65 protein-coding genes and 2 pseudogenes (2 of these 67 cut by a window edge) are annotated in these 53,238 nt (G+C 68.8%); 34 read left to right on the forward strand and 33 right to left on the reverse strand.

All coding sequences use genetic code 11. The features are described from left to right. Positions 1–545 carry the 5' portion of a CaiB/BaiF CoA transferase family protein gene (locus tag J2X21_RS04080; RefSeq protein ID WP_310325174.1) on the reverse strand. The gene continues 487 nt to the left of window position 1, outside the view, so 545 of the gene's 1,032 nt are visible here — the first part of the coding sequence; its start codon is at positions 543–545; the stop codon falls past the left edge of the window. A gap of 14 nt (positions 546–559) precedes the next feature. Here J2X21_RS04080 and greB point away from each other — a divergent pair, with 14 nt between their 5' ends. Next, a complete protein-coding gene (gene greB / locus J2X21_RS04085) occupies positions 560–1,132 on the forward strand; it encodes a transcription elongation factor GreB (protein ID WP_310325177.1) in 573 nt (190 codons plus the stop codon). Here the strand turns inward: greB and J2X21_RS04090 are convergent, their stop codons facing one another. The 5 genes from J2X21_RS04090 to gmk form a co-directional block, all read right to left on the reverse strand. Next, a complete protein-coding gene (locus J2X21_RS04090; RefSeq protein WP_310325180.1) occupies positions 1,133–2,677 on the reverse strand; it encodes a tetratricopeptide repeat protein in 1,545 nt (514 codons plus the stop codon). Positions 2,678–2,697: 20 nt separating this feature from the next. Continuing rightward, positions 2,698–6,495, reverse strand: a complete 3,798-nt coding sequence (locus tag J2X21_RS04095; RefSeq protein ID WP_310325182.1) for a TonB-dependent receptor — start codon at positions 6,493–6,495, stop codon at positions 2,698–2,700. A 391-nt stretch (positions 6,496–6,886) separates the two neighbouring features. Beyond that, positions 6,887–9,160: a RelA/SpoT family protein gene (locus tag J2X21_RS04100; RefSeq protein ID WP_310325184.1), complete on the reverse strand. Its 2,274-nt coding sequence runs from the start codon at positions 9,158–9,160 to the stop codon at positions 6,887–6,889. A gap of 75 nt (positions 9,161–9,235) precedes the next feature. Beyond that, positions 9,236–9,439: a DNA-directed RNA polymerase subunit omega gene (rpoZ, locus tag J2X21_RS04105; RefSeq protein ID WP_268166323.1), complete on the reverse strand. Its 204-nt coding sequence runs from the start codon at positions 9,437–9,439 to the stop codon at positions 9,236–9,238. Between the two features lie 25 nt (positions 9,440–9,464). After that, positions 9,465–10,085 carry a guanylate kinase gene (gene gmk / locus J2X21_RS04110; protein WP_310325188.1) on the reverse strand — a complete coding sequence of 207 codons (621 nt, stop codon included), beginning with the start codon at positions 10,083–10,085 and terminating at the stop codon, positions 9,465–9,467. A gap of 195 nt (positions 10,086–10,280) precedes the next feature. On the opposite strand from gmk, the gene J2X21_RS04115 reads away from it, so the two are divergent. The 5 genes and pseudogenes from J2X21_RS04115 (at position 10,281) to J2X21_RS04135 (ending at position 13,576) form a co-directional block, all read left to right on the forward strand. Beyond that, the gene (locus J2X21_RS04115; protein ID WP_310325190.1) at positions 10,281–11,393 is read left to right on the forward strand and encodes a sigma-54 interaction domain-containing protein; all 1,113 of its coding nucleotides are present in this window, start codon (positions 10,281–10,283) and stop codon (positions 11,391–11,393) included. A 44-nt stretch (positions 11,394–11,437) separates the two neighbouring features. Continuing rightward, a pseudogene (locus J2X21_RS04120) lies at positions 11,438–11,776 on the forward strand (MotA/TolQ/ExbB proton channel family protein); the annotation flags it as partial. Between the two features lie 3 nt (positions 11,777–11,779). Further along, on the forward strand, positions 11,780–12,196 hold the full coding sequence (locus J2X21_RS04125) for an ExbD/TolR family protein (protein ID WP_310325193.1): 417 nt from the start codon (positions 11,780–11,782) through the stop codon (positions 12,194–12,196). 91 nt (positions 12,197–12,287) lie between these two features. Continuing rightward, positions 12,288–12,560, forward strand: coding sequence for a hypothetical protein (locus tag J2X21_RS04130; protein WP_310325195.1), 273 nt, complete (start codon positions 12,288–12,290; stop codon positions 12,558–12,560). A gap of 23 nt (positions 12,561–12,583) precedes the next feature. After that, positions 12,584–13,576 carry a sulfatase family protein gene (locus tag J2X21_RS04135; RefSeq protein WP_310325456.1) on the forward strand — a complete coding sequence of 331 codons (993 nt, stop codon included), beginning with the start codon at positions 12,584–12,586 and terminating at the stop codon, positions 13,574–13,576. Positions 13,577–13,595: 19 nt separating this feature from the next. Here J2X21_RS04135 and J2X21_RS04140 read toward each other — a convergent pair whose 3' ends face one another. From J2X21_RS04140 to J2X21_RS04150, 3 genes are all read right to left on the reverse strand, one after another. Next, a complete protein-coding gene (locus tag J2X21_RS04140) occupies positions 13,596–14,048 on the reverse strand; it encodes an MAPEG family protein (protein ID WP_310325197.1) in 453 nt (150 codons plus the stop codon). Between the two features lie 134 nt (positions 14,049–14,182). After that, on the reverse strand, positions 14,183–15,067 hold the full coding sequence (locus tag J2X21_RS04145; protein ID WP_310325199.1) for a BON domain-containing protein: 885 nt from the start codon (positions 15,065–15,067) through the stop codon (positions 14,183–14,185). A gap of 71 nt (positions 15,068–15,138) precedes the next feature. After that, positions 15,139–15,474 carry a heme exporter protein CcmB gene (locus tag J2X21_RS04150; RefSeq protein ID WP_310325201.1) on the reverse strand — a complete coding sequence of 112 codons (336 nt, stop codon included), beginning with the start codon at positions 15,472–15,474 and terminating at the stop codon, positions 15,139–15,141. A 268-nt stretch (positions 15,475–15,742) separates the two neighbouring features. On the opposite strand from J2X21_RS04150, the gene J2X21_RS04155 reads away from it, so the two are divergent. Genes J2X21_RS04155 through J2X21_RS04165 form a run of 3 tightly spaced genes read left to right on the forward strand, consistent with a single transcriptional unit; the run spans position 15,743 to position 18,328 of the window. Then, positions 15,743–16,462, forward strand: coding sequence for a hypothetical protein (locus J2X21_RS04155; protein ID WP_310325203.1), 720 nt, complete (start codon positions 15,743–15,745; stop codon positions 16,460–16,462). A 28-nt stretch (positions 16,463–16,490) separates the two neighbouring features. After that, on the forward strand, positions 16,491–16,946 hold the full coding sequence (locus J2X21_RS04160; protein ID WP_310325205.1) for a hypothetical protein: 456 nt from the start codon (positions 16,491–16,493) through the stop codon (positions 16,944–16,946). Then, positions 16,943–18,328, forward strand: a complete 1,386-nt coding sequence (locus tag J2X21_RS04165; protein ID WP_310325207.1) for a hypothetical protein — start codon at positions 16,943–16,945, stop codon at positions 18,326–18,328. Before J2X21_RS04160 ends, J2X21_RS04165 begins: the two co-directional genes overlap by 4 nt. Positions 18,329–18,336: 8 nt before the next feature. Here the strand turns inward: J2X21_RS04165 and J2X21_RS04170 are convergent, their stop codons facing one another. Beyond that, positions 18,337–18,777: an ABC transporter ATP-binding protein gene (locus J2X21_RS04170; RefSeq protein ID WP_310325209.1), complete on the reverse strand. Its 441-nt coding sequence runs from the start codon at positions 18,775–18,777 to the stop codon at positions 18,337–18,339. A gap of 102 nt (positions 18,778–18,879) precedes the next feature. Here J2X21_RS04170 and J2X21_RS04175 point away from each other — a divergent pair, with 102 nt between their 5' ends. The 3 genes from J2X21_RS04175 to J2X21_RS04185 are packed head-to-tail and all read left to right on the forward strand — an operon-like array spanning position 18,880 to position 23,148. Beyond that, complete coding sequence (locus tag J2X21_RS04175) at positions 18,880–19,902, forward strand: DUF3500 domain-containing protein (protein WP_310325211.1); 1,023 nt, start codon at positions 18,880–18,882, stop codon at positions 19,900–19,902. Positions 19,903–19,948: 46 nt separating this feature from the next. Then, complete coding sequence (locus J2X21_RS04180) at positions 19,949–22,066, forward strand: TonB-dependent receptor (RefSeq protein WP_310325213.1); 2,118 nt, start codon at positions 19,949–19,951, stop codon at positions 22,064–22,066. A gap of 5 nt (positions 22,067–22,071) precedes the next feature. Further along, complete coding sequence (locus tag J2X21_RS04185; protein ID WP_310325215.1) at positions 22,072–23,148, forward strand: PepSY-associated TM helix domain-containing protein; 1,077 nt, start codon at positions 22,072–22,074, stop codon at positions 23,146–23,148. Between the two features lie 180 nt (positions 23,149–23,328). Here the strand turns inward: J2X21_RS04185 and J2X21_RS04190 are convergent. Further along, positions 23,329–23,658: pseudogene (locus tag J2X21_RS04190) on the reverse strand (IS1595-like element ISPels1 family transposase); the annotation flags it as partial. A gap of 117 nt (positions 23,659–23,775) precedes the next feature. Here J2X21_RS04190 and J2X21_RS04195 point away from each other — a divergent pair. Together J2X21_RS04195 and J2X21_RS04200 are read left to right on the forward strand one after the other, a co-directional pair. Beyond that, positions 23,776–24,774, forward strand: a complete 999-nt coding sequence (locus J2X21_RS04195) for an aldo/keto reductase (protein WP_310325217.1) — start codon at positions 23,776–23,778, stop codon at positions 24,772–24,774. 177 nt (positions 24,775–24,951) lie between these two features. Beyond that, positions 24,952–25,131, forward strand: a complete 180-nt coding sequence (locus J2X21_RS04200; RefSeq protein ID WP_310325219.1) for a hypothetical protein — start codon at positions 24,952–24,954, stop codon at positions 25,129–25,131. Between the two features lie 4 nt (positions 25,132–25,135). Here J2X21_RS04200 and J2X21_RS04205 read toward each other — a convergent pair whose 3' ends face one another. From J2X21_RS04205 to J2X21_RS04220, 4 genes are read right to left on the reverse strand one after another with little or no spacing between them, the layout of a single operon-like run. Further along, a complete protein-coding gene (locus J2X21_RS04205; RefSeq protein ID WP_310325220.1) occupies positions 25,136–26,635 on the reverse strand; it encodes a tripartite tricarboxylate transporter permease in 1,500 nt (499 codons plus the stop codon). 16 nt (positions 26,636–26,651) lie between these two features. Continuing rightward, the gene (locus J2X21_RS04210) at positions 26,652–27,161 is read right to left on the reverse strand and encodes a tripartite tricarboxylate transporter TctB family protein (RefSeq protein ID WP_310325222.1); all 510 of its coding nucleotides are present in this window, start codon (positions 27,159–27,161) and stop codon (positions 26,652–26,654) included. A gap of 8 nt (positions 27,162–27,169) precedes the next feature. Beyond that, the gene (locus J2X21_RS04215) at positions 27,170–28,132 is read right to left on the reverse strand and encodes a Bug family tripartite tricarboxylate transporter substrate binding protein (protein ID WP_310325224.1); all 963 of its coding nucleotides are present in this window, start codon (positions 28,130–28,132) and stop codon (positions 27,170–27,172) included. Between the two features lie 26 nt (positions 28,133–28,158). Continuing rightward, positions 28,159–29,181 (reverse strand): porin, encoded by a 1,023-nt coding sequence (locus J2X21_RS04220; RefSeq protein WP_310325226.1) that lies wholly within the window; start codon positions 29,179–29,181, stop codon positions 28,159–28,161. Positions 29,182–29,304: 123 nt separating this feature from the next. Between J2X21_RS04220 and J2X21_RS04225 the strand changes: the two genes are divergently transcribed. From J2X21_RS04225 to J2X21_RS04240, 4 genes are all read left to right on the forward strand, one after another. Continuing rightward, positions 29,305–29,991 (forward strand): response regulator transcription factor, encoded by a 687-nt coding sequence (locus tag J2X21_RS04225; RefSeq protein ID WP_310325228.1) that lies wholly within the window; start codon positions 29,305–29,307, stop codon positions 29,989–29,991. After that, positions 29,984–31,426 (forward strand): sensor histidine kinase, encoded by a 1,443-nt coding sequence (locus tag J2X21_RS04230; protein WP_310325230.1) that lies wholly within the window; start codon positions 29,984–29,986, stop codon positions 31,424–31,426. Before J2X21_RS04225 ends, J2X21_RS04230 begins: the two co-directional genes overlap by 8 nt. Positions 31,427–31,491: 65 nt before the next feature. After that, positions 31,492–32,040, forward strand: a complete 549-nt coding sequence (gene phaR / locus J2X21_RS04235; RefSeq protein WP_310325232.1) for a polyhydroxyalkanoate synthesis repressor PhaR — start codon at positions 31,492–31,494, stop codon at positions 32,038–32,040. Between the two features lie 123 nt (positions 32,041–32,163). Beyond that, positions 32,164–32,856 carry a hypothetical protein gene (locus tag J2X21_RS04240; protein ID WP_310325234.1) on the forward strand — a complete coding sequence of 231 codons (693 nt, stop codon included), beginning with the start codon at positions 32,164–32,166 and terminating at the stop codon, positions 32,854–32,856. 89 nt (positions 32,857–32,945) lie between these two features. Here the strand turns inward: J2X21_RS04240 and J2X21_RS04245 are convergent, their stop codons facing one another. From J2X21_RS04245 to J2X21_RS04330, 18 genes are all read right to left on the reverse strand, one after another. Then, on the reverse strand, positions 32,946–33,068 hold the full coding sequence (locus J2X21_RS04245; RefSeq protein ID WP_310325236.1) for a hypothetical protein: 123 nt from the start codon (positions 33,066–33,068) through the stop codon (positions 32,946–32,948). 3 nt (positions 33,069–33,071) lie between these two features. After that, positions 33,072–33,449: a hypothetical protein gene (locus J2X21_RS04250; protein WP_310325238.1), complete on the reverse strand. Its 378-nt coding sequence runs from the start codon at positions 33,447–33,449 to the stop codon at positions 33,072–33,074. Between the two features lie 29 nt (positions 33,450–33,478). Next, a complete protein-coding gene (locus J2X21_RS04255) occupies positions 33,479–33,877 on the reverse strand; it encodes a hypothetical protein (RefSeq protein WP_310325240.1) in 399 nt (132 codons plus the stop codon). Positions 33,878–33,898: 21 nt separating this feature from the next. Further along, positions 33,899–34,231, reverse strand: a complete 333-nt coding sequence (locus J2X21_RS04260; RefSeq protein ID WP_310325241.1) for a hypothetical protein — start codon at positions 34,229–34,231, stop codon at positions 33,899–33,901. 9 nt (positions 34,232–34,240) lie between these two features. Continuing rightward, a complete protein-coding gene (locus J2X21_RS04265; RefSeq protein WP_310325243.1) occupies positions 34,241–34,501 on the reverse strand; it encodes a hypothetical protein in 261 nt (86 codons plus the stop codon). Then, positions 34,498–34,932, reverse strand: coding sequence for an ASCH domain-containing protein (locus J2X21_RS04270; RefSeq protein WP_310325246.1), 435 nt, complete (start codon positions 34,930–34,932; stop codon positions 34,498–34,500). The genes J2X21_RS04265 and J2X21_RS04270 overlap by 4 nt, the downstream gene beginning before the upstream one ends. Continuing rightward, positions 34,932–35,198, reverse strand: a complete 267-nt coding sequence (locus tag J2X21_RS04275) for a hypothetical protein (protein WP_310325248.1) — start codon at positions 35,196–35,198, stop codon at positions 34,932–34,934. The genes J2X21_RS04270 and J2X21_RS04275 overlap by 1 nt, the downstream gene beginning before the upstream one ends. Then, positions 35,195–37,012, reverse strand: a complete 1,818-nt coding sequence (locus tag J2X21_RS04280; RefSeq protein WP_310325250.1) for a ParB/RepB/Spo0J family partition protein — start codon at positions 37,010–37,012, stop codon at positions 35,195–35,197. The genes J2X21_RS04275 and J2X21_RS04280 overlap by 4 nt, the downstream gene beginning before the upstream one ends. A 9-nt stretch (positions 37,013–37,021) precedes the next feature. Continuing rightward, on the reverse strand, positions 37,022–37,642 hold the full coding sequence (locus tag J2X21_RS04285) for a hypothetical protein (RefSeq protein WP_310325252.1): 621 nt from the start codon (positions 37,640–37,642) through the stop codon (positions 37,022–37,024). A 2-nt stretch (positions 37,643–37,644) separates the two neighbouring features. Beyond that, positions 37,645–37,977 (reverse strand): hypothetical protein, encoded by a 333-nt coding sequence (locus J2X21_RS04290; protein ID WP_310325254.1) that lies wholly within the window; start codon positions 37,975–37,977, stop codon positions 37,645–37,647. A 3-nt stretch (positions 37,978–37,980) separates the two neighbouring features. Then, positions 37,981–38,235: a hypothetical protein gene (locus J2X21_RS04295; RefSeq protein ID WP_310325256.1), complete on the reverse strand. Its 255-nt coding sequence runs from the start codon at positions 38,233–38,235 to the stop codon at positions 37,981–37,983. Further along, a complete protein-coding gene (locus tag J2X21_RS04300) occupies positions 38,232–38,378 on the reverse strand; it encodes a hypothetical protein (protein ID WP_310325257.1) in 147 nt (48 codons plus the stop codon). The genes J2X21_RS04295 and J2X21_RS04300 overlap by 4 nt, the downstream gene beginning before the upstream one ends. Continuing rightward, complete coding sequence (locus J2X21_RS04305) at positions 38,375–38,905, reverse strand: hypothetical protein (RefSeq protein WP_310325259.1); 531 nt, start codon at positions 38,903–38,905, stop codon at positions 38,375–38,377. The genes J2X21_RS04300 and J2X21_RS04305 overlap by 4 nt, the downstream gene beginning before the upstream one ends. Before the next feature lie 133 nt (positions 38,906–39,038). After that, complete coding sequence (locus J2X21_RS04310; RefSeq protein WP_310325261.1) at positions 39,039–39,263, reverse strand: hypothetical protein; 225 nt, start codon at positions 39,261–39,263, stop codon at positions 39,039–39,041. Beyond that, positions 39,260–39,556, reverse strand: coding sequence for a hypothetical protein (locus J2X21_RS04315; protein WP_310325263.1), 297 nt, complete (start codon positions 39,554–39,556; stop codon positions 39,260–39,262). Before J2X21_RS04315 ends, J2X21_RS04310 begins: the two co-directional genes overlap by 4 nt. Positions 39,557–39,677: 121 nt before the next feature. After that, a complete protein-coding gene (locus tag J2X21_RS04320) occupies positions 39,678–40,235 on the reverse strand; it encodes a hypothetical protein (RefSeq protein WP_310325265.1) in 558 nt (185 codons plus the stop codon). A gap of 3 nt (positions 40,236–40,238) precedes the next feature. Further along, on the reverse strand, positions 40,239–40,427 hold the full coding sequence (locus tag J2X21_RS04325) for a hypothetical protein (RefSeq protein ID WP_310325267.1): 189 nt from the start codon (positions 40,425–40,427) through the stop codon (positions 40,239–40,241). 268 nt (positions 40,428–40,695) lie between these two features. Next, a complete protein-coding gene (locus J2X21_RS04330) occupies positions 40,696–41,322 on the reverse strand; it encodes a hypothetical protein (RefSeq protein ID WP_310325269.1) in 627 nt (208 codons plus the stop codon). An 87-nt stretch (positions 41,323–41,409) separates the two neighbouring features. Between J2X21_RS04330 and J2X21_RS04335 the strand changes: the two genes are divergently transcribed. The 16 genes from J2X21_RS04335 to J2X21_RS04410 all read left to right on the forward strand — a co-directional run. Continuing rightward, positions 41,410–41,733 (forward strand): hypothetical protein, encoded by a 324-nt coding sequence (locus tag J2X21_RS04335; protein ID WP_310325270.1) that lies wholly within the window; start codon positions 41,410–41,412, stop codon positions 41,731–41,733. Continuing rightward, positions 41,730–42,203 carry a phage regulatory CII family protein gene (locus tag J2X21_RS04340; protein ID WP_310325273.1) on the forward strand — a complete coding sequence of 158 codons (474 nt, stop codon included), beginning with the start codon at positions 41,730–41,732 and terminating at the stop codon, positions 42,201–42,203. Before J2X21_RS04335 ends, J2X21_RS04340 begins: the two co-directional genes overlap by 4 nt. Then, positions 42,200–42,577 carry a hypothetical protein gene (locus J2X21_RS04345; protein ID WP_310325276.1) on the forward strand — a complete coding sequence of 126 codons (378 nt, stop codon included), beginning with the start codon at positions 42,200–42,202 and terminating at the stop codon, positions 42,575–42,577. Before J2X21_RS04340 ends, J2X21_RS04345 begins: the two co-directional genes overlap by 4 nt. Further along, entirely contained in the window at positions 42,574–42,948 is a 375-nt protein-coding gene (locus tag J2X21_RS04350) for a hypothetical protein (RefSeq protein WP_310325279.1), read from the forward strand. The genes J2X21_RS04345 and J2X21_RS04350 overlap by 4 nt, the downstream gene beginning before the upstream one ends. 132 nt (positions 42,949–43,080) lie before the next feature. After that, on the forward strand, positions 43,081–43,953 hold the full coding sequence (locus J2X21_RS04355; protein ID WP_310325458.1) for a helix-turn-helix domain-containing protein: 873 nt from the start codon (positions 43,081–43,083) through the stop codon (positions 43,951–43,953). Next, the gene (locus J2X21_RS04360) at positions 43,950–45,410 is read left to right on the forward strand and encodes a replicative DNA helicase (protein ID WP_310325282.1); all 1,461 of its coding nucleotides are present in this window, start codon (positions 43,950–43,952) and stop codon (positions 45,408–45,410) included. The genes J2X21_RS04355 and J2X21_RS04360 overlap by 4 nt, the downstream gene beginning before the upstream one ends. Further along, positions 45,410–45,766 carry an RNA polymerase sigma factor gene (locus tag J2X21_RS04365; protein WP_310325285.1) on the forward strand — a complete coding sequence of 119 codons (357 nt, stop codon included), beginning with the start codon at positions 45,410–45,412 and terminating at the stop codon, positions 45,764–45,766. The genes J2X21_RS04360 and J2X21_RS04365 overlap by 1 nt, the downstream gene beginning before the upstream one ends. Positions 45,767–45,877: 111 nt before the next feature. Then, on the forward strand, positions 45,878–46,288 hold the full coding sequence (locus J2X21_RS04370) for an HNH endonuclease (RefSeq protein ID WP_310325288.1): 411 nt from the start codon (positions 45,878–45,880) through the stop codon (positions 46,286–46,288). 2 nt (positions 46,289–46,290) lie between these two features. Next, positions 46,291–46,773, forward strand: a complete 483-nt coding sequence (locus J2X21_RS04375) for a P27 family phage terminase small subunit (protein WP_310325291.1) — start codon at positions 46,291–46,293, stop codon at positions 46,771–46,773. Beyond that, positions 46,770–48,722: a terminase large subunit gene (locus tag J2X21_RS04380; RefSeq protein ID WP_310325294.1), complete on the forward strand. Its 1,953-nt coding sequence runs from the start codon at positions 46,770–46,772 to the stop codon at positions 48,720–48,722. The genes J2X21_RS04375 and J2X21_RS04380 overlap by 4 nt, the downstream gene beginning before the upstream one ends. Before the next feature lie 8 nt (positions 48,723–48,730). Then, the gene (locus tag J2X21_RS04385) at positions 48,731–49,987 is read left to right on the forward strand and encodes a phage portal protein (RefSeq protein WP_310325297.1); all 1,257 of its coding nucleotides are present in this window, start codon (positions 48,731–48,733) and stop codon (positions 49,985–49,987) included. Position 49,988: 1 nt separating this feature from the next. Further along, the gene (locus tag J2X21_RS04390) at positions 49,989–50,687 is read left to right on the forward strand and encodes an HK97 family phage prohead protease (RefSeq protein ID WP_310325300.1); all 699 of its coding nucleotides are present in this window, start codon (positions 49,989–49,991) and stop codon (positions 50,685–50,687) included. Between the two features lie 50 nt (positions 50,688–50,737). After that, positions 50,738–52,057 carry a phage major capsid protein gene (locus tag J2X21_RS04395; protein ID WP_310325302.1) on the forward strand — a complete coding sequence of 440 codons (1,320 nt, stop codon included), beginning with the start codon at positions 50,738–50,740 and terminating at the stop codon, positions 52,055–52,057. Positions 52,058–52,133: 76 nt separating this feature from the next. After that, positions 52,134–52,361 (forward strand): hypothetical protein, encoded by a 228-nt coding sequence (locus J2X21_RS04400; protein ID WP_310325305.1) that lies wholly within the window; start codon positions 52,134–52,136, stop codon positions 52,359–52,361. 25 nt (positions 52,362–52,386) lie between these two features. Beyond that, entirely contained in the window at positions 52,387–52,845 is a 459-nt protein-coding gene (locus tag J2X21_RS04405; RefSeq protein WP_310325306.1) for a hypothetical protein, read from the forward strand. Between the two features lie 3 nt (positions 52,846–52,848). Continuing rightward, positions 52,849–53,238, forward strand: the 5' portion of a protein-coding gene (locus tag J2X21_RS04410; RefSeq protein WP_310325308.1) for a hypothetical protein. 1,878 nt of this gene lie beyond the right edge of the window; 390 of the gene's 2,268 nt are visible here — the first part of the coding sequence; the start codon lies at positions 52,849–52,851; its stop codon lies beyond the right edge, outside the window.

A 53,238-nucleotide genomic window follows, 5' to 3' on the forward strand; every position in this document is an offset into this window, starting at 1 on the left:
GTCTGGCGCGCTTCCCACAGCGCGGCCATCAGGCCGAAGGCCAGCAGCAACGCGCCCCCGCCCATGTCACCGATCAGCGTGGCCGGGATACTGGGCGCCACGCCCGGCCGGCTGGCGACTGAGAGCACACCGGTCAGCGCTACATAGTTGATGTCGTGGCCTGCCGCCTGCGCCAGCGGGCCGGTCTGGCCCCAGCCGGTCACACGGCCATAGACCAGGCGTAGGTGGTGGGCGAAGCTGTCGGGCCCCAATCCCAGCCGCTCCATGACACCGGGACGCAGCCCCTCGATGACCGCGTCGGCATCATCGATCAGCCGGCGCGCCTGCGCGAGGCCGTCCGGCGACTTCAGGTCCAGCGTGATGCGGCGCTTGCCGCGCTGCAGGCCGGTGCCGGTGTCCAGCATGGGGGCGCCAGGGCGCTCGATGACCAGCACGTCGGCACCGTGGTCGGCCAGCAGCATGCCGGCGAGCGGACACGGGCCGAGGCCGGCCATCTCGATGACCTTGAGCCCGGTGAGCGGACCGGGGGAGGAGGGCGCTTGCATTGGACAATGTTGGCATGAGCAAGGCCTTTACCAAGGAATCCGACGCAGCCGACGACGATGATGGCGATGGCCCTTCGCTGCCGGCCCTGCCGGCGGGAACGCGCAACTACATGACGCCCGCGGGCTATGCCCGGCTGCGCAGCGAGTTCATGCAGCTCATCGACGTGGAGCGGCCCAAGATGGTGGAGACGGTGTCCTGGGCGGCCAAGAACGGCGACCGCTCGGAGAACGGCGACTACCTGTACGGCAAGAAGCGGCTGCGAGAAATAGACCGTCGCCTGCGTTTCCTGACCAAGCGGCTGGACATCGCCGAGGTGGTAGACCCCAGCGCCCACTTCGGCTCCGAGCAGGTGTTCTTTGGCGCGACGGTGACCTATGCGAACACCAAGGGCGATGAGAAGACCATCACCATCAAGGGCATCGACGAGTCCGACAGCCTGGCGGGCGAGGTCAGCTGGGTGTCGCCCATCGCGCGCACGCTGCTGAAGGCGCGCGTAGGCGACGAACTCAATCTCGTGACGCCGGTGGGCGTCGAGAAGATCGAAGTCGTCGAGGTGAACTACCCGGCACCGGCAGCCGGGGAGTGATCAGGACTTCTTCGGCGCGGGCTTGAGCATGGCCTCGGCTCGGGCCTTGTCTTCGGGACTCAGCTTGGCGGCGATGGCCGGCAGGGCGGTCGCGGCCTGCTCGTGGCCCTGGCCCTTGGCCAGCGTGCACCAGGCGTAGGCGGCAGCCATGTCCTTGTCGCCGCCCTGGCCCTGCGCCAGCATGACGGCGAGGTTGAACATTGCGTCCGGCTGGCGGCCGCGCGCGGCCGCCTGGAACAGCTGCCGCGCGGTGGCGAAGTTCTGCGGCACCACCTCGCCGCTGTAGAAGAAGGTGGCCAAGGCGTTCTGCGCCTCGACATGGCCCTTCAAGGCGGCTTCCTTGTAGAACACCACGGCGCGCTCGGGGGCCGGCGCGGACAGGCCTTCACCCCGATCCAGCATGCGGGCCGCGGCGTAGGTGGCGTCCAGGTTGCCGGCCTTGGCGGCGGCGCCGTAGTAGGCGCCGGCGCGCTTCAGGTCCAGTGGCACGCCTTCTGGCTGCTTGGGCATCTGGTGGTGATAGAGCTGGCCCAGCATGTACAGCGCCGTGACGTCGCCCGCCTCGCCCGCAGCCTGCAGATAGTCCAGCGCGCGCTTGGGGTCCTGCTTGGTGCCCACGCCGCTGAGGCTGGCCTGGCCCAGCAGCGTGCCGGCGGGTTCGAAGCCGTAGTCCAGCGCCTTGTTCCACCATTTGTAGGCCTCGACCGGGTCGCGCTTGGTGCCCTGGCCAGTCAGGTGGATGCGCGCCAGCAGCAGCGAGGCCTCGACGCGGGTGTTGATGGTGTCGGGCTTGGCGGGGTCGAACTTCAGCCGATCCTTGACCGGGTCGTAGCGCGCGTCGACGACCTCGCGCAGCCAGGCGATGGCCTTGGGCGTGCTGGCCGGCGTGCCCAGGCCCAGCAGATGGATGCGGCCCAGCATCATGGCCGCTTCCTCGTAGCCCAGCTTCTTCCAGCCTTCCTCGAACTTGGTGCGGGCGTCGACGAAGTTGCCGGCCTCGTAGGCTTCGAAGGCCTGGGTCAGAGACTTGTCCTTGCGCGCGATCCAGTTGCGGCCGGCCGCGAAGCGCTTGTCGCCGACGCCGCAGGCGACGGCGGGCGACTGGACGTCGCTGGTGGGCTGGGTGCCGCTGGTGAATTCCGAGACGGCGCTGCCCACCGTGGCGGTCTTGGCGTTGCCGTCGGGGCTGAGGTCGCTGATGCGCTCGACCTCGTTGGACGGGTTGTCCAGCATGCCGAAGTCGCGCAGATAGGCCAGCGTGACGTCGTCATCGGCCGCCGAGTAGCCGCTCAGGAAGCCGCAGGACGATGCGTACTGGCGCGACAGGATCTTGTTTTTGGCAGCGATGACAACGGACGGGTCGACGCCGCCGTTGCGCTGGCCGGTGATCTTGACCGCACCCAGGCTCTGGGTGGCGGCGGCCGCAAGCTTGTCGGCTTCGGCCTGCTGGGCGCCGGCGGCGTGGGCCGCCAGCGCCAGCGTGAACGCCAGGCCGGCTCGCGCCACCCGGTTCTTCATGAAAGAGGGATGGGCGATGCCGGTCATGGCGTGGCTCCTGGCTTGGCTTAACGCGGGCTGCGGATGATGAAGCCCACCGTGAAGCGGCGGCCGTTGTAGCTGTCACCGTAGATGTTGGGGATGCCGTCCGCGTAGTCCTGGTAGCCACCCGTGGTCGACATCGTGCGTTCGCCGGTCAGGTTGCGCACGTCGGCGAACAGCTCCAGGCCGCTCTTGAACTTGTAGGACATCTTGGCATCGACGAAGGCCGTGCGGTTGCCAAAGATGGGCGTGCCGGGGTTGTAGCTGGTGATGCCGCTGCGCCATGCCGTGCCCACGGACGGGTAATTGAAGACGCCGACGTTGGTGGTCGTGTTGGGCGAGTACGCCCAGTAGCGCGCCGCCACCACCTGCATGGCCACGCGGGCCTGGAAGGCGCCGTCGTCGTACCACAGCGAGGCATTCCACGAATGCTTGGGCTCGCCGGCCACCGGAAGCACGTCGCCGCTGATCAGTTCACGCGTGGGCAGGGACTGCGTGGACTTGGCCTTGGTGAAGTTGGCGTCGAAGCCCGTGTAGCGCAGGAAGGACGGCAGGAAGGTGAACGCCGTCTTCATGCTGAACTCGAAGCCGCGGCGCGTGGCAGCCGGCTGGTTGTCCCAGGTGGTGTGCGAGAACTCCGTGTCGGCCAGCGACTTGCCGGTGAAGGGGTCGACGGCGTTGCTGTCCTTGAACAGCTTGACGTCGTTGCGTGACGTGATCAGCGTCGGCGCGCCGATCAGGCCGCGCTGGCGGTAGTAGGCCAGCGAGAACATCGTGTCGCGGTTGGGGTACCACTCGGCCGACAGGTTGTGGTTGACGTTGGTCTGGGGCTTGAGCGCCGGGTTGCCGAAGCGGCCGCAGCCCTGGTCCGGTTCCGAGCCGTCGTCTTCCGTCGGTGCCGAGTCGATGAACTCGTACATGTTGCAGGTGCCTTCGGGCAGCAGCTTGGACACCGGCGGGCGCGCGACCGTCTTGCCGACGCTGTAGCGCATCACCAGCTTGTCCGCGATGGGCCACAGCGCCAGGTTCAGCGAGGGCATCACGTCGGTGTTGCTGTCCTTGATCGAGACGTTGGAGGTCTGCGAGTAGACGAGCAGGCCGGCGGCGTTGTAGGGGTCCAGCGGGTTGTAGGAGGCCGGGTTGATGCGGTTCGAGCGGAAGGTCATGTAGCCCGTGCCTTCCACGTCCGTCTTCACGACGCGCACGCCGAAGTTGCCGGACAGCTCAAGGCCGAAGGGCAGGGGGCGGTCGGTGAACGGCAGGCGGTCGATCTCGAAGTCCGTCATCACGTAGGCGGCCTGCACCTTCTCGCTGAAGCGCGAGACGGGCTTGTCGTAGACCTTGCCGTCGCTGGCCGTGCAGGAACGGAAGCAGTCCAGGCGCACCGGCACGCCGGCCAGCGCGAACAGCTTGTCGATGTCCAGCTGGTTCCAGCCATTCAGCAGCGAGTCGGGGCGATCCTTGGCACCGGAGTAGAACTGTCCGGCGGGTGCCAGCGTCATGGTCTGGCGCACCAGTTCCTCGTACTGCGCGCGGGTCAGCGTGGTGGTGCCGGCCGCGACGCCGCCGATGCCGCTGTTCAGCTGGTTGTTGGGCATGTAGCCGTTCTGCGCGCAGGGCTGGCCGCCCGCGGCCAGCGAGCCGGCGGTGTTCTCGCAGCCGATGACGTTCCAGCGCGTGTTGACCTGCGGCATGTAGACGCCCGGCACGAAGCCGGCCTGGCCGTAGGTGCCCACGGGTTCCTTGATGGTGCCGCCGGCGCCGGTCCAGAAGTCACCGCGGGTGTCGCGGTACTGCACGCCGCCCTTCAGTGACGTCAGGAACGGCACCTTGTCGACGAGGTTGTAGGCCAGGTCCAGCTTGCCGTTCTTTTCGCTGTTCTCGGAGTCGAACGAGCGGATGACCTGCAGCAGCGTGTTGTTGGTGTACTGCGCGCGTTGGGCGGCGGTGTAGGCCGGCACGGTCACGGGGTTCACCGCCGATGCGTTGAACGCGGCGGACGCGACGGCCGGGTTCAGCGTCGCGTAGGCCGGGAAGTTCAGCTGGTCGTTCTGGCTGCCGTTGGGCAGCGTGAAGGCCCAGAAGCCGTTGTCCTGCAGCGTGAAGTTGCCGACGCCGTAGTTGTAGCTGAACGAGGCGCGGCGGTCGTAGCGCATGGCGGTGGACTTGCTGAAGCCGCCCATGAAGTCGGCCTTCAGGCGGCCGTTCACGTAGGCGCCACCGGCGATCAGCGTCTTGGAGTCGGTGTCGATCGTGCTGAAGATCGTGTCCGTGCCGTAGAAGCCGTTGTTGGTCGAGTAGCTGGTCACGTGGTGGTTGGCGTCCACCGTGTAGCCGGGCAGGATGCTGGTGGTCGTGCCCTGCACCAGCGGCGCGTTGTTGGCGCGCCAGGAGTAGGAGTTCGGCAGCAGCGACGCGACCGCGGTGGACGCCGGGTTCAGCGTGCGCACGTTGGTGGTCGTGTTGTCGACGAAGGTGCCGGCCGGGTTGAACAGCGGCGCGCTGCCCACGCCCAGGAAGCCCACCGTGTCATCCACGTGGCGCTTGGCCGCGCTGAGCTTGCTGTAGATGGTCAGGTTGTTGTTGACCTTGAAGTCCAGGCGGATGTCGCCGCTCTTGCGCTCGTCGTCCTGGCCGCGCAGGTTGTAGCGGAAGCCCGCCGTGTGCGACGGCGAGTAGTCGTTCCACTGGTTCAGGCAGGTGATCTGCTCGTTCTGGCGCTGCGTGTACGCGTTGGTGCGGTTGGCGCTGGCGATGGAGGCGGTCTCCGCCGCGGTCAGGTTGGGGAAGGCGGTGAAGCAGTCGGCCTTGGTCTTGGCCGCGGCCGACTTGGTCAGCAGTTCCGTCGGCGTGGCGCTGTTGAAGAAGCCGCCGCCGGTCAGGCCCGACGCCAGCATGGGCGTGTTGATCGTGTCGCCCCACAGCGTCGACGGGTTGAACGTGAAGGTCTTCTCGGGCGAGCCGTCGAAGTCCGCCATGCGCACCAGGCCTTGCTGGTTGTTCGATCCCCCCTGGGTGATCGAGTGCATCTCGTTCTTGTAGCGCGAGTAGTTCAGGTTGGTGATGACACCCAGGCGCTTGTCCAGGAACTTGTCGGCCAGCACCAGGTTGAAGTTGGGCGTGGTCTTCTTGATGAGGTCGCTCTGCGTGGCCTCGGCCTTGAACGAGTAGTAGGGCTTGTCGAAGTCCAGGCCGGTGCGGGTCTGGATGATGATGCCGCCACCCAGCGAGCCCTCGGTCATCGCGGCCGTGGAGCCCTTGATGACGTCCACGCTCTTGATCAGGTCGGACGACAGCTCGCGGAACTCCGTGCCGCGGCCGTCGCCGCCTTCGGCGCCGCGGCCCAGCAGGTTGGTGCCGGCGCCAGAGCTGACGCCCATGCCGTCCAGTTCCACGCGGGTCAGTTCCGCGCCGTTGCCGCGGATGGAGACGCTCACGCCCTCGCCGTAGTCGCCGCGGTCCAGCGCGACGCCGGCAATGCGCGAGATGGCCTCGCCGACGTTGCGGTCCGGGAATGCGCCCACGTCCTCGGCGACGATGGAGTCCTGCGCCGTGGCCGAGTTCTTCTTGCGGTTGATGGCGGACTGCTGCGATTGGCGCGTGCCGACCACCAGCACGGTCTCCAGTTCGTTCACAGGCGCCTTGGGCTTGGCCTCGGCGGGCTTGGTGGCGGCTGCTGCTGCTGCCACCGGGGCGGACGCGGCGGCGGCGGGGGCCGCGGGCGTCTGCGCCAGGGCGGCTTCATGCGCCATCAGGGCCAGGGCGAGGGAAACGGCGGCGCCGACACGGTCACGGCGCGGCGCGAAAAGGCTGGATTGGGTCACTGGAGGTCTCCGCTGCCGGTCGGGGGCCGGCCATCGTTGTAGTCAAAGGGCGATGCCCTGGCAGGCGGCCGGCCCCGCAGGTGGCAGGGCGGCAGGCCTGCACGGCGGAGATCGTTTGGGTCACCCCACCGTGGGCGTGGCGCGGACCTTACGCAGCCGGTTACAACGCGAGAAATACGATTTCGCCGTTTTCCTATATGGCGGCGGAATACCGGGGCCGGAAACAATGGTTAACCCGCGGAGGCAAACGGAAACACTCACCGCCGTGATCGGCCCCTGTGCGCGGACGCAACGGTTACGCGCGGTTCGCCGGGGCTAGGGGGGTGTTTCCAGCGTGATGACAGGTGGCCGCCGCAGGTCGGCAGCGGGCATCAGGCAGGGGCGATGACGCTCAGGCGTGGGCCTTGGCCCGCGACACCCGCTGCACGGCCGGCGCCCGGCGCAGCACCCGCAGCACGTCGGCCAAGTGCAGCCGGTCGCGCACGGCGATCAGCAGGTTCATCTCGGCCGTCTCGGCCGCATCGCTCAGCGGGGCGTCGTCGCCCATGGCGATGTGGGTGATGTCGGCCTCGGCCTGCGCGACGGCCTGGGCCACCTGCGCCAGCACGCCCTTGCCATTGGCCAGCAGCAGCGTGATGCCGGCCTCGAAGCTGCGGGTCAGCTCCTCCGCCCACTCGACGCGGATCCAGTGTTCGCTGTCGCGCAGGTACAGGCGTTTACCAACCTGGCAGTCGCAGGTGTGCACCACCAAGCCTTCGCCGCGACCCAGGTAGCCGCGCACCTCGTCGCCCGGGATGGGGCGGCAGCAGCTGGCCAGTTGCACCGACGCGCCCTCGCTGCCGTCGATGGTGATGCTGGCGGCGCTGATGGGGGCTTCGGTGAAGCGGCCCAGCGTCAGCGCCAGCGCATCGGGCTTCTGGCCTTGCTCGGCCATCAGCCGGGCCAGCTTCTTGGCGATGATGGCGGCGATCTTGCGGCCGGCGCCGATGTCCATCAGCAGCTGCTCGGTGCTGGCGGCGCCGGCCCAGGTGGCCAGTTCATGCCAGATCGGCGCGGCCGCGTCGTCCAGTTCCAGGCTGGGCAGGCCCAGCCCTTCCACGCGCATGGCCTGCGCCAGCATCTTCTCGCCCAGTTCGCGGGATTCCTCCTGCTCCAGGTCCTTCAGGAAGTGGCGGATCTTGGAACGTGCCCGGCCCGTGCGCACGAAGCTCAGCCACGCCGGGTTGGGGCTGGCGCCCGGGGCCGTGACGATCTCGACGATGTCGCCGCTCTTCAGCTCGGCCCGCAGCGGCACGGCCTCGCCGTTGACCTGCGCGGCCACGCAGTGGTCGCCGACATCGGAGTGGATGGCGTAGGCGAAGTCCACCGGCGTCGCGCCCTTGGGCAGCGCCATGATCTTGGACTTGGGCGTGAAGACATAGATCGAGTCCGGGAACAGGTCGATCTTGACGTGCTCCAGGAACTCGTTGGCGTCGCGCGTCTCGTCCTGGATGTCGATGAGGCTTTGCAGCCAGCGCGCATTGGCCTGCTGCGCGATCAGCGCCGAGGCCTGCTTGCCGCGGCTCTTGTAGATCCAGTGCGCCGCCACGCCCTGCTCGGCGATCTGATGCATGCCCTCGGTGCGCAGCTGGAACTCCAGCGGCGTCGCCAGCGGGCCCATCAGCGTGGTGTGCAGCGACTGGTAGCCGTTGTCCTTGGGGTTGGCGATGTAATCCTTGAAGCGCCCGGCCTGTGGCTTGTAGAGCTGGTGCAGCACGCCCAGGGCCGTGTAGCACTGCAGCGGTTCCTCGGTCAGGATGCGAAAGCCGAAGATGTCGCTGACCTGCGCGAAGCTCATCAGGCCCTTCTCGTGCATCTTCTTGTAGATGGAGTAGACCGTCTTCTCGCGCCCCTGCACCTCCACGCGCAGGCTGGCCTTGGCGTAGGCCGCGCGGATCTCGCCTTCGATGCGCGACACCAGGTCGCGCCGGTTGCCGCGCGCCTTGGCCACCGCCTTGGACAGCGCCGCGTAGCGCCAGGGGTGGAAGTACTGGAAGGACAGGTCCTCCAGCTCGCGGAAGGTCTGGTTCAGCCCCAGCCTGTGGGCGATCGGGGCGTAGATGTCGAAGGTCTCGCGGGCGATGCGGCGGGCCTTGTGCGGCGCCATCGCGCCCATGGTGCGCATGTTGTGCAGCCGGTCGGCCAGCTTGATGAGGATGACGCGCAGGTCGCGCGCCATCGCCAGCAGCATCTTGCGGAAGGACTCGGCCTGAGATTCCTCCTTGGTGGAGAACTGCAGCTTGTCCAGCTTGGTCAGGCCGTCCACCAGGTCGGCCGTGGTGGCGTCGAACTTCTCGATCAACTCGACCTTGGAGACGCCGCAGTCTTCCACGACGTCGTGCATCAGCGCCGCCATCAGCGCCTGGGCGTCCAGGCGCCATTCGGCGCAGATGCCTGCAACTGCGATCGGATGGGTGATGTAAGGCTCGCCGGTGGCCCGTTTCTGGCCCAGATGGGCCTCGTCGGCGAACTTGTAGGCCTCGCGTACGCGCTTGACCTCGGCCTTGCTCAGGTAGCCGAGCTTGGGCAGGAGGGCGTCAAACGAGGCAGCCTCCGCCGGCGTGGGCGGAGCCTTCTCGCGCAGCCCGGGCAGCGTGAACCAGGCAGTGAGGGAGCGTTGGGCCATGCGCCCGAATTTATCCGAAGCCAGAAAGGCAACGGGCGTCCAAGGACGCCCGTTTCAGTTTCGGAAGGAACCGATTTAGACCGGCACCTTGCGCAGCATCTCCACACCGACCTCGCCAGCGGCGATTTCGCGCAGCGCGGTCACGCCGGGCTTGTTCTTGCTCTCGATACGGGGGCTGTGACCCTGGCTCAGCATGCGGGCGCGGTAGGTCGCGGCCAGCACCAGCTGGAAGCGGTTGGGGATCTTGGTCAGGCAGTCTTCAACGGTGATGCGGGCCATGGTTTTCCTTGGGGTATTGCAACGATCAGGGCAGATCGAGCGCTTGAAAGACCGCCGAGCGGTTCCGGCGCTGAGCCGCGTATTTTAGCCGCTGTGCGTGGACGATGGTTTTCAGGTCGAAAACCGCCGTGTCGAACACCGCGTTCACGACGACGAAATCGAAGTGCCGCGCCTGGGCCACTTCCACGCGCGCCGTGTTCATGCGCTTGGCGATGACCTCGGGCGCGGTGTCGCCGCGGCGGTTCAGGCGCAGGCGCAGTTCGTCCCAGCTGGGCGGCAGGATGAAGATCAGCACCGCATAGGGGAACAGCTGCTTGATCTGCAGCGCGCCCTGGTAGTCGATCTCCAGAACCACGTCCTCGCCGTGCTGCAGGCGGTCCTCGATGCCGGCGCGCGAGGTGCCGTACAGGTTGCCGTGCACCTCGGCCCACTCGAAGAAGTCGCCGCGGTCGGCCATCGTGCGGAACTCTGCCGGTTCGATGAACCAGTACTCGCGGCCATGCTGCTCCTGGCCACGCGGCGCGCGCGAGGTGTGCGAGATGGACACGGCCAGCTTGGCGTCCAGCTCCAGCAGGGCCTTCACGAGGCTGGATTTGCCGGCGCCGCTGGGGGCGGCGACGACGAAGAGATTGCCGGGATATTCCATGGATACGTGATGCGCAGCCCTCGGTAAGAGCATGTGTGCGCCGTTGAAACCGCGACTTTATCAAGCAGTCATCGCGCATCCGGCCCGCGCTGTTGATCCGGTGTGCGAGGTTCAACACTTCGCCGCAGTGCCTGCATATGCATCTGCGCAATGAGGCGTTCACGGCGGGAAGGGCGCTGTCTAGAGTGCCGTGCAATGACACGCCTGCTCACCTTCCCCGATTCCCAGCATCAGGTCCTGTCCATCCGGGCCAAGGCGCTGGTGTTCGACGACCCGGCTTCGCGCGCGCTGCTGGCCCAGGCCGAACGCGTGGCGGCCAGCGATGCGACCGTGCTCATCATCGGCGAGACCGGCACCGGCAAGGAGCTGATCGCCCGCCACATCCACAACTGCAGCGGCCGCCGCGGGCCTTTCCTGGCGGTGAACTGCGGTGCCTTCACCGAGCAGCTGGTGGAGGCGGAGCTTTTCGGCCATGAGGCGGGTGCCTACACGGGTGCCGCCAGCGCGCGCGCCGGCTGGTTCGAGGCGGCGGCCGACGGCACGCTGTTCCTCGACGAGGTGGGCGACCTGCCGCTGTCCGTGCAGGTCAAGCTGCTGCGCGTGCTGCAGGAACGCCAGGTGGTGCGCATCGGCTCGCGCAAGCCCATCGACGTGAGGGTGCGCCTGTTGGCCGCCACCAACGTGAGGCTGGAGCAGGCCGTGGCGGCCGGCCACTTCCGCGCCGACCTCTACTACCGCCTCAGCGTCGCGACGCTGCAGCTGTCGCCGCTGGCGCAGCGGCCCGGCGACATCCTCGCGCTGGCCCAGCACTTCATCGGCGTCTACAGCAAGCGGCTGGGATTGAACGACGTGCGCCTGGCCGGCGACGCGCGCGACGCGCTGCTGGCCTACGCCTGGCCCGGCAACATCCGCGAGCTGGAGAACGTCATCCACTACGCGTTGATCATCTGCCGTGACGGTCGCATTGCGCGCGAGGACCTGCAGCTGCACGCCGTCGCGCGGCCCACGCCCTTCGCCGCGGCGCCAACGGGTGGCGACGAGCCCGAGGCGCTGGAGCGCGTCTTCGAGCGCTTGTTCGACGAGGCGCCGCACGAGCTGCATGCGCGTGTCGAGTCGGCGCTGATACGCGCCGCCTATCGCCACTGCCATCACAACCAGGTGCACACGGCAGCGCTGCTGGGCATCACGCGCAACGTGCTGCGCACGCACCTGAAGCGGCAGGGCCTGCTGCCGCCGGCGCGTGCGGCGGCGCTGCCGCAGATCACGCATGACGGCCCGCCGGCCCACCAGCACGCCGCCGCTGCATGAGCTAACGCGAAAAGCTCAGTTCCTTCGCCGCGCGCGCCTGCGCGCTGGCCACCGTGGGCTCCACTTTGCCGTTCGTGGGGCTGTTCGGCACCGTGTGGGGCATCTATCACGCGTTGACCGCCTTCGGCGTCGCCGGCCAGGCGTCCATCGACAAGGTGGCCGGCCCGGTGGGCGAGGCGCTGATCATGACGGCCATCGGCCTCGCGGTCGCGGTGCCCGCCGTATTGGGCTACAACGCGCTGCTGCGCCGCAACGCCATCGTGCTGGACGAGGTGCGTGATTTCTCCGGCGAGCTGCACTCGGTGCTGCTGGGCCACGGTCACGAAGAGCCGGCCGCCGATGCCCAGCCGCAGCCTGCCGGCCTCAGCCCCGCACTGGCCTGATCCATGGCCATCCAACTCGTCCAAGGGCCCGATGAGGCTGTCTCCACCATCAACACCACGCCGCTGGTGGACGTGATGCTGGTGCTGCTGATCACCATCCCGGTCCAGCTGCACAGCGTCAACCTCAACCTGCAGATTGCGCCGCCAACGTCGTCGCCGCCCGTGCCGCCCGAGGTCGTTCGCATCTACATCGCACCCGGCGACGTCGTGCTGTGGAACGGCGAGGCGATCACCAACGGCAGCACGCTGCGCGACCGCATGGGTGCCGCCGGCCGCCAGGACACCCAGCCCGATGTGCATGTGCGCCCGCAGCCCGGCGCGAAGTACGAGCGCTTCACCGCCGTCATGACGGCCGCCAACCAGGCGGGGCTGACCAAGCTGGGCGTGGTGGGCAGCGAGCAGTTTCTCGACAAGGAGTAGTCATCCATGAGTGCAGTCTCTTGCCCGGCGGCCTGACGCTGGACGACAGCCGCCCGGCCCCCGCCGCCTCGTCCCGCCGTCGCCGCCGCCCTTGCCGGCGCGCGCCGAGATCCTGCGTCGCCTGGAGCCGCCGGCCAGTGGCAACCGTGGCACCGGCATCGCGGTCGTCGTGGGCCTGCATGTGCTGATGGGCTGGGGCCTCAGCTCTGGCCTGGCGACGAAAGCCGTCGAGATCATCAAGAAGCCCATCGAGATGGCACTGCTGACCGAGGCGCCGCCGCCACCCCCGCCGCCTCCGCCGCCCAAGGTCGTCAAGATCGAACCCGTGCAAAAGGTGCCGCCGCCGCGCTGCCATCGCTCCTGAAGGCGCGCGGCTACCGCACGGCGCTGTTCGGCAAATGGCATTTGGGCGCTTTGCCCAAGTACGGTCCGCTGAAGAGCGGCTACGACGAGTTCTTCGGCAACACCGGCGGTGCGGTGGACTACTTCACTCACAAGGCGGGACTGGGCAAGGACCTGCCGCCGGACCTGTTCGAAGGCGAGGTGCGCGTCGACAAGGCCGGCTACTACACCGACCTCATCGCCGACCATGGCCAGGCCTTCTTGCGTCGCCAGAGCGCCGACAAGCCCTTCCTGCTGTCGCTGCACTTCACGGCGCCGCACTGGCCCTGGGAGGCGCCGGGCGACGAGCCGCTGTCGCGCCAGCTCAAGAGCCTGAACCACAGCGACGGCGGCAGCCTGAAGAAGTACGGCGAGATCGTCGGCGCGCTGGACGCGGCCATAGGCCGTGTGCTGGACACGCTGCAGTCTCAGGGTCTGGCGCAGAACACCATCGTCATCTTCACCAGCGACAACGGTGGCGAGCGCTTCAGCAACACCTGGCCCTTCAGCGGGCAGAAGTCCGAGCTGTTGGAGGGCGGCATCCGGGTGTCCACGCTGCTGCGCTGGCCGGCGCGGGTGAAAGGCGGGCAGGTCAGCGATCAGGTCGTCATCAGCATGGACTGGTTGCCCACGCTGCTCGCCGCGGCCGGCGGTGCGCCGCACGTCGACTATCCGAGCGATGGCGTGAACGTGCTGCCCCAATTGCTGGGCCAGGCCGCGTCGGTGCCGCGTCAGCTGTTCTGGCGCTACAAGTCCAACGCGCAGCGCGCGCTGCGCGACGGCGACTGGAAGTACCTGCAGATCAACGGCAACGAGTTCCTGTTCAACCTGGCGCAAGACCAGCGCGAGCGTGCGAACCTGACCGAGCGCGAACCCGGGCGACTGGACAAGCTGCGCGCGGACCGGGCGGCGTGGAACGCGGGCATGCTGCCCATCCCCGAGAAGTCGCGGAGCTACCGCATCAGCCCCAAGGCGCAGGCGGACCGGCCGGGCGCCTGAGCGGCGGCGCAACCCCTGTCTACGCCAGCGCGGACAGCTGGAAGAACCGCTCGGCGGCGAGGTAGGTGAGCCCCAGCAACGGCACGTTGGACAGCACGAAGACGACGAAGCGCACCTCGATCTTGTTCGTCAGCGCCTGCACCAGGCTGTGGACGATGCGCAGCGCCACATAGGCCCAGGCCAGCACCACCGCCGAGAACGCCGGGCTGCCCAGCAGCGCGAGTGCGAGAACCAGCGCATAGAAGACCGTGGGCTGCTCCATCAGGTGGTTGTAGTTGTCGGCCTTCCAGCGCACCTGCGGTGGCAGCGTCGACATCTGCTCGCCCCTCGGAGCCTTGGGATCGGGCTTCATGCCCATGGCGAACATGGCCGGCAGCCGGGTCGCGTACATCCACGCCCACATCACCATGGACCAGGCGGCCAGCGCAATGACGGCCCCGACGAGTTGCACGGCATGCGGGAGGTATTGCAAGTCGACTCCTGGGAGGTTCTTGAACGCCCGATGTTCTCCCGAGAGGTCATCGATGCCATCGGTGTTTCCGCAGGAGGCCAGTCGCACGAACTCCCCAATCGCCCCACATGGCTGGGCGAAGCAACAAGGGCGGCTTACTGCGGCCCGCGTGCCAATAACTGCGCCGCTTCGGATGTCATCAGCCGGTTGTCCACCGACTTCACACCCGCCTGCGATGCGGCCAGCGTGACCGCGCGGTCGCGGGCCGGTGCATCGGGCACCACGCCTTCCAGGCGCACGACGCCCTGGCGGGTGCTAACGACCAGCTTGGTGCGCGCGAAGGCGGCGTCGGCGGTCAGCGCGGCGTCCACCCGCGAGCTGACGGCGGTGTCCTCCGCGGCCGGGCCGTCCAGGCTGACCGGCGCGGCGGCGCTGGCGGGCAGCGCGGCGGACTGCACCGGCACCACCTGGCTGCCCTGGGGCAGCGTCAGCCGGTTGTCCACGCCGCGCACGCCGCGTGGCGCGGCGGCCAGCACGCTGGCGCGTTCGCGGGCCTTGGTGTCGGGAGCGGGGCCTTCCAGCCGCACGACGCCGCCCACGGTGTCCACGTTGATGCGCGACGCGCTCAACGCCGGATCGGCCGCCAGCGCCGTCTTGACCTTGAGGCTGATGCCGGCGTCGCTGATGGCGGTGCCCACGCCATCCACCGCCTGGTGGGACGCATCGGCCACGGCATGCTGGGAGTCGGTCAGCGAGCGCTGTGCCTGGCTGCCGACGGCGCGCACGTTGGCGACGGCGTCGTCCAGTTGCGTGCCGACACTGCGGGGGTCTTCCATGGTCTGCAGCGCTAGCATGGCCAGCGCCGCGCCGGTCAGCAGCGCCAGCAGCCAGCCCAGCGCGCCGGAGCGGCGGCGGGGCTCGCTGCGCACGGCGGGGGCCGGGCCTTCCGCGGGGTCTGACGCGGCGGTGCTGCGTGTGTCGCCATAAGGCGGCAGCAGGTCGCGCCAACGGCGCTTGCCGGGGCTGGTGGCTGGTGTCATGGCGGTCTCCTCGCGATCGGCGCACGCCGCTCGCGCGCTGCCTTGCCACCAGTCTGGTCAGCCGCTGAGATTCACCACGTCAGCGGTGGCAGATGCGGGCTGTAGGACAGCGCGACAGCCGGCACCGGCATGAGGGGCCGCGGCGACAGCCACCACTGCTCCAGGCTGCCGTCGGCGAGGTCTGGCGCGAACAGGCGCGGCAGCGACAACAGGCTCGCCAGCAGCGCCGCGATCCACAGCAGCCCCGGCGCCAGCTCACGCAGCCGCGCCGGGTCAGGACCGAGCGGGAACACCAACGCCACGCCGGCGACGAAGGCCAGTGGCGTCAGCCATTCGGCGGGCTGGCGCAGCAGGCCGCGCCATTCCCGCAGCGCGAGCGCTGCGGCAGCTTGAACCGCAGCGCTCATTACCGCGCCCTGCCGCTGAGACCGAGCGCAACCCCGCGGTGCTCGACCCTCAAGCCGACACACACCTCGCATGGGGAGCATGAAGGTGGAGAAGGGACTGGCTTCGCGAACATGCAGGCACTCTAGGCAGAACCCGTGTGGCGGCCAACGAAGCAAATCGACTGAGCTTCTTCAGTTGACGGCAAACGTGCTGTGCCTCGTCAACTCTGTGGTTTTCAGTCGGACGCGGTGTTCCCACACTGGCGGCACCCTTCCGCAGGAGCGCCCCATGTTCACCCGCCGCCGCACTGCCGCCTTCGCCTCCAAACCGTCCAGCGAGTGGTACAGCCTGATCGTGGTCGCCGTGCTGGTGGTGTTGCCCAGCGTGGCGCTGATGCTGGGGCTGAAGGTACTGGCGGGCCAGCCGTCGGTCGGCCTGCCGCTGCTGGCCATCTTCGGCATCGTCATCCTGTTGGGGGCGTTGGCCGTCATGTCCGCGCTGTTCTCGCGGCTGGGTCTGGCGAACTGCAGCGAGGCGCTGGGGCTGCCACCGGGTTCCATCCGCGCGGCGATCGCGTTGTCGCTGATCGTGCTGTTCGCGCTGATCGCGGTGATGCTCTACCAGTCGCTCAACGGCGGCAGCACGTTGACCGTCAGTGCCGCCGAGAAAGACCGCTTCCTGGCCGACCCGCTCATCCACGTGAGCGCCGTCACGCCGATGGCCTGCGAGCCGGGCCAAGCCGCGGACTGCAAGGACTTTCGCTACGTACTGCACCTGGAGACGCCGCCCAGTTCGGCAGCCATCGACATCGCCAAGCAGCTGCTGACGCTGATCGGCACGCTGATGACATCGGTCGTCAGCTACTACTTTGCGGCCAAGGCCTCGGAGTCGGCGATGAAGGCCGCCACCGAGGCCGTCACGGACCATGCCGCCGCGGAGACCGTCGTGCGGCAGGCCGCCCTCAATGCACCGTTGCCGGACTTGTCGAGCGACACGTCCCTGCGGTGACCTGCCATCAGCCGACCAGGAGAACACCATGCCCATCACGAAAGACCAGCGCCTGAACCTCGCCACGCTGACGTTGACCGACGGTGACGTTGTCTCGCTGAGCGTGGACGTGACCGGCGGCCCGCTGGCCCGCGTCCAGGTCATCGTCGTCGACAAGGCCGGCAACGTCGTCAACGGCGCCGGCAGCCATGGATTCGGCTCGCCGCTGACCACGGCGAATGGCGGCCGCGCCCGCTGGAGCTTCAACGTCAATGCCGACATCGCGCTGGTGAAGTGGGGCGTCGTGGCCATCCGCAGTGGCGCGAACCTCGGCGACTACACCGTCGTCTCGCGCCTCACCAGCGGCACGGGCGCGGTGCTGGGCACGGGCCGCTTCGACGCCTCCATCCCGGACGACAAGGTGAACGACGACCTGCACCAGGACGGCGTTCGCGTGGGCGTCGTCGCGGCGGCGGCGCCGTTGTCTGCGAAGGCGGCGCTGTGAAGCCGCCCGTTTCGGCGCGCAGCGGGGTGGCCTGCGCCGCGTTGCTGACCGGCATGTCGGCTGCCGCGCTCGCGCAGGAGGTGCCGTCCGGGTGGGTGGTGCAGGGGCGGCTGCAGGGCTTCGTCATCATCTGCCAGGCGCAGGCCGCCAATCCGGCCGACAGGGAATGCAAGCCCTGGCTGACGAACGAGCAGGTGGCGCAGATGGCGCAGTCGACGCAGACACCGGCGCCAGTGGTCTCGACGACGAACAAGACCAAGAACGAGACGTCGGAAAAGACAGCGGCCAAGCCGACGGCGGCCAAGGACGAGTCACCGCAGTCCGAGCTGTTCCAGCAGGTCGCGGCGAAGGCCAAGGCTGACCTGACGGTGCCGGCCAGCCCGGCGTTCGCCATCTTGGGGCTGTCCCCCGACAAGGTGCAGCGGCCGGGCCTGATCCGCGACTTCGCGGCCTCGCTGGTGCATGGGCTGTCGCCGGACGGCAAGGTGACCGACGGCGTGGCGATGGACTTCTCGCCGATGTCGCTGTTCTTCCGCGACAGCCTGCGCGGCGGCACGCTTTATGGGCCGCTGGAATCGGAGAAGCATCGTGACCTGGGCACGCGCAACTACCTGACGCGCGTGGCGGCGCGCACGACCGTGTCGCTGGCCACGACGAAGCCTGACGCCGACGGTGCCGCGCGTGCGGCATGGGGGGTCAGGATCGGGCTATGGGACCAGGCCGACCCGGGGCTGTACTACGACATCGTCGATCGCTGCCTGAAAGAAACGAAGGTTGGTGATCTAGACGCGACCGACAACCTGGACTCGAAGCCGGTGGATCTCAGCAGTTGCTATGACGCGGTTGGGAAACAGTACCCCCTCTGGGCCCAGCCGTCGCTCTACGCCGGCTTCGGCAAGTCCTGGTACACGGGCAGTGGCGCGCTGAAGGATGCGACGGCCGACGGCAAGGCCGTCTGGGTGTCTGGCTCGTACGGATTCCCTGGCGCGTCCGACGACAGCCTGCGGGTGCTGCTGCAGGGCTTCTTCAGCCGTCGCCTGGACGACCGGGCGCCCGACCCGACGGACTCGACGCGCCTGTTGAGGCAGGACAGCACCGAGGCGTCGGTGCGCCTGCGGATGGGCCGGCCCACCTATCACGCCTACGGCGAGTGGGGGCGGCGTCGGGTGAGGCTCGGCGAAACATTGACGGAGCGCTTGCGCACCATCACCTTCGGTGCCGAAATCCGCCTGCCGTTCTCCAAGGAGTCTTCCGAGTACTGGTTGCAGATTGCCAGCGTCAGGGAGCGCGGCTTCAGCAATGGCAAGGACCGCAATGCCGTCAACATGAGCCTGCGGTTCGGCATGCCTTTCCTGGAGGTGCCCGGCTCGACCGGCAAGTAGCGCCTCGCTCAGTACCCGCCGAGCCGCAGGCTGCGAACGCCACGCTTGAGCGGCAAGGCCTGGTGGCTCGTGAAGACGGCGCTGCCGCCGTCGTCCGCATGCCAGTCCAGCCGCTGGGCGAGGCGGTCGCACATGGCGGCGTCGAGCGCGGCCAGCGGCTCGTCCAGCAGCCACAGCGGCGCCACGCGGGGCAGCCATAACGATGCGAGTGCAGCGCGCCGCCGCTGGCCCTCGGACAGCTGCGCGATGCGCAGGCCCACGGCCTGTTCCAGCCCCACCGGCACCAGCGCGGCCAGCGCCTCGCCCTCGGTGCAAGGCCGGCCGGCCAGCGCTGCGCTGGAGCGCAGCTGCTCCATGACGGTCAGCACGTCGCGCAGACCCGGCTTGTGGCCGATGTAGAGCAGCTCGCGCGCCACATGCACGCGCCCCGCTCGCGACGGCGAGAACATGCCCGGCACTCTAGGCAGCCGACCCTGGGGCGCCAACGAAGCAAGACGACTGAGCTAGTGCAGTTGCTACGCTTGCGGCCTTTGCTGCCGGAGCGAGGTCCCATGCATCGCCGTTCACTGATCGCACTGGCCGGCCTGTCGGTCGTATCTGCGCTGCAGGCCCAGACCGTGGCCGCCGCCCGCCGTCTGCTCGACGCGACGCCGCCCGCGCAGCGCGGTGACCTGCTGCAGCCCTTCACCGACGCCGCGCGCAGCGACTGGCACTACACACCGCGCCGCCGCGATGGCATCGCGTGGAAGGCCATGTCGACCGCGCAGCGCGACGCGACGACGGCGCTGCTGCGCACCGCGCTGAACGAAGGTGGTTTGGACAAGGTGAGGGCGTTGATGGCGCTGGAGATCGCGCTGCGCCAAATGGAAACCTTCGGCCTGTCCCGCGATCCCGAGAACTACGCGGTGGCCATCTACGGCGAGCCCGGCGGCGAGGCCTGGGGCTGGCGCATCGAGGGCCATCATCTGTCGCTGCACTTCAGCCTGAGCGGCGATCGCTATGTGGCCACGCTGCCGCAGTTCTTCGGCGCCAACCCGGCCACCGTGCCGCGCGGCCTGAGCGGCGGCACGCCAGCGGCGGGCTTCCGGCTGCTGGGCAGCGAGGAAGACCTGGCGCGGCAGTGGCTCGCCAGCCTCACGCCGGCACAGCGCACCCGCGCGGTGTTCAGCACACGGCCGTTCGGCGACCTCGTCAGCGGCAACGCGTCGCATGCGAAGGCGCTGGACGCCGTGGGCCTGCCCTGGGCCGACATGGACGCCGGCCAGCAGGCCCAGGTGCTGAAGCTCATCGGCGCCTTCGCCGACCATCTGCAGCCCGAGCTGGCGCAGGCGCGGCTGGCGCGCGTGCGGGCGGCGCTGGACACGGTGCGCATCGGCTGGGCCGGATCGCCGAAAGCCCGCGAGCCGCACCACTTCCGCATCCAGGGCGCCAGCTTCCTCATCGAGTTCGACAACTCAGGCGGCAACCACATCCACTCGGTCTGGCGCGACTTCGACGGCGATTTCGGCCGCGACGTGCTGGCCGAGCACTACCGCAAGGCCAGTGGCAGCGGGCACCGCCACGGGCCAAAGTAGTGGGCTTGTTAAGATGAGAATAATTCTCATCTAATCCTTCTCACCCATGAACACGCGCTCTCGCGCGGCTGGCTGCGCCGGCCGGCTGCCCCTGGTTTTGTCTGTCATTTCGGCCGCCGTGCATCTGAACGCATCCGCCGCCGAGCCCAGCTTGCTGGACGCCGTGGTTGTCAAGGGTGAGCGGCAGAAGAGCTTCGCGCCCACGTCGGTGCAGGTGGGCGCCTTCCGTGACCAGGACCCGCTGGACGTGCCGCTGACGAACAACGCGATGTCGCGCGAGCTGCTGGACGCGCAGGGCGCGCAGGGCCTGTTCGACGCGCTGCGCAACACCGCCGGCGTGACGCGCTCGCAGGTCAGCGGCTCCACCTACGACAACCTGTCCATCCGCGGCATCCTGGTCGAGAACCGCGGCAACTACCGCCTCAACGGCAGCCTGCCGGTCATCAACCTGATCGACATCCCGCTGGAGAACAAGGAGCAGGTGGAGGTGCTGAAGGGCGCATCGTCCATGTACTACGGCATGGTGCCGCCGTCGGGCATCGTCAACTTCGTCAGCAAGCGCGCGGGGCTGAAGCCGGTCACGTCGCTGACCACCACGGTCAACGGGCACGGCGGCGTGAAGGCGCATGTGGACGTGGGCCGGCGCTTCGGCGGCGGCGACGCGATGGGCCTGCGCGTGAACGCCACGGCCAGCCGCGAGGAGAACGGCATCCGCAACTACGAGGGCAAGCGCGGCCTGCTGGCGGCGGCCTACGACTGGCGCGCAACGCCTACCGCCAACTTCAAGCTGGACCTGGAGCACTACCGCAAGAACGTCAGCGAGCAGGCCGCCATCACGCTGCCGGCCGCGGTCGCCGGCGTCGTCAACCTGCCGCGCGTGCCCGACAACAAGACCAACCTCGGCGCCGACTGGGCGCGCTACGACGCGCAGGCCACCAACGCGCTCGCGCGTGGCGACTTTGCGCTGGGCGACGCCTGGGTCGTCAGCGTGGAGACCGGCCGCGCCAAGACCAGCCGCGACCGCGTCTACACGACCTTCCAGAACTACAACAACGACACCGGCGCGGGCCGCGTCAACGTGTCGGTGCTGAAGGGCCAGGCCTACACCAACACCAACCACCGCGTGGAAGCCATCGGCCGCTTCGACACCGCCGGCCTGCAGCACGAGCTGACGCTGGGTGCCAGCTACAACCGCCGCGAATCGGCTGGCTGGCGCAGCGGCAGCGCGCAGGCAGCGCAGAACCTGTACGCGCCGGTGGACATCGCCGAGGTGAACCCGACGCTGGCGCAGGCCGGCTATCCGTCCGAGATCCGCGACCGCGGCCTCTATGTGTACGACCGCATCGCCATCGGCCGCGAGTGGCAGCTGCTGGGCGGCCTGCGCCAGACCAGCTACCGCAGCGTGTCGCGCAACGCGACCACCGCCACCAGCTACACGGCCGACAAGGTCACGCCCAACGTGTCGCTGATGTGGAAGCCCGTCGCCGACCTCAGCGTCTACGCCAGCCTGCTGCGCGGGCTGGAGGAAACCGGCACGGCGCCGCTGTCGGCCAGCAATGCCGGCGAGGTGCTGGCACCGGCCGTCAACAAGCAGGCCGAGATCGGCGTGAAGGCGCGGCTGATGAAGTCCGTGATGCTGCAGACGGCGCTGTTCGAGATCCGCCGGCCGCAGACCACCACCATCAGCGGCGTGTTCCAGGTCGGCGGCCTCAGCAGCTATCGCGGCCTTGAAGCCTCGGCCAGCGGCGAACTGGGCCGCGACCTGTCCATCGTCGCGTCCGCCGTCGTGCTGGATGCCGAGATCTCCAAGGTCGGCACCAGCAACGCCGCCGAGCTGGGCAAGACGCCCGAGAACACACCCAAGCAGACGCTGAGCCTGTTCGGCGAGTACCGCCTGCCGCAGGTGCCGGGTCTTGCCTTCAACGCGGGCGTCTACCGCGTCGGCAAGCGCGCGGTCAACAACAGCAACCAGGGCTGGATCCCGGCCTACCAGACCGTGTCGCTGGGCGCGCGCTACCAGACCCAATGGGCCGGCCAGGGTCTGAGCCTGCAGGCCAACCTGGAGAACGCCGCCGACAGGGACTACTGGAGCACCGCCGGCAACGGCCTGCTGGGCGTGGGCGCGCCACGCACGCTGCGCGTGACGGCCAAGCTGGACTTCTGAGCGCCATGGCGCTGCCGACCTTGCGTGCTGGCTGGCTCTGGCTGCACCGCTGGACCGGTCTGACGCTGGGCCTGCTGCTGGCACTGGCCGCGCTGCTGGGGGCCCTGCTGACCGTGGCCCGTCCGCTGGACCAGATGGCCCATGCGCAGCTGTTCCGCGCGCCGATGCCCAGCGCCGCGCCGGCGGCGCTGGAGCCGCTGCGCCAGCGCGTGGCCGCCGAGTTCGGCCCGCAGGCCACGCTGACACTGCGCCCGCCGCGCGAGGCGGATGAAACCTTGCGGGTGCTGGTCAAGAGCCCGGCCTGGGAGGGCACGCTCTACATCGACCCGGCCAGCAGCGCCGAGCTGGGCCGCCGCGGTGAGGCCGAGGGCTTCGTCAACCTCGTGTTCGAGCTGCACAGCGCGTTGCTGCTGGGTGACACCGGCAAGGCGGTGCTGGCGAGCGTGTCGCTGGCCTATCTGGCGCTGCTGGTGACCGGCCTCATCCTGTGGTGGCCGCGCACGCGGGCGCAGTGGCGCCATGCATTTGGCCTGAAGCTGGACAAGGGCGCCACGCGCGCGCTGTTCGACCTGCACCGGCTGGGCGGCACGGTGCTGGGGCTGGCGATTGCCGTGTCCGCCGCCACCGGCGCGTGGATGGCCTGGCGGCCGCTGGCGCAGTGGGTCAGCGGACTGGCCGGGCAGGCGGCCGTGAAGCCGCCCAAGGTCGGCAAGCCGCAAGGCCCGCGGCAGACGCTGGACGACATCGTGGCCACCGCGCGGGCGCGGTGGCCCGGCGCGATGGTGGGCTATGTGCAGCTGGGCGCGGGCGACGACAAGCCTGTGCGCGTGCGCTTCAAGGTCACCGACGACCCGCATCCCAACGGCCTCAGCTCGGTCTGGCTGCACCCGGTGGACGGCCGCGTGCTGCTGCAGCGCCGCTGGAGCGAGCTGGATACCGGCGGCCGCGCGACGGCCTGGATCTATCCGCTGCACACCGGCGAGCTGGGCGGCGTGCCACACATCGTCGCCACCGGCGTGTCGGGGCTGGCCTTGTTCGGGCTGGGGTTCAGTGGCGTCTGGCTGTGGTGGCGGCGACGTTAAGGAATTCTTCACGGTCGCGAGATTCGCTCGCGAGATTGATTGATGAACCGCTTCCAATCGGGTTAATCTAGCCCCGTACCGTTTGTCTCCTCCACTTGCCCTGCAGTGGATTCCACCCCTCGGCCGCCCGGCGGTCGAGGGGTTTTTTCTTGGCTCTTTGCGCATTGTTTGGTGACGAGCTCAAGCACCGATAGCCAAAGCTAGGAATGGCGCGGGCTGGCGAGGAGATTGGGCTGACCGGTCCAGGGCGCGGAACCAGCCCAGGTAGCTGGCCAAGTACGAACTGGCCACACCGTTGAAGCGGCGAATGCAGTTCTTGAGCCTGGCGTGATACGCGTTGGCGTTCTGGATGTGCCAAGCGCCTTGCACGCGCTGCCCCTTGGAGAGGTTCAGCGCATGGTGCTCGACGCCGAGATGCCGGGCCGCCGCGCCCAGCGAGCCGCTGCAGTCCGTACAAAGCACGACGTCAGGGGCCAGCACCGGGCCCAGCACTGCGATGGTCGCAGCCTGGCAACTGCTTATGGCGCCCGGTCACGGCTTGGCGGCCCGTATCTTTCGGCGCCGGGCATTACATCGAGGTACCGGCCTACGATCGCTGTGCAATCCCGCCGCTGACCGCGCCTCCCCATGAGCTACACGCCCGCCCCCCAACGCTACGAGCGCCAACCCTACCGCCGCAGTGGCCGCAGCGGCCTGCTGCTGCCCACGCTGTCGCTGGGCCTGTGGCACAACTTCGGTGATGTGGACCGCTATGACACGGCACGCGAGATGGTGCTGGGCGCCTTCGACCGCGGCATCACCCACTTCGACCTGGCCAACAACTACGGCCCGCCACCCGGCTCGGCCGAGACGACGATGGGCCGCCTGCTGCGCGAAGACCTGGCCGCCTACCGCGACGAGCTCATCATCTCCACCAAGGCCGGCTACCGCATGGGCCCCGGCCCGTATGGCGAATGGGGTTCGCGCAAGTACATGCTGGCCAGCCTGGACGCCAGCCTGAAGCGGTTGGGCCTGCCGTATGTGGACATCTTCTATTCCCACCGCCCCGATCCCGACACGCCGCTGGAAGAAACCATGGGCGCACTGGACTTCGCCGTGCGCAGCGGCCGCGCGATCTACGCCGGCCTGTCCAACTACTCAGTGGAGCAGACGCGCGAAGCCAGCGCCATCCTGCGCCGGCTGGGCACGCCCTGCGTCATCCACCAGCCGCGCTACAACATGATGGACCGCCGCATCGAAGCGGGCCTGCTGGACACGCTGGCCGACGAGGGCATCGGCTGCATCGCGTTCTCGCCGCTGGCGCAAGGAATCCTGACCGAGCGCTATCTCGCTTCGGCCATTCCGGCGGACTCACGTGCGGCCAAGGGCGGCTTCCTGAAAGCCTCCGACATCACGGCCGGCCGCCTGGCGGTCGTGCGGGCGCTGAAGGAACTGGCCGATGCGCGTGGGCAGACGCTGCCGCAGCTGGCATTGAGCTGGGTGTTGCGGCATGCGGGCATGACGTCGGTGCTGGTGGGGGCGAGCCGGCTGGCGCAGATTGACGATGCGCTGGGGGCGGCGAATGGGGCGGTGTTGACGGATGCCGAGCTGGAGACGGTTGAGGCGGCATTGCGGTTGGAGCAGTAGGTGGCTTGACGCTCGCGTCCGCCGCGGCGGGGCCGGCAGGCGTGGCGTCGGCGGAAACCTATCTGGGTTTTGAGCGCACCAAGGGTTTCTTGTCGGCCGACGGCGGCCTGCGCCGCGCACGCGACCATGTCTACACGCCGATCGCCAGGCTGCGCGAGAGTCAGTGGACGCAGGCCGGTGCGTTTTCGCGTGCGCATCGACGGCCAGCCGCCGGGCGCGGACCGGGGTTGGGACACCGACGCCAGCGGCCTGGGCCGCATCGACGGGCATCGGCTGTACCAGCTGGTACGCCAGACCCGGGGTGCGGCCGAGCGCAGCTTCGAGATCGAGTTCCTCGACGCCGGCGCGCGCGCCTAAGCGTTCACGTTCGGCTGAGGCGCCGCTGCTGTTGCCAGCGCCACGCGCGCGGCAGCAGCAGCACGGCGGCCAGCAGCACCAGCAGGCCCAGCGACAACGGCCGCTCGACGAACACGCTCCAGTGGCCGCTGCCGATGGACAGCGCATTGCGCCCCTGCGCCTCGGCCAGCGGGCCCAGGATCATGCCCACCACCACCGGCGCGGTCGGGAAGTCGAAGCGCCGCATCACCACGCCCAGCAGGCCCAGCGCCAGCATCACGTAGAGGTCGAACGCGCTCTGGCGCATGCCGTACACGCCCACCGTCGCGAAGATCAGGATGCCCGCGTACAACTGCGGGCGCGGGATCTTCAGCAGCTTGACCCACAGGCCCACCAGCGGCAGGTTCAGCACCAGCAGCATCACGTTGCCGATGTACAGCGACGCGATCAGCGCCCACACCAGCGTGGATGACGTTGTGAACAGCTGCGGGCCGGCCTGGATGCCGTAGTTCTGCAGCGCGCTGAGCAGGATGGCCGCCGTCACCGACGTGGGGATGCCCAGCGTCAGCAGCGGCACCAGCGTGGCCGTCACGGCCGCGTTGTTGGCGGCCTCGGGGCCGGCCACGCCCTCGATGGCGCCGGTGGTCCCGAACTCGTCCTTGTGCTCGCTGAGCTTGCGCTCGGTGGCGTAGCTCAGGAAGGTCGGGATCTCCGAGCCGCCCGCCGGAATGGTGCCGAACGGAAAGCCGATGGCCGTGCCGCGCAGCCACGCCGGCCAGGAGCGCTTCCACTCGCGGCGCGTCATGTGCACGCTGGTCAGCTTGTTCAGGTCCTGCGTGCTGCGGCCCTCGTACAGCGCCGTGTACAGCGTCTCGCCGACGGCGAACAGCCCCACGGCCACCAGCACGGTCTCGATGCCGTCCATGAACTCGGGCACGCCGGCCGTGTAGCGCACCTGGCCGGTGATCTGGTCCAGCCCGACCAGACCCAGCGCCAGGCCGATGAACAACGACGTCATGCCGCGCAGCGTGCTCTTGCCCAGCACGGCGCTGACGGTGGTGAACGCCAGCAGCATCAGCAGGAAGTACTCCGGCGGGCCCAGCGTCACGGCGAAGTCGGCCACCACCGGTGCGAACAGCGTGACCAGCACGGTGGCGACGGTGCCCGCTACAAAGGAGCCGATGGCCGCCGTGGCCAGCGCGGCGCCGGCGCGGCCGTTGCGGGCCATCTTGAAACCCTCCATCGCCGTGACCATGGTGCCGGTCTCGCCGGGCGTGTTCAGCAGGATGGACGTGGTGGAGCCGCCGTACATCGCGCCGTAGTAGATGCCGGCGAAGAAGATCATCGACGCCGTGGGTTCCACCTGCGACGTGATGGGCAGCAGCATGGCCACCGTGACGGCGGGGCCCAGGCCCGGCAGCACGCCGATGGCGGTGCCGATGACGCAGCCCAGGAAGGCCCACAGCAGGTTGATCGGCGTGGCGGCGGTGGCGAAGCCGCCCATCAGTTGGGTCCAGAGATCCATCATGGCTGGTGCCCCTTCACAGCCAGCCGCTGGCCGTCAGGCCCGGCAGGTTGATGGCCAGCAGCTTGGTGAACAGCCAGAACACCGGCGCCGCGATGGCGATGCCGGTCAGCAGATCGATCAGCCCTCGCTTGGCGCTGCCGCCCGCCTTGCCCTCGCCGATGCGCAGGCCGCGCACGGCCAGCGCAAAGCACAGGCCGCACGCCAGGATGAAGCCCAGTGTCGTGATCAGGCTGGCGTTGGCGATGACGCCGGCCACCACCCAGGCCACCGCGCGCCAGTCGCCGCTTGCGGCGCCGGACGGCGCCTCCAGCTCGCGGAAGCCGCCGCGGCGCGCCTCCCACACCAGCCAGCCGCCGCACAGCATCAGCACGACGGACACCAGCCAGGGCAGGGCGTTCGGGCCCACACCGGCGTAGCCGGCATCGGACGGGATGGCCGTGGCGCCGAACGCCATGACGGCGCCGACGACAAGGACGCCGGCGCCCACCAGCGCCTGGCTGGATGTGGAAGGGGTACTGCTCATGGCCGGCCTCAGATCATTCCGCTTTTCACCATGATGGCCCGCAGCGTCGCGAACTCACGATCGACAAACGCGTCGAATTCGGGCCCAGCCAGCAGCGCGGGCGTCCACCCGTTCTTTTCGATGGACTCCGCCCAGCTCTTGCTCTTGGTGGCCTGCACGACCAGCTCCGTCAGCGTCTTGCGCTGCTCGGCGCTGATGCCCGGCGGCGCGTAGACGCCGCGCCAGTTGCCGATCTCGACGTTGATGCCCAGCTCCTTCAGCGTCGGCGCGTTCAGACCCTTGATGCGGGCGGGCGACGTGACGGCGAGCGCGCGCATCTTGCCGCTGTCCAGGTAGGGTTGGAACTCGCTGAAGCCGCTGCCGCCTATGGTGACGTTGCCGCCCAGGATGGCCGCCGTGGCCTCGCCGCCGCCGCGGAAGGGCACGTAATTGATCTTGGCCGCGTCCACGCCTACCTCGCGCGCAATCATGGCCGCGGCGATGTGCTCGGTGGCGCCACGCGAGCCACCGCCCCACTTGACGCTGCCGGGGTCCTTCTTCAGCTGGTCGACGACGTCCTTCATCGTCTTCAGCGGCGAGGCCGCGTGAACGACGTAGACGTTGTACTCACTGATGAGCCGCGCGATGGGCGTGGCCTGCGTCAGGCTCACCGGCGGCTTGCCGGTGATGATGCCGCCCAGCATCACGGCGCCCATGACCAGCAGCGCATGCGGGTCGCCCTTGCTGGCGTTGACGAACTGGGCCAAGCCCAAGGCACCGGCCGCGCCGCCCTTGTTCTCGTACTGCACGCTGGACGCAAAGCCCGCGTCCTGCAGCGCCTTGCCGAAGGCGCGGCCGGTGGTGTCCCAGCCGCCGCCGGGGTTGGCGGGGATCATCATCTTCATGGGCACGCCGGCCGCGCTGGCCGTGAGGGGCAGCGCGCCCGTGGCGGCCAGCGCGGCCAGGGACTTGAGGAAGGTATCGCGACGCATGCTTGTCTCCTTGGTCTTCTTCGGACTCAGAACGAGTGGTAGATGCCAGCTTCGATGCCGTTCGAATCGTCACCCAGCGCAATCGCCGAGCCGCCGGGAATCAGGAAGCGGCCCGTCTTGCTATTGTTGACCTTCGACAGCGTCGTGTAGAGCGACGTGCGCTTGGACAGCTGGTGCACATAGCCCACCGCGAAGAGCTTGCCCGTGTAGTCCTCGCCGTTGGCCGTGTTGCGCGAGTGCGCGTTCACGTGGCTGACGCGAATGATCCCGGAGCCCACGTTGTAGTGCGCGCCGATGACGTAGTTCTTCTGCTCGCGCGTGGTCTGCTTGCTGTTGTGGACCAGGCCCAGCAGCTTCAGCGCGCCAACGGCGTAGCTGCCGCCCAGGTTGAAGACCTTGAACTTGTCGCCGGCCAGCGTGTTGGTCGTTTCCGACAGGCCCAGCGCCACGTCCAGCCCGTTGCCCGCATAGCCGAGGCGCGCACCCACGTAGCGACCCGTGGAGCCTTCGCCAGCCGCCACCATCGCCTGGCCGTAGACGCCGCCCAGACCGTCGGGCAGGAAGTAGCCCACGGAGTTGTCCGAGCGGATCACCGTCTTGGCCGTGCCCGACGCGCCGTCGAAACCGTAGACCAGGTTGCTGGCCGCGCCCACGCCGTTGGTGCCGAAGGCGTTGAAGCGGCTGATGTTCCAGAACGTGGGCGTGTAGTCGCGGCCCAGGCGCAGCTCGCCGGCGTCCTTGCTCGCCAGGCTCACCGTCGCGCGGCGGCGCCAGTCGCCGCCCGCGCCGGTGTCGGGGCCGATGGCGCCTTCCAGGTGGAAGCTGGCGCTCAGGCCGCCGCCCAGTTGTTCCGTGCCGCGAAAGCCGAGGCGGCTGGTCTGCAGACCGTCGATGCTCTCCAGGTTCAGCGTTTTGCTGCCATTCTTGATGCGCTGCACGCCGACGTCCAGCACGCCGAAGATGGTCACGTTGGACTGCTGCGCGGCGGCCAGCGTCGAGCCCGCGGCGAGGGCCGCGCAGGCGAGGGTCTTCATGATGGGCGATGTCATCGCTTGTCTCCTTGGTCTTATGGGAGCTGCGATGCTCGAAAGCCAGGCTGTCAATCCGCTGTCCATCCGGTCGGGGTAAACCTCAGCCCTCTTGGTGGGGTAGCCCAGTGCTAGCCTGACGGCATGAAGTTGCTGGTCATCGAAGACAACGCCGCGATGCAGACCACGCTGCAGCGCTCGTTCGAGCGTCGCGGCTTTCGCGTCAGCATCTGCGACGACGGCGCCAAGGCCTTGAACCGTTGGCAGGCCGGGGTGCCGGACGTGGTGCTTCTGGACCTGACCATGCCGGGCTTGGATGGCCTGGATGTGCTGGCGCAGGCGCGTGCGCAGGGCCTGACCACGCCGGTCATCATCATCACAGCCCGCGGCACGCTGGGCGACCGCATCCTGGGGCTGAACATCGGCGCGGACGACTACCTGCCCAAGCCCTTCGACCTGGACGAACTGGAGGCGCGCATCCGTGCGCTGGTGCGCCGCCAGGGCCAGGCCAGCGAGGCCGCCCCGCGCCTGGTCGACGCGCCCAGCTTCTGCGGCCTGCGGGCCGATGCCGAAAGCGGCGCCGTCTATCACCACGGCCAGCCGCTGGAGCTGCCGCCGCGCGAGGCTGCGCTGCTGCGCGCGCTGCTCGTGCGGCCGGGCCAGGCGGTGGCCAAGGACAAGCTGTTCGACACCGTGTTCGCCGACGCGGCGGATGCGCAGCCCGATGCCATCGAAGTGGTGGCCTACCGCCTGCGCAAACGACTGGCGGTCACCGGCGCCAAGCTCGTCACGCTGCGCGGCCTGGGCTACCTCCTTCAACCGAATGAATGAGCTCAGGAAGCGCCTCGCCGGCTTGTCCATGCGGGCTCGGCTGCTGTGGGGCATCCTGCTGCCGGTGGGCGTGGTCGTCGCGATCAACACGGTCAGCCTGTACCGCGACTCGCTGCAGGCCGCCGACACCGCCTACGACCGCACGCTGCTGGCCTCGGCCAAGGCCATCGCCGAGTTGCTGGGCGTGGACGGCAGCGGCGAGCAGGCGCGGCTGGTGGCGGCCGTACCCTATGCGGCGCTGGAGGCCTTCGAGACCGACAGCCGCAGCCGGCTGTACTTCAAGGTGCTGGGCTTCAATGGCGAGATGGTGTCGGGCTACGACGACCTGCCCCGCTGGCAGGGCAAGCTGCCCGACCAGGGCGCCTATCCGGCGCTGGTGGATTTCTACGACGACCAGTTCCGCGGCGAGCCGGTGCGCATGGCCGTGCTGCTGCAGCCCGTGTCGGGCCAGACCGGCATGGGCCTGGCCACCATTCAGGTCGCCGAGACGCTGGCACTGCGCCGCGGCCTGGCGCGCCAGCTGCTGCTGCACACGCTGTGGCGGCAGGCGGCGCTGCTGGCGGTCATCGCCATCGTCGTCTGGGCCGTGGTGCAGCACGCCACGCGCCCCGTGCGCGCGCTGAGCGCCGCACTTCGGGCCCGCGACGCCGACGACCTCAGCCCGCTGCAGGCGCCCGGCCTGCCCACCGAGCTGACACCGCTGATTGCCGCCACCAACGACGCGCTGGCCCGCCAGGCCAGGCTGCTGGAGCACCAGAAACGCTTTGTGCGCGACGCGTCGCACCAACTGCGCACGCCGCTGGCGGTGCTGAAGGTGCAGGTGCAGTCGGCCCGCCAGGGCGATGTCGAGCCGGAGCAGGCGCTGGCCGAGATCGACACCACGGTGGCGCGTGCGACCCAACTCGCCAATCAGATGCTGGCGCTGGCCCGCGCCGAGCAGATGCGCCAGCAGGGCGTGGCCATGCCGCAGCAGGACTGGGCCGAGATCACGCGCGCCGTGGCGCTGGACCTGGCGCCGCTGATCGCCAAACAGGGGCTGGACTTCGACATCCGCACCCAGCCGGCCGCCATCGCGAGCTTTGAGTGGGCGCTGCGCGAGCTGACGCGCAACCTGCTGCACAACGCCGTCCAGCACACGCCAGCCGGCGGCCGGCTGGACATCGCGCTGACCGTCGACAGGGAATGGGCCCGGCTGTTGATCGCCGACGGCGGCCCGGGGCTGACGCCGCAACAGCAAGAGCGCCTGTTCCTGCCCTTCGCCGTGGGCGACGCCGGCAAGGGCTCGGGTCTGGGCCTGGCCATCTGCCAGGCGCTGGTGCACTCGCTGGGCGGGCAGATCGAACTGGGCAACCGACTAGACCCCGATGGCCGTGTGGCGGGGCTGGATGCGCGGGTCAGCCTGCCGCTGCGCCATGCCCCTGCCGGCCCCAGGTAAACCCGTCCGGGTGCAGAGTCAGGGTCTGCCTAGAATTTGCTGCACTGCACCCAGGAGGTTTACGCATGGCGACTGCCCGCAAGAAAGCGGCATCCACCCCCGAGCAAGCCCAGGCCGGCGATGCCAAGCCGGGGCTGCGCATCCTCAAGAAGTACCCCAACCGCCGGCTGTACGACACGCAGACCAGCAGCTACATCACGTTGGCCGACGTAAAGCGCATGGTGCTGGAAGGGGTCGATTTCGAGGTGCACGACGCCAAGACGCAGGAGGACCTGACGCGCTCCATCCTGCTGCAGATCATCCTGGAGGAGGAAACGGCCGGCGTGCCGATGTTCTCCACCGCGTCGCTGGCCCAGATCATCCGTTTCTACGGCCACGCGATGCAGGGCGTCATGGGCGGCCTGCTGGAGCGCCAGATGCAGGCCTTCACGGACATGCAGCAGCGTTTCACGGAGCAGACGCCCGGCTCGCCTTTCAGCCCAGACGCCTGGACCGGTCTGATGGGCGGCTATGCCGAGCAGTCCAAGACGCTGATGAATCAGTGGCAGGAACAGCTCAAAAACGCCGGCGCCATGTTCCCGTTCACGATGCCGCCAGGCAGCAAAAAGCCGTAAACCGGAGACATCGCCGAAAATACGGCGATGAACGAATCCGCCACCCTTGCCGCTCCCCCGGCCGCCGCGCCGAAGATCGGCTTTGTTTCGCTGGGCTGCCCGTAGGCGACTGGATCTATACCGATGACTACCCCCGTGCCGTCAAGCTTTGAGTGGACTCAGCTAATGCAGCCTTTGCTTACGGGTGGAGCTGCGCTGTTTGGGGTGTGGTTTGCTGGGAGCTTGACCGAAGGCCGGGAGCGGCGCCGAGAAGACGCTCGGATCCAGACTGAGAGAACCTACCTCGCTATTTTGGTGGCGTCGCATCTCGACAGGCTGGCCAATGCTTGCTTGAGCATTGCGCTGGACGACGGAAGGGATGAGTACGGTGCTCCGGCGGGGCCTCGAGGTGAGCACGCCCCAACCACAAAGGACCCTGCCTTTGCCCCGCTGGATTTCGAGGTGGAATGGAAGGCGCTGCCGCAGTCGCTAATGTTGAGTGTGCTGCGTCTGCCGATGGAAATTGAGCGGCTCGGCGCCCGCGTGGCGGCGGCCCATGAATCGCATTGGGACCCGCCTGACCACATCGAGTTCTTCCACCTGCGTCAGCGCGGATATGCGGAACTGGGTTTGAAGGTTGGCGCGCTTGCGCGAGAGCTGGAGGCGTTGGTGGGCATTCCCGCCCAGAAGGCCCATCCGCACGATTGGAGTCGCGACTCTGAGCTGAGGTCGATCATCAGCGGCATTGATCATGCGGCCGCATTGCGTGGAGACGCTCGCGCGGCCAGCCAAGTGTTTGACGCGGCGTTTGTCACTGACGAAGCAAAGCCCGCTTAGGCGGGCTTGAGGTGTCCAGGCGTCTGGACTCGCCTGGTGGTGATGGGTTCGAACGCTCGCGCCTCGTGGATGAGGCTTGGGGATGGGACTCAGGCGGCGGGACGCTGCGGCATCGGCCGGTTGAAGGGCTTGCCAGCCATCGCAGCGCGGCGCTGGGCGTCAAACCATGCGCGCACGGCGACGAGGTAGGCGGTCGTTTGGGCGTTGGTCATGGGTCAGCGGATCAGCACGTTGCGCATGCCGCCGAAGGCTTGCGGCGGCAGTTGATGCACGCGCGGCAAGACGGCCAGGTCGAGGTAGGCGCCCCACCAGAGCGGGATGCTCCAGCCGAGCCGGCCGTGAGGCTTTGCCTCGGGCTTGGTCAGGTCATGGTTGGGCGCCACGTCGAAACACTCGCACAGCGCCTTGACCAGCGTCAGCGGCTCGACAGCCGCATCCGTCCACGGAACGGCGATCAGGTCCAGGTCGCGCTGCAGCGAGCCGTGCAGGGCCAGTGCATAGCCCAGCTCGCGCGCCTTTGCAGCCAGCTCGGGGTAGATGCCGACCATGTAGGCCGGCGCGTAGGTGGGCTTCTTCTCGTCGAGGCCGGGCATATCAGACTCCAGTTCCAAGTAGCGCAATTTCAGCGGTAGACCGGCACGCGGCGCGGGTCGTTGCCGTCGTCGGCCCACCCCAGCACGCCGCCCATGCCGTACTGGGCGAGCTGGTCAAGGTCGTCGCCGTCGATCCAGCAGGCCGGAATCCGCTCGACATGCATCTCGTCGTCCAGCGAGGTCGTCAGACCCTTTGCCCACTGCACCGCGCCGCTCTGTTCGTTGGAGACGATTTGCCACGCCACCTGTTGGTTCTGGGCGCGCAATCGCTCCAACTCGGCCGCTTGGGCGCGGTGCTGCTCGATGTAGCGATACAGCACTTCGCGCGGCCCACTGGCGTCAACGCCGATGGTCATGCGGGCGCAGTCGTCCAGTGACTCGATGGCCTCGGCGGCCTGGGCGTCGGTGACGGGCTCGGTCTGTTTCATGGGCAGTTCCAAAGTGTGGGATCAGGCGGCGGCCATGCGCGCCCGGAAGAGGTTGACGCCGGTCTCGGGGTGGAACGTGGAGCGCGACAGCGCCCAGGCCCGCACGCGCTTGACCTCGGCCCGCAGAGCTTTGCGGCGCTGGCGGGCGTTGCCGCCGCCGACCATCCCGCGCCACTCGATGTACTCGCGGGTGTTGCACCAGGGGCACGGCTCATCGCCGCCGCTGGTGAGGCCATCGCCGTCGCCGCTGTCCAAGTCCCACATCCAGCCGTCTATGCAGGTGCCGTCCGGGTAGCCGGCGCCGAAGGTCGGGGCCTCGTACTGGCAGCCGAGGGTCGATTCAGTGGTGCTCATACTCGTCGCTCAAGGGTGGGAAGGGCCGGCGTCGAGCGGCTTGCTCAGCACGCGCAGATGGCCCTGGCCCTTCCAGAACTCGCGGTAGCAGTTGACTGCAACGGCCTCCGCTTCGCGGGCGACGTCGTCGCCGGCGGCGATGACGCGGCCTTGCTCGTCGACGACAGCCAGGCGGCCCGGCTTGCCGTTGACAGTGACGGTGAGCCCCTCGTGGGACACCGCTGATATCACGACGCCTTGGATGGCGCCGGTAGTCTGCTGGCCGATCATGAGTGCATCCTTTCGGCGGCAATGGCGGAAAGCCCAACGGCCGCTCGCGGCACGTCGAACCAGTGGAGGTCGGGGCCGCTGTGGGGCGGATTGAAGGGGGTGAACGGCAGCGGCTGGGCGTGGGACAGGGTCCAGCCGATGGGGCCGCGGAAGAGCGGTGACGGGTGCTCGACGTAGGTGCCGGTGAGCAGCGCCATGCCGACGATGCCGCCGCGCGGCAGCTGGGCCTCGTCGTCGCAGTCAGGGACCTCGATGTCCAGCTGGTCGCGCAGCTGGGTGGCCAACGCGCGGTAGTCGCGCTTGACGAGCTTGAGGCCGGCGCGGATAAGGAACTCGCCGCGGTAGGACGTTGTCCAGTCGAAGTTGAGCAGCTCGATGTGGCCGTTGGCGGCGAGCCAGGCCCAGGGCTGGCGAACGGAGACGGCACGCATCAGAGCAGCCTCCCGTCGCCCTCGACGCCGAGCATGACCGGCGGATGGCTGAGGCCGAGGGCCGACAGCCACACGGGCCTGCCGGCGTTGAGCAGGGCCAGCTGCTCGGCGCTGGGCTGCCAGAAGCTGACGCAAGCCGGGATGGTGCTGCCGTCGACCTGGTCGTACAGGATGCGCGTGATGGGCAGCGCGTCGCACTGATCAGGCGTCATGCCAGGCGGCGGCGCCAGCGTGGCGTTGTTGGTGGGGTGGGCGACGTGGTTCATGCGGGCACGGCCTCGACGGCGTAGTCGGCGAGCTGGTTGCCGGCGGCGATGGCGGCCTTGAGCCACTTGGGTTGCAGGCCGCGGCCGCTCCACGTTTCGCCGGTGGCGGGGTTGCGGTAGCGGGCGACGTTGGCCTTGGGCTTGGCGGCCGGCTGCGGCGCTGCTTCGTCCTCGTCGTCGTCCTGCTCGGCGGGCGGCATGCCGTCGAGCTGGGGCTGCTCCTCGGCCCTCGCCTCGGGCGTGCCCGGGTTCAATGGATCGACGCCATAGTGCCTGGCCATGGCCACGCGGGCCTTGCGCCAGTCGTCGGCGGCGATGGGGCCGCATTGCAGGGCCAGCAGCAGGACGAGCAGGGCGAGCTGGTCGGCGTCCATGCCGGGCAGCTGCTGCAGCGTCCAGTTGATGGCCGCGTTGTATTCGCCGTCCTCGGCGAGCTGCTTGACCTCGGGGCCCCAGCCCATGGCGTCGGCGATGGCCTCGATGGCGCTGTCGTCGTGCGTATCAAGCGCGGCGGCGGCGATGTAGCGCATGTCGTCGACGGTGCGCGGTGCGGCCGCTGCGGCGCGCAGGATGGCGGCCTTGATGTCGGGCCAGTGGGTGCTCGCGGCGATCTCCTCGGGCGAGTGCGGCGTGGAGGCCGCGCCGGGCGCCTCGTCGTCGTCATCATCGGCGCTCGCCGAGCCGGCGTCGGTGTCGTCATCCTCGTCGCTGTCCTGGCCGGCGGCCTGCTCGGCGGCCCTGACCAGCGCGGCGCGGTCGGCGTCGGCCATGAAGCCGCGCAGGCTGCCGTCCTCGTCCACCACATAGGTGAGCTTGGGCGCGGCAACGTGCTCGGGGCGCTTGGCGAGCAGGTCCTCCAGCAGGACGTTGTCGCCGTCGATCCAGAAGCCCGTCGTCAGGCTGGTGAAGCCCTTGGGCGTGCTGTAGCGGTGCGGCTGGAAGGCGTCGGCCTCGTCGCCCTCCAGCACGGTGTGGCCCTGGGCGCGCAGCTGCTCGGCCTGCTGCGCGTAGAGGGCGCGCGTCTTGGCCTCGAAGCAGCTGACATCGGTGCACAGGTCGGCGCCCGGCTCGGCGGACGGGTCGTTGATGGTGCGCTGTGCGCAGCCGGTGCAGGCCTCGCCGCCCAGGGTGGCGTCGTCGGGGGAGAAGGGGGCCTTGGCGATGGCGATGAAGTAGCGGCCGTTGGCCAGGATGCGCTTGGCGTCGCGCGCGCTCCGCCAGCCGGTGGGCACCATCTTGCCGTCCTGCCATTCGGACCCGCGCACGTCGTCGAGCGCCTTGCGCTGCAGAGCCTCGGTGGGCAGGCTGGCGATGATCTGCGCCACGTCGGTGGCCAGGCCGCTGGCGACGGCCTCCTGGCCCGGCTTGTAGAGCTTGCGCAGCTTCAGGCGGCCGTAGACATAGGCGCGGGACTTCCCGCTGTCCTTGATGACCTGCTCGATGGGCACGCGGTACTTGCGGATGAGGCGGTCGAAGCCCTCGGCCTCCTCCAGCGGGCTGACGTCCACGCGCGCCAGGTTCTCGTGGATCTGCGCGGTGGCGGCCTCCTCCTCGGTCATGTTGCGCACGATGGCGGGGATGACCTCCAGGCCGGCCAGGCGCGCGGCGCGCACGCGGCGGTGGCCGCAGACGATCTCATGGGCCAGCTTGGCGCTGAGCGGGCGCGCGACGATGGGCTGGATGAGGCCCTGGCTCTTGATGCTGTCGGCCAGCTCCTGCAGGGCCGTCTCGTCGTAATGGACGCGGGGATTGGTGGGGCTGTCGAGCAGGAATTCGGCGGCCAGGCGGATGGTGGTGAATTGCGGCGCGGTCATGGCGGGTCCTCAGCGTTGAGTGATGGCGGCGACCCAGCTGCTGGCCTCGTGGCCGTACTGGCCAGGGCGCTGGGCGGAGAAGTGGCGAGCGGCGCTGGGCAGCTCGGGCGGGGCGGGGGAAACGCAGGTGCGGCGCACGGTGCGGGCCGTCTCGATGGCCTCGCCGGCCGTCAGGGCCGGGCCGTGCTGCCTGGCCACGGCGACACCCGGCACGGGTGCCGGCGCGCCCTGGGAGGCGTTGTGGGCGAGGGCGTCTGCCAGGCTGCGGAACCAGCGGTACTGGCGCCGGCGGCCGGCCTGGTGCGTCTCGCCGCGCTGGGCGAGGGTGCGCAGGGCGTTGCAGATGCCATCGGCACGCAGGTGGGGCAGGGCGGCGAGCGCCTCGGGGCGGTTGAGGCCCTGCTTGCCGCGCGCCTTGATCAGCTCCAGCACGGCCTGCGCGACGCTGGTGCCGCTGCCGTTGGCGCGGCTGATGGTGGTGGCCGTCTTCTTGACGCCGTGGTTGAAGCCGATGTTGCCGGCCTGGTGGACGGTGATGCCGAAGGCCGCCGCCAACTGGGGGTTGGGCTCGTGCGGGTAGCGGCGCAGGAACTCGGCCAGGCGTTCGCCTGTGAGGGTGGGGCGGGACATGGTCAGTCGTCTTCCTTGTCGCCGGAGGCGACGCGCTTGAGGTCGACCGCGTCGCCGTGCCGGCGCGCGGGGTGGGGGTGGGCGTGGTGGGCCGGGGCCGGCTTGAGGCGCCAGTCGGTGATGGGGCCCGAGAGGTCGGGCCGCGTGAGCTGGCCGCCGTGGGCCACGTGCAGCGCGGCGGCGCGCACGATGCCCAGGCGGGCCGTGGCCAGGGGCGAGCTGTCGAGCTGCAGCTCGGCCAGGGACGGCGGCCAGCCTGCGGCGCGCACCTGTGCAAAGGCGTGCTGCATCTGGGCCTCGGTGGGGGCCGGCGCGTGGTGCGTGGTGGCGGCCACGGCTCAGCGCTCCAGGCAGAGGCGCTCGGCATTGGGGCCGCAGCCGCCGCCGGCCGAGCGCAGCACGGCGACGGGTTGCGGGGCGCCCCTGTCGAGCAGCTCGGGGTGGCGGCAGACGCGCTCGATGCCTTCGTCGGCCCCATGCGTGCACAGGTAACAGGCGCGGAAGGCGCTGGGCAGGGTGTCGGCCTGCAGCCAGGCGAGCGGGGCACGCATGGGGCGCGGCAGGTCGAGGCCGGCGAGCTGGGCGGCGTTCATGCCTTGCGCTCCAGGCCGCAGCGCTGGCAGCGCCAGACGATGAGCACACCCTCGCGCCAGCGGGCCGCCCAGCGGTGGCCGGTGGCCACGCAGACGGCGTGCGGCGGGCGCGGCACGGTGGCCGTGCTGGGCCCGGCGCTCATGACAGCACCCCGGCGGCGCGGGCGGCGAGCAGGCAGGCGGCGCGCCAGCGCTGCGGGCCGGTGACTTCAACGACCTGCTGCAGGCTGGCCAGGCGTTCGGCCTGGTCGGGCGTCAGCTCGGTTTCCTGCGTGGCGATCTCCGCCTGCAGCTGGGCGAGGCGGCGCACGGCGTTGCGGCACTCGACCAGGCCGAGCAGGGCCTCCAGCAGCTCGGGTGTGGGCGCGGCAGGCTGCGGCCCGGGCGGCACGCTGGCTTGAGCTGACTCGCGGGCCAGGCCGCCAAAGTCGTGCGAGGTGCTCCAGCCCAGCAGCCGGCCGAGTGCGGCCTCGGCCTCGCGGCCGGCGATGGCGCCAACGACGCGGACCAGGGCGATCTCGATGCTGCCGGTGCGCAGTGCGTCAGGGTGGGCCGACGTGGCGGCCTTGCGCAGGTCCTGGCGGAGCAGGGCCATCGTTTCGGCGACGAGGGCGTGGCCGATGGCGTCGGTCAAGGGGCGGGCGAGGGCCGCGGGGTGGACGGCGCTCATTGCGGTTTCCCCATGCAGTGCATGCCGCCCGACCAGAAGCCGCGAAAGCCGCACAGGCTGCAGGTCCAGGCGCCTCGCTCATTGCTCGGGATGGGTGCCGGCGTTGGCGCTTGGTGATTGGTGGGCGCCGCACTCATTGCACTGGCCCCACGAAGACGAGGCTGCCGAAGTCGTCGACGACGGCTGGTCGCTGAACGACGAACGCGCCGAGCACCTCGCGCGTCACGCCGAACGGGTAAAGGGTGACGCCCCACTTGCCGGCATCGCACCAGGCGCTGTGACGCCAATAGGCGACATCCGCACAAGGGCTGATGTGCAGGCCGCGGCCGTCGTCGCTGACGTAGGTCAGGCCGCTCACGATGCCGCCGCCAGTTGCTGCAACTCGGCCAGCTCGGCCGTGACGATCTGCAGGCGCTCTGTGAGCAGCTCGCGGCGCACGCGCATGTCGCGGCGCTGGCCTTGCAGGCTAGGGGAGTAGCGGTTGGCCTGGGCCATCGCAATGGCCAGGTCCGTGGCCTGGTCAATGCTCAGCTGCAGGTCGGCGAGCTGGCGCACCAGCGAGGCCTGCAGCCAGCGCAGATACCAGGCCTTGAGCCGCAGCGGCGGCGCGTTCAGACGTCTGGACAGGGGATTGGCAGCGGTCGTTTGCATTCGGGCCTCCGTTGGTTGGCGACCAGAATTTAGCAACGTGCTATGCAAATAGCAAGCGGCTATGCAACGCGGGCAAAAAAAAGCCCGTTGGGTTGCGGGTGATGTAGCGCACGAGAAACGACTAGAGGTCGTCAGTCTTCGGCCGCGCTCTGTCGCGCTTCTTGCTTTCGGCTTCGTCGAGGGCCTTCTTGCGTGCGGCTGCTCGCTCGCCATATGCGCGCTTTGAGACCAATGCGAGTTCCGATCGGAACACCTGACTGCCGTGCTGGTGCAGCATCAGCGCCGCTTCGCCGAGCACCAAGCTGCACTCTTCATGGTCCACGCTTCGGGTGCGCCACGAAGACTCTTTGTAGGCAAGCCTGTACTTGGTGCACTGCAGGCCGGGGTACTTTGCCTTCAGCGCGTCCCTAACCTTGCCGAAGTCATCGCTCTTGAACACGAACAGTACGGACTCCAGTCGGCCGTCGCCGAACTTCAAGCTAAGGGCGGGGCCTTCCGCGTTGGCTGATCTGACGCCGGCCACCGTGGTGCTTGGGAGGTTGTCGATCTGGCGCGCAGCTGATTCGGGCATGCCCAAATGCAGTCCCTTGATCTCCAGTTGCTTTGTAGGGGCGCCATTGGCAATGGCATGCGCTGCAAGTAGCACTGTGGCCAAGCCGGCAAGTGTCGCGTTGGACATCGCCTACTGCTGCCGCCGGGCGCGCGGCTTTCTTGCTTCGGCCTGAGCGCTTCCAATGACGAAAGTGCAGCGCACGGGACGGTTAATCACGATCCGCTGCTGCGGTACGGTCGCCTCTTCGGTCGTCGCTTCGGCGCTTGGCATTTGGAGCCGCTCCAGGAACTTGTTGACGGCGTCGTTGTCTTTCGTCACGGTTACCCCTCTTTGGGAGCGGCCGACTCTATCTACATAACCCCTAACTTCAACGGGAAAATTACCAGGAACGCGAGGAGTGTGACGATGGCTAGCCAGCGCAAAGCGGTTGCCGTGCGGTCATGCCCGCACCATATGCATGCGTGTGTGTGAGCCCACGTTAGTTGTCCGCATTGGCGGCAGGTGCGCGCCTTCTTGCCGGTGGGTCTGACCGTCTCCTCTGCGATCACGAAGTCGCATTCGAGCGGGTCGTTGATTTCTACGCACTTCATGGCAGCGCAGCCGGTTCCGGCGTAGTCGAGGGCTTGGCGAGTTCGAACTCGATGGCGCGGACAAAGGTTGTGAACTTGTCAGACCGCTGCTTGCGGTCAAGATCTGCAGCGATCCTGAGGGCGGTAGCCCGCCAGTCGGCCGGCGACGAGGGATGGCCCAGGAAGGCATGGATCATCCGTTCCAGGGTTTCTAGGCTGCCTTCAGAGAGCGGCGCGAGATCCCGCGGCTTGATCGTCTTGAAAGGCCAGTTGCTGGTGGTGTACGGGGTGCGCTCTTCAGCTGCGGCTGGGTGCTTGTTCGGCCGGCTGGCGTGGACTTTCGCTTCCAGAAGGATGGTGCGGCCATCGGGGAGGGTGAGATGCACGTCTGCGCCGCCTCTGGCCGGATCGGTATCGAACCAGCCCTCGGGTAGCCCAAGCTTGGTTTCAATGGCCCGCGCCTGACCGCTACCCATCTCGCGGGGCTTGCCGGTGGTGGAATTGGGTGCGGCTTGGGCAATCTGGTTCAACGTGGCATCGCGGCGTAGGCGACCGAGCCAGGAGTTGAGGTCTGCAAAAGAGATTGCGCCAACGCTGAGCAGCTCTTTGAGCCGTTCCCGGCGTATCTGGCCTATGGGCTTCATAGGGTCAGCATTCGATAGCAGCATGCTAGGTTTGTGGCATAGCACGTTGCTTGTTCCAATGCATGGCACGGTGCTATGCTGCATGGCATGAGCACCATCCCTATCGAAGAGCGAAACAGGCTGTGTGAAGAGTTCGGCCTCGATTCGCGCTACCTGTATCAACTTCTGACGGGACGACGAGAGCTTGAGCCGGCCCGGGCCGTTCGGCTGGAGCAGCAATCGGGTGGGCGCCTGCGGCGCTGGCATCTTCGAGCGAAGACTTGGCACCTGATCTGGCCAGAGCTGGTCGGCGTCGAGGGCGCACCTTGTGTTCCCAGCATCGGGGCGGGGGAAGAAGGGTTGGAGCATGGGCAAACTGTCGCTCCAGCGGCCGGGGAGGTCCATCCGAACGGCCAGGCGGCGGTCGTATGAGCGGCAGCGTCCTGGATGCTGCCTACTGGACCGGCAGCGACTACCCGGGCGGCGCCAAGGCGCTGGCCGAGCGCATCAACCATCGCAACCTCGACGATGAGCTGAACCCGAACCGCACGAGCGCGAAGCTCGGGCTCAAGACGGCGGTGGACATGCAGGTCATGTCGGGTGACTTCCGCATCCTGTATGCGATGGCCGAGGCCTGCCGGCACTTTCCTCCGGTGCCGATGCCGGATGTGCCCACGGCCGACGCGCCCTGCCTGGCCACGCTGAGCCGCCTGGCGCACGAGTTCTCCAGCCTGGTAGGCGAGGTGGCGGGCGACCTGGGCGACAACAAGGTGACGAACGCCGAGCTGGCCGAGATCGTGCGGCGCTGGCATGCGCTGGTGAGCTGCGGCCAGGTGCTGATCCAGCAGGTGACGGCCATGAATGCGGCCCTGCAGGCGCTGGCGCCGGAGGCGCGGCCTTGAGGGGCAGCGCGCTCAACGACTGGACGCGGGCGGTGCATGCGCACTGCCGCTCGCTGACGGCCCAGGCGGGCCGGCCGGTGGGCGTGACGGTGGAGGAGGCGCTGGCCGCGTGCGGCGCGCCCCCTGCGCTGCAGGGCTGCCCGAGCCGCATCCTGCAGCGGGCTGCCGTGCGGGGCTGGTTCACGGGTGAGCGGGAGATCGCTGAAGGGCGCTGGAGGGGCTGCAAGGTGCGGGTGCGCTACTACGCCGCGGCCGCGTTGCCGCCGGCGGCGCCTCGGCCCGAGCCGGCGAGTTACTTCGACGGCCTGGTGCGTGCCAGCTCGGTGTTCGAGCTGGCGCGGATCGTGGGCGAGCGCGCGCGGGGGGGGGCATGACAGTGCTGGACATGCAGCGGCGTCTGCCGTTGCCGTCAAGACCCGCCCGGGGCCGCGGGAGGCCTGTGGGCGCGGTGGGCGAGGTGGCGCGTGCGCTGCTGGACGAGGCCGCAGCTGCACCGGGCACGGCCCGGGAGTTGTCTCGGCGCGCCTGCGTGGGCGACCGGGTCGGGATGTACACGGTGAGCCGGCTGAAGAGCGCGGGCTTGCTGGTGATGGTGCTGGACAGCCGGCCGGCGGTGTTCGCGGCCAAGGGCTGCCCGGAGTTGTGCCTGTTGGCCGACCGTGCGGCGGATGCCGGCGCGGGCCTGGGCGCGTTTGCGGCGCTGCTGGCGGTGCCTTTCATGGGAGGGTTGTCGCCCGCAGAGTGACCAGCCCTTGACCCCTTTTTGATGTGCCTTCGTGAGCGCTTCGGCGCCCGCGAGGGTTTTGTGTTGCCTGTTGCGCGGCCCTGATGACGGGGCGGGCGTTGCGGGCGGGAGAGATTCGTGTCGACAAGAGTGATGGATTGTTGTTGGGGCCTGCAGCTGCCGCCGAGCGAGAAGGCGGTGCTGATGAGCCTGGCGGACCAGGCCAATGACGCGGGCGTGTGCTGGCCCGGGGTGGCGTCGCTGGTGGAGCGGACGTGCCTGAGCGACCGGACGGTGCAGCGGGCGCTGCGGGCGCTGGAGCAGGCGGGCTTGATGGTCTGCGCCCTCGGGGCGATGAAGAGCAACCGCTACACGCTGAATGTGCCGCTGTTGAAGCAGCTGGAGCGTGAGCGCGAGGCCGCTGCTGCGGAGAAGGAGGCGTTGAGGCAGGCCGAGCTGGACCTGCCCGTGGGGCCTCAAGGTCGGGTTTTCATGGGTGACATGGTGTCACCCCAGGGGTGTCATGGTGTCACCCCTAGGGTTTCCATGGGTGACATGGTGTCACCCCAGGGGTGTCATGGTGTCACCCAAACCGTCATTGAACCAATACAAATACATACCCCCCATACCCCCCAGCCTTCGGCCGGGGGGCTGAAGGGCGGTGTCGGGCCTTCGGCTGAACAGCCGCCGTTGCTGTCGCTCGCCGATTGGCTCGAAGCGGTCCAGTCGTCTGGACAGGATGCGGTGCCGCCGGATGACGAGGTGTTCGACTACGCCGCGGCGGTGGAGCTGCCGCGGGCCTTCGTGGCGCTGTGCTGGCGGGAGTTCAAGCGGCGGCAGTTGAGGGCGGGCAAGCGGCAGCGGGACTGGCGCGAGCGGTTCCGGGAGTGCGTGCGGTGCAGCTGGTATGGGCTGTGGCTGCTGTCGGCCGGGCAGGAGGCGCGGCTGTCGACGGCGGGTGAGCAGGCGGCGCGGTACTGGGAGGCCTTCGACCGTGAGTCGGCGGTGGAAGGGGCCGAGGCATGAGCGCGATCTTTGGCGAGGACCCGCGGCCCGTGCCCTCGGCCGACGCGGAGCTGCAGGGGCTGCGGGTGCCGCCGCATTCGGTGGAGGCGGAGCAGAGCGTGTTGGGCGGGCTGTTGATCGACAACCGGTGTTGGGACCGTGTCGGTGACCTGCTGAAGCCGGACGACTTCTACCGGCGCGAGCACCAGGTGCTGTTCGGCGCGATGAGCCGGCTGATCAACGCCAGCAAGCCGGCGGACGTGGTAACGGTGTTCGATGCGCTGGCCGAGCGCGAGCAGCTGGCGGTGGGGGGCTTGGCGTACATCAACGCGCTGGCGCAGTGCGTGCCGAGCTCGGCGAACGCGCGGCGGTATGCGGAGATCGTGCGGTCGCGCTCGGTGCAGCGCCAGGTGGCGGCGCTGGCGGTGGACCTGCAGGGCGCGGTGGCCGGCAAGCTGGAGGCGCCGGAGATCATGACGGCTGTGGACGCGGCGGTGACGTCGCTGCTGAAGCTGATGCAGGGCGCCAGCTCGGCGGATGAGCCGGTGCTGCTGGGCGACCTGATGCTGGAGCTGATCGACGAGGTCGAGGCGCTGGCGGCGGGCAAGCTGCCGGGCATCTCGACGGGCTTCATTGACCTCGATGCGCTGACGGCTGGCGGTGGGCGTGCCGGCGAGCTGTGGGTGATGGGCGCGCGGCCGAGCATGGGCAAGAGCGCCTGTGCGCAGACCATCGGCCTGAATGTGGCCGAGGACGAGTGGTGTCTGGTGCTGAGCCAGGAAGACTCGCTGCTGACCTATGGCCAGCGCGCGGTGGCGAACCTGGGCAAGGTGAACCTGGCTGACCTGCGCAACCCGGCGAAGGCGGAAGACCCGGACGCGCTGTGGGCTGGCCTGGCGCTGGGCGCGGACAAGGCGGGCAAGAAGAAGCTGCTGGTGGACGCGCAGGGCGGGCTGACGCTGGCCGACGTGCGGCGCAAGGTGCAGCAGGCCAATCGCAAAATACAGTCGATTCAGCCTGGCGCGCGGCTGAAGGTGCTGCTGATCGACTACCTGCAGCTGATGACCGGGGAGAACCAGAACCGCAACCAGCTGCTGGGCGAGATCTCCAACGGGCTGAAGGCGCTGGTGAAGGAGTTCGGGCTGTGGGGCATCTTGCTGTCGCAGCTAAGCCGGGAGGCGGACAAGCGCGCGGGCCTGCCGCACATGAGCGACCTGCGTGACAGCGGCGACATCGAGGGCGCGGCCGACGTGATCATGCTGCTGCACCGCCAGGCCAAGCGGAAGCTGACGGCGGACAACAAGTACTGGGCGCAGGCCGAGATCTGCAAGAACAAGAACGGGCCCACCGACACGATCAGCCTGTTCTTCCACGGCAAGTACCAGCGGTTCGACAACTGGGCGGGTCCGGTGCCTGCATCGGCTGGTGGAGTGGGCAAGGGTGGCGATGGTGCCGGCGAACGGAAGGGGTTCAACTGATGGCGAAGATTCAGCAGATAGACGACATGCTGCGGCGCTGGGCTGCGGCTGTGGCAGGGGAGGGCGATGGGTCAGGCTACCCGACGATGTCGGTGCTGCATCAGGACTGGTCACCTCCCTCGCCGGGGCAGACGCCGACGATGAAGACGGTGTCACGAGGGCGGGATGTGGATCGCGTTCATGCGGCTGTGGCGGCGCTGAGCATGCGGGAGCGCAACACCGTCGTCGTGCACTACTGCAGCGGCTCTCTGAGCCTCGCTGAGCAGGCGGCGAAGCTCGGATGCCAGGTCAGGACTGTCGAGAAGCGCATAGAGGCCATTCATCGCGTCCTGGCGGCATCGCTGCTCGGTGAGTAGATGAATTTTTGCAACTTACGCTTTTCCCCCTACATTCCCGCAACCTGATCGCAGTCCGCCAGTTCGAAGGCCCCACGCAGCAATGCGCGGGGCCTTCGCCTTTTTGGCACCATGTCCCAACACAAGCACCTCTACAACTCGGCCCGCTGGAAGCGCATGCGTGCGCGCCAGCTGGAGTCCGAGCCGCTGTGCCGCATGCATGCGGAGCTGGGGCAGCTGGTGGGCGCGACGGTGGTGGACCACGTCAAGGCGCACCGCGGTGATGTCGAGCTGTTCTTCGACCACGACAACCTGCAGTCGCTGTGCAAGCCGTGCCATGACGCCCACAAGCAGGCGCAGGAGCACAGCGCCTCCGGCCTGCTGCGCGGCGCTGGTCATGACGGCCGCCCGTTGGACCTGGCCCACCCCTGGCACCAGCCCGCACGGGGGGTAGGGGCGGGTGAAAAGTCGGAAGTGCCTTCCACACAAGACCGGCGTCTTCCCACCGCGTGCACGCCCGCGAAATTGGGAGGGGGGGCTTAAGCATGGCAGGCAGGCCATCCAAGCCCTCGGCCCTCAAGGCCATCGAGGGCAACCGGGGCAAGCGGTCCGGCAACGACGCCGAGCCCGAGTTCGACCTGGTCAGCGACCTGGAGCCGCCCTGGCACCTCGACGACGGCGCGCAGCAGGTCTGGCGCGAGCTGGCCTTCATGCTGCGCAAGGCCCAGGTGCTGACCGTGGCCGACAAGGTCGCGCTGGAGCTGCTGTGCAACACCATCGCCGACATCCGCCTGGTGCGCGCCCGCCGCGGTGACGAGTTCGTCATCAAGAGCCCGAAGACCGGTTCCGAGATGCTGGCCCAGCACCTGGTGGCCGAGCAGATGCTGGTCAAGCGCGCCGAGGCGCTGCTGGCCAAGTTCGGCATGGACCCGGCCAGCCGCTCCAAGGTCATGGTGAATCCGCAGCTCGGCCTCTTCGGCGACGGCGGCGCCGATCAATCCAACGGCACAGGCCGCTTCTTCAAGTGAGCGACTTCGTCAACCGCCTGGTCTACGGCACGGCCTCGCGCAAGCCTGCGCCGCGCGCCAAGAAGACCTCGGTCGCCGGCGCGGCACGCCAGGCCGGCCAGGCCAAGAAGGCGAAGCGCGTCTTCGGCGCCGCGCGCGACCGCGCCACCGCCTACGCCAAGGGTGTGCTGGCAGGCGACATCATTGCCGGCCCGCACGTGCGCGACGCCTGCGCCCGCCACCTGCGCGACCTCGACGAAGGCCCGGCCCGCGGCCTCATCTGGAACGTGGCCGAGGCCGAAGAGTCCATCGCCTTCTTCGAGGAGGTGCTCTGCCTGAACGGCGGCGAGTTTGAAGGCAAGCCCTTCATCCTCGACCAGTGGCAGTGCTTCATCGTCGGCAGCATCTACGGCTGGCAGACCGAGCACGAGACCAAGGGCCTGATCCGCCGCTTCAACATGGTCTACGTCGAGACCGCGAAGGGCTCGGGCAAGTCGCCGCTGGCAGCCGGCGTCGGCATGAAGGGCCTGGTCGCCGATGGCGAGCCCCGCGCCGAGATCTACGCCGCCGCCACCAAGAAGGACCAGGCCATGATCCTGTTCCGCGACGCGGTCGCCATGCGCGACCAGTCGCCCGAGCTGGAGCGCCGCGTCACCAAAAGCGGCGTCGGCGAGCGCACCTGGAACATGGCCTACCCCGCCAACGCCAGCTTCTTCCGCCCCATCGCCGCGGAAGACGGCAACAGCGGCCCGCGCCCGCACGTCGGCCTGGTCGACGAGTACCACGAGCACAAGACCAACGCCGTGCTCGGCATGCTGCAGGCCGGCTGGAAGAGCCGCCGCCAGCCCTTCACCTTCGTCATCACCAACAGCGGCGCCGGCAAGCAGACGCCGTGCGGCATTGAGCACGACTACGCCGTCGAGGTCGCCGCCGGCCGCGCCGTCAACGACGCCTACTTCGCCTTCGTCTGCGGCCTCGACGAAGGCGAAGACCCGTTCGAGAGCGAGGCTTGCTGGCCCAAGGTCAACCCCTCGCTGCAATTCCACGGCCTGCCCGGCGTCGACTATCTGCGCAAGCAGGTCACCAACGCGCGCGGCATCCCCAGCAAGGAATCGCTGGTCCGCCGCCTCAACTTCTGCCAGTGGACGGCGGCCATCAACCCGTGGCTCTCCGCCGCCGTGTGGGACCCGTGCCGCCTGGACTTCGACGCGCTGGACCTGCGCGGCCGCCGCGCCTTCGGTGGCCTGGACCTCTCCAGCACGACCGACCTCTGCGCCTTCACCCTGCTCGTCGAGCCTGCCGACCCCATCGTCACCGTGCGCTGGGAAGCCTGGGCCGTCGCCAAGGCACTCCATGACCAGGACCCGCTCAGCGCCGCGCACCCCGGCGACGAGCCCCCGCGCGGCGAGCCCTACAAGCTGCTCAACTGGTGCTGGCTGCCCGAGGGCGGCCCCGACAACTCGCTGGAGAAGCGCAGCCAGAAGGACCGCGTCGACTACGTCGCCTGGGCCAAGCAAGGCTTCCTGGAAGTCACGCCTGGCGCCGCCGTCAGCAAGCACTTCGTGCTGCAGCGCGTGGCGCAGATCTGTGCCCAGTTCGATGTGCCGCACATCGCCGCCGACCGCTGGCGCCTGGCCGACTTCAAGCAGCAGGCCGCAGACGCCGGCATCACGCTGCCCGAGCTGCTCCCCTTCGGCCAGGGCTTCCAGGACATGAGCCCGGCCATCGATGCCTTCGAGACCGCCGTGCTCAACCGCACCGTGGCCCACAACGGCCACCCGGTGCATACCTGGTGCGCCAGCAACGCCGTCACCGTGAGCGACGCCGCCGGCAACCGCAAGCTCGACAAGTCCAAGGCCACGGGCCGTATCGACCTGATGGTGTCCGACGTGATGGCCCACGCCAGCAAGGTCAAGCCCGACATGCGGCAAGACCTCGACGCCTTCCTCAACAACCTCATCGTCGGCTGACCGCACCCATGAAATTCACGACCGTCCCCGAGTCCTGGGACTTGCTCCCGCCTGGGTGGGTCAGCATGGGCAGCGGTGCGCTGGCAGAGCGGCCCGGCCGGCAGCAGACCCAGCCCACCAGCACCCTGGTGGCCGACCTGCCGATGATCGGTCCCGAGAGCGCCCTGCAGATCAGCACCGTGTATCGCTGCATCTGGCTCATCTCCAGCCTCATCGCCAGCCTGCCGTTCTTCGCCTATGACGAGCAGGGCAATGGCAAGCGCACCCTGGCCCGCACCTCGCGGCTCTACCAGCTGCTGCGCGACAGCCCGAACGCCCGCATGACGCCGATGGAGTTCTGGATGGCCATGCTGCTCAACCTGCTGCTGCGCAACCGCTGCTACGCCCGGCTGCACCGCGACGAGCGCACCGGCGAGGTCATCGCCATGTGGCCCATGGCCGCCGACCAGGTCGAGAGCTTCGTGCTCGACGACGGCAGCATGGCCTACGCCTACCGCATCGGCAGCGACGTCGCCGTGCTGGCCGAGGAGAACGTGCTGCACATCAAGGATCTCGGGAATGGCACCGAGGGTCTGTCCAAGCTCGACCTCATGCGCCCCACCACGGCCGAGGTCGCCTCGGCCCAGTCCGCCGCCAACCGCCTCTTCTCCAACGGCGGCAAGCCGACCGGCGTGCTCATGGTCGACCAGGTCCTGAAGCAGGACCAGCGCGACGCCGTCAGGGCGCGCTTCGCCGAGATGCAGACCGGCAGCTTCGCCCGCCTCTTCGTGCTGGAGGCAAACATGAAGTACCAGCAGCTCAGCCTGACGCCCGAGCAGCAGCAGCTGCTGGAGACGCGCCAGTGGGGCGTCGAGGAGCTGTGCCGCTGGTTCGGCGTGCCGCCCGTGCTGGCCTTCCACTCCAACGTCACCACCTGGGGCAGCGGCGTGGCCGAGATCGTCGACGGCTTCCACAAGCTGACGATCAGACCCATCGTCGTCAACATCGAGCAGGCCGTTCGCAAGCGCGTCATGAGCGCCGGCCAGCGTGCCCGCCAGGTCGCCGAGATCAGCCTCGATGCCCTGCTGCGCGGCAACCTGAAGGACCGCTTCGACTACTACGGCAAGGCCGTCCAGAACGGGCTGAAGACCCGCAACGAGTGCCGCCAGCTCGAGAACGATCCGCCCCTGCCAGGCGGCGACGTGCTCACCGTGCAGAGCAACCTTCTCCCCATCGAGCTGCTCGGCCAAAGCCCGCAGCCCTCCATCCACATCAACGGAGCCTGACATGCTCGTCCGCAAGACCCTGCAGCTCTCTGACGTCGACCTCAAGGCCGAGGGCGACACCGGCCGCTTCTCCGGCTATGCGTCCGTCTTCGGTGGCGTCGACTCCTACGGCGACACCATCGTCAAGGGCGCCTTCGAGCTGACCCTCAAGAAGCACGGCAAGCCCAAGATGTTCTTCGGCCACAACTGGGGCATGCTGCCCATCGGTAAGTGGACGACCGCCAAGGAAGACGACCACGGCCTGTACGTCGAAGGCGAGCTCACGCTGGCCAGCAGCATGGGCCGCGACGTGTACGCCGCCCTCAAGCACGGCACGCTCGACGGCCTCAGCGTCGGCGGCTTCGTCGTCAAGGGCGACTATGACGAGACCGAGACCGGCCGCGTCATCCGCCGCTGGTCGGTCCTCAAGGAAATCTCGCCCGTCACCTTCCAGGCTGACGCCGCCGCCACCATCGATCTGGCCAGCGTCAAGGGCGCCGACATCACCGAGGCCATCGCCGAGGTCGAGTCCATCCGCGATTTCGAGCGCCTCCTGCGGGATGCAGGCGGCTTTTCCAAAGGGGCCGCTGCCGCGCTGGTGGCCCGCGTCAAGGCCGTGCTGGGCGTCGTGGGGGAACCCGAGCCGCAGAGCGCCGAGGCGAAGGCCATGGCCGAGCTGCTGACCCGCGTGCAGGCGCTGGGCAGCCATCTGCCGGGCTGAGCGTTCCACCCCTCCGCACCTCCACTCCACCTCCACCAAAGGACATCACCATGACCCGATTCCATCGCACCCCGCGAGCCTGGCTCGCCATCGCCGCCATCGCCCTCGTCGGACTGGCCCTCTATGCCACCGGCGTGCTCGCCTTCCAGCCCGAGCACCTGGGCGCCCTCATGCTCGCCAGCGCCGTGCCCGGCGCCGAGCTGACCGCGGTCATGAAGGCGCTCGACACGCTGGAGACCAAGCTCAAGACCTGGGACGAGAAGGCCGCCGGCGAGCTGAAGACCCTGGGCGAAGTGTCGAAGGACACCAAGACCGCCGTGGAGAACCTCGGCAACGACCAGAAGGCCCTGGCCGAGCGCCTGCTCGTGCTGGAGCAGAAGGGCGTCATCCCGAAGAACCCCGACGAGAAGGCCGACACCAGCTGGGGCGCCCAGTTCATCAAGGGCTGCTCGCAGGAGGAGCGCCAGGCCCTGGTTGAGGGCAACCGCAAGACCGCCGGCTTCACGGTGAAGAACACCGTCACCAACACGGTGGGCAACACCTACTCCGACCGCAAGCCCGGCATCGTCGGCGGCGCCTTCCGGCGCCTGACGCTGGAGCAGCTGCTCTCCACTGTGCCCACCAGCGCCAACGCCGTGGACTACGTGCGCGAGAACGTCTTCACCAACAGCGCGGCCGAAACCACGGAAGGCAACGTCCTGCCGGAGAGCGCGGTCACCACCACGCCCGTGACGGAGCCCGTGGCCACCATCGGCCACTTCCTGAAGATCAGCAAGCAACTCGCGGCCGACAACGCCATGCTGGCCGCCTACATCAACCTGCGCCTGCGCTACGGCGTGGACCTGCGGGTCGAGAACCAGATCTGGGGCGGCAACGGCACTGCGCCGAACATGAGCGGCTTCACCAAGACTGGCAACTTCACCGCTCACGGCTACACCGCCGCGAGCCTGACCGCCGCTGGCCTGCTCAACAACCGCTTCGACCTCATCGGCAAGATGATCGGCGACAGCGAACTGGGCGACTACGCCGCCGACGCCATCGTGCTCAATCCTGCCGACTGGTGGTCGATGCGCCTGACGAAGGACAGCCAGGGCCGCTACATCCTCGGCGACCCGGGCGCGGCCATCGAGCGCACGCTGTTCGACCGCCCCGTCATCACCACCGCCGCCTGCGCTGCCGGCAAGGTGGGCGTGCTGTCGCTCGGCCAGTCCGGCACCTTCTACAACCGCGAGGGCGTCCAGATCGACATGAGCGAGCACGACGGCGACAACTTCCAGCGCCTGCTCATCACGCTGCGCGCCGTGCGTCGCTGCATGCTGGCCGTCGAGCGTCCGGCGGCCGTCCGCTACGGCGACCTGGTCCCGGCGTAATCCCGCCCCCTTCTCTTCCGCAACCCTGCAGCGGCCCGGCCTCACCAGCCGGGCCGCCTGCTTTCTGGAGCCCACCATGCCCCGCGTCAAGTTCATCACGACCGGCCACAGCCATCTCGTCGGCAACTTCTCCGCCGGCGACACCTACACCGGCGGTGAGGCCGAGTGCCGCCACTTCGTCGAGGACGCGCGCTGCGCCGAGTGGGACGAAGTCCAGGCGTCTGGACAGGCCAAGCCCGAAGCGCGGCCCGCCGCCAAGACGGCCAAAGCCAACGCCAACGCCGCTCCGAAGCGCCGCGGCTGAGCCCACAACACGCGAGGACCTTCACATGGCCATCCTTCAGTTCTCCACCGCAATGCGCAACAACCTCGGCGAGGCCTACGAGCTCACCATCAACGGCCAGACGCTGAGCGCTGGCGCGGGCGCCGGCGGCAGCATCACCGGTTCGGCAGCGCCGCCGAAGTGCCAGATCTACACCGGCGCCATGCCGGCGAACTGCGCCGCCGCGGCCACCGGCACCAAGATCGCCGAGATCAACTGCCCGGCCGACTGGATGGCGGCCGTGGCCAGTGGCGTGAAGTCCCTCTCGGGCAGCTGGTCCGTCGCCGCCATCGCCGCTGGCACGCCGGGCTACTACCGCATGGTCGATTCGTCGGGCGTCTGCCACGAGCAGGGCGACGTCACGGCCGTCGGCGGGGGTGGTGCGATGACGGTGGACAACACCAGCGTCGGCCTGGGCCAGACCTTCACGGTCCTTACCAAGACCGTCACCGCGCCGAACGCCTGAGCCATGGCTATCGCGCTGCTCTCCTCCGTCAAGTCGGGCTCCAGCAATGGCGCCACGACGAGCGCCATCGACACCACCGGCGCCAAGCTGCTCATCGCGGCTTTGACCTACAACAACGGCGTCACCCCGACGCTGACGGACAGCGCGGGCAACACCTGGACCCCGCTGACTGCCACCAGCGACGGCAGCACGCGATCGACGCGCCTGTACTACTGCATCAACCCGACCGTCAGCGCTGCGCATACCTTTACCTACGGCCCGACCAGCGTGCTCGGCGCCCTGGTCGTGTCGGCGTGGAGCGCATCGGGCAGCGTTGCCTTCGACAAAGAGGTCGGTGGGTTCGCGTCCGGCGCGTCGGTGACCGTGGCCGGCGCCGCGGCCAGCGTGACGCCG

This window comes from Roseateles asaccharophilus (genome assembly GCF_031458115.1).
Lineage (GTDB): Bacteria > Pseudomonadota > Gammaproteobacteria > Burkholderiales > Burkholderiaceae_C > Pelomonas > Pelomonas asaccharophilus_A.

Bases quoted from the DNA above. Each gene is read 5' to 3' on its own strand.
- J2X21_RS04230 (WP_310325230.1), top strand. From the start codon at position 29,984: ATGAATGAGCTCAGGAAGCGCCTCGCCGGCTTGTCCATGCGGGCTCGG.
- J2X21_RS04395 (WP_310325302.1), top strand. From the start codon at position 50,738: ATGACCCGATTCCATCGCACCCCGCGAGCCTGGCTCGCCATCGCCGCC.
- J2X21_RS04195 (WP_310325217.1), top strand. From the start codon at position 23,776: ATGAGCTACACGCCCGCCCCCCAACGCTACGAGCGCCAACCCTACCGC.
- J2X21_RS04385 (WP_310325297.1), top strand. From the start codon at position 48,731: ATGAAATTCACGACCGTCCCCGAGTCCTGGGACTTGCTCCCGCCTGGG.
- J2X21_RS04180 (WP_310325213.1), top strand. From the start codon at position 19,949: ATGAACACGCGCTCTCGCGCGGCTGGCTGCGCCGGCCGGCTGCCCCTG.
- J2X21_RS04175 (WP_310325211.1), top strand. From the start codon at position 18,880: ATGCATCGCCGTTCACTGATCGCACTGGCCGGCCTGTCGGTCGTATCT.
- J2X21_RS04205 (WP_310325220.1), bottom strand. From the start codon at position 26,635: ATGGATCTCTGGACCCAACTGATGGGCGGCTTCGCCACCGCCGCCACG.
- J2X21_RS04305 (WP_310325259.1), bottom strand. From the start codon at position 38,905: ATGAGCGCCGTCCACCCCGCGGCCCTCGCCCGCCCCTTGACCGACGCC.
- J2X21_RS04145 (WP_310325199.1), bottom strand. From the start codon at position 15,067: ATGACACCAGCCACCAGCCCCGGCAAGCGCCGTTGGCGCGACCTGCTG.
- J2X21_RS04350 (WP_310325279.1), top strand. From the start codon at position 42,574: ATGACAGTGCTGGACATGCAGCGGCGTCTGCCGTTGCCGTCAAGACCC.
- J2X21_RS04265 (WP_310325243.1), bottom strand. From the start codon at position 34,501: ATGATCGGCCAGCAGACTACCGGCGCCATCCAAGGCGTCGTGATATCA.
- J2X21_RS04355 (WP_310325458.1), top strand. From the start codon at position 43,081: ATGGATTGTTGTTGGGGCCTGCAGCTGCCGCCGAGCGAGAAGGCGGTG.
- J2X21_RS04285 (WP_310325252.1), bottom strand. From the start codon at position 37,642: ATGTCCCGCCCCACCCTCACAGGCGAACGCCTGGCCGAGTTCCTGCGC.
- J2X21_RS04250 (WP_310325238.1), bottom strand. From the start codon at position 33,449: ATGCCCGGCCTCGACGAGAAGAAGCCCACCTACGCGCCGGCCTACATG.
- J2X21_RS04335 (WP_310325270.1), top strand. From the start codon at position 41,410: ATGAGCACCATCCCTATCGAAGAGCGAAACAGGCTGTGTGAAGAGTTC.
- J2X21_RS04375 (WP_310325291.1), top strand. From the start codon at position 46,291: ATGGCAGGCAGGCCATCCAAGCCCTCGGCCCTCAAGGCCATCGAGGGC.
- J2X21_RS04215 (WP_310325224.1), bottom strand. From the start codon at position 28,132: ATGCGTCGCGATACCTTCCTCAAGTCCCTGGCCGCGCTGGCCGCCACG.
- J2X21_RS04150 (WP_310325201.1), bottom strand. From the start codon at position 15,474: ATGAGCGCTGCGGTTCAAGCTGCCGCAGCGCTCGCGCTGCGGGAATGG.
- J2X21_RS04390 (WP_310325300.1), top strand. From the start codon at position 49,989: ATGCTCGTCCGCAAGACCCTGCAGCTCTCTGACGTCGACCTCAAGGCC.
- J2X21_RS04210 (WP_310325222.1), bottom strand. From the start codon at position 27,161: ATGAGCAGTACCCCTTCCACATCCAGCCAGGCGCTGGTGGGCGCCGGC.
- J2X21_RS04170 (WP_310325209.1), bottom strand. From the start codon at position 18,777: ATGTTCTCGCCGTCGCGAGCGGGGCGCGTGCATGTGGCGCGCGAGCTG.
- J2X21_RS04240 (WP_310325234.1), top strand. From the start codon at position 32,164: ATGACTACCCCCGTGCCGTCAAGCTTTGAGTGGACTCAGCTAATGCAG.
- J2X21_RS04370 (WP_310325288.1), top strand. From the start codon at position 45,878: ATGTCCCAACACAAGCACCTCTACAACTCGGCCCGCTGGAAGCGCATG.
- J2X21_RS04360 (WP_310325282.1), top strand. From the start codon at position 43,950: ATGAGCGCGATCTTTGGCGAGGACCCGCGGCCCGTGCCCTCGGCCGAC.
- J2X21_RS04125 (WP_310325193.1), top strand. From the start codon at position 11,780: ATGGCCATCCAACTCGTCCAAGGGCCCGATGAGGCTGTCTCCACCATC.
- J2X21_RS04340 (WP_310325273.1), top strand. From the start codon at position 41,730: ATGAGCGGCAGCGTCCTGGATGCTGCCTACTGGACCGGCAGCGACTAC.
- J2X21_RS04220 (WP_310325226.1), bottom strand. From the start codon at position 29,181: ATGACATCGCCCATCATGAAGACCCTCGCCTGCGCGGCCCTCGCCGCG.
- J2X21_RS04090 (WP_310325180.1), bottom strand. From the start codon at position 2,677: ATGACCGGCATCGCCCATCCCTCTTTCATGAAGAACCGGGTGGCGCGA.
- J2X21_RS04315 (WP_310325263.1), bottom strand. From the start codon at position 39,556: ATGCAAACGACCGCTGCCAATCCCCTGTCCAGACGTCTGAACGCGCCG.
- J2X21_RS04330 (WP_310325269.1), bottom strand. From the start codon at position 41,322: ATGAAGCCCATAGGCCAGATACGCCGGGAACGGCTCAAAGAGCTGCTC.
- J2X21_RS04245 (WP_310325236.1), bottom strand. From the start codon at position 33,068: ATGACCAACGCCCAAACGACCGCCTACCTCGTCGCCGTGCGCGCATGG.
- J2X21_RS04185 (WP_310325215.1), top strand. From the start codon at position 22,072: ATGGCGCTGCCGACCTTGCGTGCTGGCTGGCTCTGGCTGCACCGCTGG.
- J2X21_RS04225 (WP_310325228.1), top strand. From the start codon at position 29,305: ATGAAGTTGCTGGTCATCGAAGACAACGCCGCGATGCAGACCACGCTG.
- J2X21_RS04260 (WP_310325241.1), bottom strand. From the start codon at position 34,231: ATGAGCACCACTGAATCGACCCTCGGCTGCCAGTACGAGGCCCCGACC.
- gmk (WP_310325188.1), bottom strand. From the start codon at position 10,085: ATGGAATATCCCGGCAATCTCTTCGTCGTCGCCGCCCCCAGCGGCGCC.
- J2X21_RS04100 (WP_310325184.1), bottom strand. From the start codon at position 9,160: ATGGCCCAACGCTCCCTCACTGCCTGGTTCACGCTGCCCGGGCTGCGC.
- J2X21_RS04365 (WP_310325285.1), top strand. From the start codon at position 45,410: ATGGCGAAGATTCAGCAGATAGACGACATGCTGCGGCGCTGGGCTGCG.
- J2X21_RS04405 (WP_310325306.1), top strand. From the start codon at position 52,387: ATGGCCATCCTTCAGTTCTCCACCGCAATGCGCAACAACCTCGGCGAG.
- J2X21_RS04155 (WP_310325203.1), top strand. From the start codon at position 15,743: ATGTTCACCCGCCGCCGCACTGCCGCCTTCGCCTCCAAACCGTCCAGC.
- J2X21_RS04160 (WP_310325205.1), top strand. From the start codon at position 16,491: ATGCCCATCACGAAAGACCAGCGCCTGAACCTCGCCACGCTGACGTTG.
- J2X21_RS04400 (WP_310325305.1), top strand. From the start codon at position 52,134: ATGCCCCGCGTCAAGTTCATCACGACCGGCCACAGCCATCTCGTCGGC.
- J2X21_RS04300 (WP_310325257.1), bottom strand. From the start codon at position 38,378: ATGAGCGCCGGGCCCAGCACGGCCACCGTGCCGCGCCCGCCGCACGCC.
- phaR (WP_310325232.1), top strand. From the start codon at position 31,492: ATGGCGACTGCCCGCAAGAAAGCGGCATCCACCCCCGAGCAAGCCCAG.
- greB (WP_310325177.1), top strand. From the start codon at position 560: ATGAGCAAGGCCTTTACCAAGGAATCCGACGCAGCCGACGACGATGAT.
- J2X21_RS04280 (WP_310325250.1), bottom strand. From the start codon at position 37,012: ATGACCGCGCCGCAATTCACCACCATCCGCCTGGCCGCCGAATTCCTG.
- J2X21_RS04270 (WP_310325246.1), bottom strand. From the start codon at position 34,932: ATGCGTGCCGTCTCCGTTCGCCAGCCCTGGGCCTGGCTCGCCGCCAAC.
- rpoZ (WP_268166323.1), bottom strand. From the start codon at position 9,439: ATGGCCCGCATCACCGTTGAAGACTGCCTGACCAAGATCCCCAACCGC.
- J2X21_RS04255 (WP_310325240.1), bottom strand. From the start codon at position 33,877: ATGAAACAGACCGAGCCCGTCACCGACGCCCAGGCCGCCGAGGCCATC.
- J2X21_RS04275 (WP_310325248.1), bottom strand. From the start codon at position 35,198: ATGAACCACGTCGCCCACCCCACCAACAACGCCACGCTGGCGCCGCCG.
- J2X21_RS04295 (WP_310325256.1), bottom strand. From the start codon at position 38,235: ATGAACGCCGCCCAGCTCGCCGGCCTCGACCTGCCGCGCCCCATGCGT.
- J2X21_RS04115 (WP_310325190.1), top strand. From the start codon at position 10,281: ATGACACGCCTGCTCACCTTCCCCGATTCCCAGCATCAGGTCCTGTCC.
- J2X21_RS04320 (WP_310325265.1), bottom strand. From the start codon at position 40,235: ATGTCCAACGCGACACTTGCCGGCTTGGCCACAGTGCTACTTGCAGCG.